Genomic DNA, 57,671 nt, shown 5'->3' with positions numbered 1-57,671 from the left:
TGCCACGTCGGCGAACTCGAACGACACGTCCGGGACTGGATCGACGACGAGGAGATCTCGATTCGGGACATCGCGTTCGCGATCGAGGCGATCGACGACCACCGGTCGGATATAGAATCCTATGTCCGGGAACGGGAAGAAGAGTTCGACCGGATACTGAACGAGGTCCGATCCGATATCGAATCAATCCGAACGGTGGCCGACGAGATCGACGGTACGGTCGGGGAGCGGACACGGATGCTGGTCATCGAGAATCGCCACTCTGAGTTCGACGGCGTCGGGGGCATCGAGAACGGGATCGCCGAGGCGAAGTCCGACCTCCACGAGTGTACGTTCGCCGAGGCGACACAGCAGCTTCGGGAGCTACGTTCGGAGTCGGAGGCGCTTTTGACCGCGGTCGATTTCCTCCGGAGCCTCATCGGCGGGATCGAACACGGTCAACGGTCCGCCCGGATCCCGAACGGGATCGCGAAACAGCTCTACGCCGAACTCGAACCGCTGTTGGAACAGCAGTACGGTGTGGGGCTCTCCATCGAGGACGAACGGATCCTGATCGAGAACACCGGCGAGAAATCCCGTTCCGTCAGGAGAGCCGATACCGGCCCCGAGCGGGAACCGGAGCACGCTCACGGAGGATCCGGCGGAGGCCCCGCTCCAGAGACGGTCGACCCCGAGGAGCTCACTGACGAGATCCTCTATACTCTGCGGGAACTCAAGCGCGACCGATCCGACGGAAACGTCGTCGAGTACCAAACCGAAAAGCTCCCCGAAAGAGTCGCGGATCCGGGAACGCTCGCGGCACTGGCGACCTTCTGTCGTCGACAGTCCGACATCGTCGAGCGAGTCACGCTACAGGAGAACGCCCCGCCCGGCTTCCTCGAGATCCGTTTCACTGACAGGACGGCCGTCGCGGACGGGATCGACGAACTCGTCGATCGGTTCCTCGACCGGTACTCGAGCGGCCGGTAACGATCGGCGACGACCGACGGTGAACCGCCGATCGTCCCCGAACGATCTCACTGTTTAAGAGGGTGCGCGCGCTACCCCCTGGCAATCCGGGGAGACAATGACACGGGTATGTAAGATCTGTATGGAACGAACGGGGCAGTGGGACAGCGACACGCTCGTCGAACACATCCGGGCCAGACACCGCGACGAACGGCAGTCGATCGAGACGATGTATCCGGACCTGGTCGAGGACGTGTTCAGCGGCCCTGACCCGGCTGAATCGCCGGAGAACGGCGCGAGCACGGGGGCGACGATGGGAACCGAGGACCCGATCGAGACCGATACGGGGATCGATACGATCGCGTCCGAGACGCCGACCGACGATCACCTCGACGACGCCTACGGGAAGAAGTGGTATCTGATCGGCGTCGGCGGAGCGGGAAACAATATCCTCGATGCGATCCTCCTCCGGCGGGACACCTTAGAGGAGAACCACGAACAGCGCGCGGTGATCTGGAACGGCGGGCTGGCGGGCTACGGCGCGCTCAACACGAACGTGAGCGAACTCGAACAGACCTACTACGCACAGGAGGAACACGGGTACAGCCGCAACGACCTGCTGCCGAACTGTATCATCGGTTTCGGGAAGCACGATTACGCGGGGGCCGGGTTCCGCTGGGACCTCGGCCGCGATCTCATCGAAGCCGACTTCGAGGACGACGCCAACCCCTTCCAGGAGCGGTGGGACATCAAACAGCAGCACCTCAAGGACTCACAGGCGATCATGTTCATCCACAGCGTCACGAAAGGGACCGGCTGTGGGGCGACGCCGGTGCTCGCTGACATGATCCGGGAGCGCGTCCTCGACGACGACTTCGTGGTGCAAAAGCCGTTCTTCAGCAGCATCGTCCTGCCGTCCCGCGGCCGGCGGTACGCTGATTTCGGCGGGAGGGCGAAGGTCAACGGGATCGTCGGGCTGACGCGCGCTTCGAAGGCCGTCGACGCAATCATCCCCTTCGACAACCAGCGGCTCGATAGCGTCAAAAGCGAGATCCACCCCCGTATCAACCGCCTCGACGAGTACAACCCACCCCAGTACCAGGAGATCAACAAACCGCTCGTCGCGTTCCTGGAGGCGTTTACGATGTCGTCGGTGCCGCAGTTCCTCGACCGGGAGGCGACGATGTCGATCATGGGCGACGTCTTCGACCCGGCCGACAGCTTCCGGCCGGTCCAGGACAAATACCAGGTTGATCCCGAACGCGAGTACACCCCGGCCGTCATCCTGGCACCGGTGCTCGGCCGCATGCGGGCCGACTCCTTCGACCGATCTAAACTCGAAATCCTCGCGCGGAACGCGCTGTTTCAGAACAAACTCGCCGAGTTCGATCCGACCACCTCCTGGGGCGGTACGTTCCTGTTGTACGGACCCAACGAGAAAATGGAAGAGATCTCGAAACTCGTCAACGACGGGGTCGTCTCCGAGATCCTCGCGAGCGACGAGTTCCTCGACGCCGACGGGACGAACGGCTCCGAGTCGATCGACATCCACGTCAACCAACTCGTCACGCCGTATCTCGACGACGTCTACCTGTGGGGGACGCTGTGGAACCCCGAGATGCCGCCCCTAGAGGAGATGTACGACCACGCCAAGAAGCTCAAACAGGAAGGCAACAGCGAGCAGGCCGATAACATCCGCGACGTCTGGTCGGATATCGAACCGCTGTTCTCCTGTCTCGGCCGAGAAAACATGCCGTGAGCGTCTGAACCCCGTTATCTCCCGCTGACTGCGGTTTCCGTATCGGTCCCATCTAGCGACCCCCGAAGTTTTTTTCCCGTTTCTCGCAATCGAGTTGTATATGACCGCTGAAGAGGACGTCAACGGGATCGCGTGGTGGATCGGGTGGAATTTCTGGATTACGATCATCGGGATAACGCTGATAGTGGCCACGATCGGGTTCATGGTCGTCGACCAGGCCGGACAGATCGGGATCATCACCTTCTTCGGATTGCTCGCCGGGTTCGGGATCTACTTTTGGGGGACGCGGGTCGTCAACGCGAACTACGAGGAGCTTTTGAACCGGTTCGTCTCGCAGGCTGAACGGAGCGCCGCCAGGGGGATCGACGTCGCCGAGGCCGGTACATACTCCCTCACCAGGGGCAACGGGAAGTCGCCGCCGTTCGTCAAACCCTCGCGTACCTACCGGACGACGACGCTCGTCGTCACCGGAACGTCGGTCAACATCAACCAGGGGGCCAAGTACAACATGGCGTCGCGGGAGGCCGGCAGCGGCGGCACGAACCGCGAACTGTTCTACGACCAGATTACGGCCGTCGATTCCCACCAGGACGGGAACTACTCCACCCTCGAGATACGGACTGCGGGCGGCGAATCGATCGAAGTCGGGTCCGGGGCGACGGAGACGGTCGACGCCGCGATAAGCGCGGTCAGAAAGCGGCTCCGGGACGTCAAGTCCGGACGCAACATGTCGATGGGTCAGCGGACCACCCAACAGCAGCCGCAGGACGGTTCGAGTACGGAGGGACAGTCGACAGCGGGGACGGAGGCCAGCACCGGCACCAGGTCATCCGGTTCCGACTCGGAAGGCGGTACAGCCGGAGCCGAGTCGGAACCGGAGCCGAAACGCGAGTGTCTGAGTTGCGGCGACCGGATCGCCCCCGATGTCGATTTCTGTCCCTCGTGTGGCGCCGGATCGCCGTTCGAACCGGGAACGGAGACCCAATCCGCCGAAACGGGGGAGTCGTCGGACACCGAAGAAGAGCGGGACTCGTCACCGCCGGTCGTCGCCGAGGCCGCCGGTAGCGTCGAGCGGCGGACCGAGTTCGACTCCTCGACCGCCCGGAAACTCTGTCGCGTTCTGACCGACGAGTCGGCCGACGAAGACGAGGTTCGGTCGGCGATCTCCGAGGCCGTCGAACGGCTCGAAACCGGGGCGGCCGTCTCCGAGGCTGTCAAACCCGCCGATCGCCGTTCGACCGTCGAAGTGTACGAGAACATCAAGCGGGATCTCGACCGACAGCAGGGCCGTCTCCCGTCGGCGATCGAACCGCTCGTCGACCGATTGATCCGGACGAACCGGAAGCTCGAACAGCAGGAGGACGACCGCGAGGCCGTGATCGGCGAGGCCGAGACAGTGTGTGAGGCGGCGGCCCGATCCGGCTCGGTTTCGTTCGAGAGCCGGGACGCCGAGGGGCGGCTGTCGGAACTCGCGACGGCACTCCAGCGGGAGGACGTGGTCGTAACCGAGCCGTCGACCCCGATCGAGTCTATCGCCGAGACGATCGATCGCCAGGCCCGCCCGTCGAGCGGGCTCTCGCGGGAACTGATCGACGGGCTCAGAAGTCCCGACGACGAGTCGGAACTCGAAGCGACGATCCGCGAGAGCGTCGAGGTACTCGACGAGTACGCCGAGACGCGTGAGATGCTGTCGGAGATCGGCCCCGACGATGTCCAGCGACGGCTCGATTCGCTGGATCGGGAGCTCACCACCCAGGACACACCGGTGTACAGCCACCTCGCCGATCGGGTTCGGGAACTGGAGGCACTCCTCAACGACCCCGAATCGATCGACGACATCCAGTTGTACGCCATCTACCAGGAGATCTCCTACTACGACCGGACCCTGATCCCGCGTCTCTCCCGGTCGCTTTCGGGTGGGGAGTCCGACGACGTCGACGAACTACTCTCGACCGTTCGGGGGCGGATCGAGGACATCAGGTCCGAGTTCGTTTCGGTCAGGCCCGACCACAACCATTCGATCCCGAAACATTTCCTCGCACTGGCGGAGGAACTGTCGGCGGACGCCGAGCAGGAGCTCACGACCAGACCCCAGCGGGCGGCCGGCGTGTTACTCGCCGCCGACGCGGTGCTCGACCACGTCGAGGAACTCTACGAGCGCAACGAGTACAGCGTGATGCTCAGACGGCTCAGAGGGTGAACCCTCGAACCCGGAACAGTTCGTTTGACCGATATTTTCGAGCCGACCGATAGTTATTTTATCGAACGACGAAAACCGACCGGTGTAAGTTAATGACATACTTGTTTGTGGGGGCAGGGCAGGCAGGGGGAGCGATCGTCGACGCGCTGTTCGAGTACACCGACGACTCGTTGCTAGGCCTGTTCAGCAGTCCCGATATCTCGACACTCGGGACGCCGTTCGTGTTCAACTCGACCATCCGCGACCTCGAGAACCTGGCGAACATCCCCGAGGAAAACCAGTTCGGGATCGCGGAACAACACGGGCTGGTGGAACGGTCCGAGCCGGGATTCGAAGAGATGGTCACCGGCGGCTTCGGCCGGGATCCGGTCAGGGCCGACGAGGTGATGGTCCAGTACGACACCGAAGTCCAGAACCTGCTCGACCGCCGGTTCGGCGCGACGGCGCCGCCACCGGGAGAAGAGGAGGGGGAGGGAGGGGAGGCGACGACACCGGCCCCGGCGGCGTCCGACACGATCGATTTCGTGTTCCTGTGTCTCGGTCTCGGCGGCGGGACAGGCTGTGGAATCGGCCCCCATCTCGCCCGCCAGATCAAACGGTACACCGACGGTCACGCCCAAGTAATCGCGGTCGCGATCCTGCCGAACACGAAGGGGTCGGTCGAGGACGACACCAACGACGACGGGATCGCCGCCGGACGGCAGGCGTGGAACGCGAGATACGGGCTCGATCGCCTCGAGGACGAGGCCGACGGGATCGTCCTCGTCGACAACCAACGGATCTCCTATCTCGACTCCTCGGCGGGGCAGTTCGGGGAGTACAACGCCTACGTCGCGGCGTCGCTGTACGATCTGATCACGGGACCGGTGTTCAGCAGCGTCGACGCCAGCGAAGTCGAGAGCGTCGATACGCCCGATATCGACGTTCAGGACATCGTGACCTCCCTCTCATTCGGGATCGGGGGGGATTCACGCCCGGGATACGCCGCGATCGGGCGATCCGTCTCGATGACACAGACGCTTCCGGGCTATCTGTTACCTTTCGTCGGGAAGCGCGAGATCGACAGCGCGGCGCTGTCCCGGCTGTCGGCGTCAAAACAGACGCTGGCCAACGCCGACAGCCAGAAGGCTCAAAAGGCCATCTCGCTCGTCCGAGCCCCGAGTTCGTACCTCACCGACGGGAGCCACAGCGTCGAGACCGCGACCATTCAGGAGTTCCTCGAACGGAGCTGTGGGCTGAGCGAGGTGAACCTCGGGATCGCCCTCAGCGACCGGAAGCTGGCCTCGCTGACGACGCTTCTGACCTACCGGCGCGAGGACCTCGGTCGGATCGCGGAGATCGAATCGATCGCCGAGGCGTACGAGGAGGACCAATCGGAGCAGATGATGATATAAACATGAGCGGGATGGCCGAACTCGTCGCGCTCGCGTCGATCGTCGTCGGCCAACTCTCGCCGAGCGACGCGCGCCAGGCAGGGGAGCTGACGAGGCGCTTCGCTGCGCTGGCCGATCAAGCGGTCGCCCTCGCCGGCGGGGGCGCGCTGCTCGGGCTTGGGGTCGGGATCCTCGTCGCTGGCGTCGGAGTATACCTATACAAACGGAGACAGATCAGAGCCAGACTGCACTCATGATTCGTCGTAGCACGCTCGTCGTGACGGTTCTGTTCGTCGTCGGGGGGATCTCCGCCGGGATCGCGGCGCCGGTCGCGGCACAGGGGTCGGGCGACGCCTTCGGGACGAACGTCTCGACCTCCTCCGAGTTCGAATCCGAAGCGACCGAGTTCGAGAACGCCGCTGGCCGGATCGAGAACGCGTCCGGATCGTTACGTGAAACCGCCGTCGCGATCGAAAATTCGAGTTCCTACACGGACGAGCACCACGGCAGCGCCAACGAGTCCCTCTCGGAGATGGAACAGGGGCTCGATAATCTCCGCGACGCCGAGAGCGAGGCCGCAAGCGAACTTCGATCCGATGACCTCTCCCCTGCGGAGCGGTTCCTGGTCCGGCAGGAGATGAGCGAAGAGCGGAACGAGACGGTGACGACGGCCGAGAACTCGCTCTCCGAGTACGAGAACGCGGTCAGCACACAGCGAGTAGACGCCCGTTCGACCGTTCTCATGTATTTCGGCGGGGCGCTCGTAGCCGGGCTACTCGGCGGAGCGCTTCTAGGGGCAGCCGTCCCGCTCATGGAGGCAAAAAACGTCCGCGATCAGATGAAACTCAGTCGGGACGTCTCGTATAACCGCCGTGCCGGGCTGGTCCCGGCCGTCGCGGGGATCGTCCTCCTTCTCGGGGCGATCGGACTGTTGTGGTATCTCGGAGCGATCGATCTAATCCGGGTGATGGTATGAATTCGAGCACACGAACAATACTCAGTATCGGTGGTCTCGTCGTGGCTGCAGCCGCGAGCGGTGCGATTGTCTTCGTCCTCACGGGGATGTCCGAGGTCGTCTGGGCGACGATGATCGGCATCCCGATCGTCGTCGTCGCAGGGATCGCGCTGTACGTACGGGGGTTGATTACACGGAGCAAAACCAGCGAACAGCAGTACGTCCGAAAGCGCGGACGGAGCGTCGCTGAGACGTTTCAGGACTACCTCCGGACGCTGAACGATCTCCGGGACGCCTATCCCAACTGGTCGCAGAGCGTCGACGCCCGCGTCGACTCGCTGGTCGCGGACTTCGGGACCCAGGGCATCCGGTTCGAACCGAGATCGGGGTCCTTCGAACTCACCGGCAGCGTCGACAGTGCCGACGTTCAGGAGTTCGAACGCCTTGAGACGGAGATCGAGTCCTTCCACGACGAGTTCGAGGAGCTGTTCCGGGAGTTCGCCCGGGAAGAGACCGACGAGATCGAATCTCAGACCGCCCGTCTGGAGGACGTCGATCTCGTTCGATCCGCGCCGTCGGTGTCGCTCCCCCCCGCAACGGACCCGATCCCGGCGTACCGGGACACGCTGGACGAGGCTCGGGAGGAAGCCGACGAGGCGATCGAGGCGGCGATCGAGACGGTCCGTGAGATGACACGGGGCGATATGCGTCCCGACGATATCGACGCCATCGAGGCGGAACTGGAATCGGCGTCCGGAGCGGCCGACAACCACGACTACTACGCCGCGACCGAGTCGATACTCGAGGCGAGAGACCGGCTTCGGGATCAGTTATCCGGCTCCTTCGAAGCGGAGCGCGATCGGCTTTCCGACCTCCTCGACGCCGTGTTACGATCGAACGTCGACGAACACGTCGACGCCGAGTACGTCGACGAGATAACGAAGATGCGCGACGAGGTCGAGTCGCTCGATTCGGCGCTGGAACTGGCCGAACTGACGCGCAAGCAGGCACAGCTCAGACGGACCTGCGTCACGATGATCCGGTCGATGGAGCGCGACCTCGACGACGCCGTCCGGACGCTCCAGTCGGCGGAGCTTCCCGGCGGGTACTACGACGAACCGCCCGTCGTCGAGGAATCGCTCGCGGAGACGCTCGAAGACATCGACGACTTCGAGCGGTTCACCGCCGAGTGGGCCGACGCGGCCGCACGGTTGACCGACGCCCTCGAAACGGCACGAACGAAGGCGTCCGTCGTCGAGGCGTACGACGATTTCGCCGGTCAGATCGACACCCGATTGCAGGAGGCCGGCGAGGTGACGGCCGACGACCTCCCGGTCCGTCACGCGGAACAGTTCCTCGGACTCTATAACAGACGCAACCCCTCGATCGAGTTCGATCCGGCCCAAGGGGTGCTCCGGCGGGGCGACGTCGAGCGACACGACGTGACGGTCGACCTCCAGTACGAGCGCGGCGGCGAACTCCGGCAGGCGACCGTCGAACTCGACGGTGGCGTCCATTCGGAGCGCGAAACCGTCGAAACTCGGGTCGCCGCGTCCGTCGAATTCGACGAGGTGCCGGCCGGAACGTACACCCTTTCGGGAGACCCCGGGGACGAGGCGTTCGGGTCGGTCGAACGCGAACTGGAGGTCGACGGCGACACGACGACTGCGGTCGAGTTCGCCGAACGGTCGCTCCGCGAGCGGCTGTGTTCGGACTTCGACCAGGACATGGGGGAGCACGTTCCGGCGATCGATTCGCAAGTCTCCTCGACGTTCGAGGAGCAGGGATACGTTTCGACGGGGATGGAGCTGCCGGTCCGGGACTCGTACGTTCCGTGTCTCATCGCCATCTGGAGCGAGCGCAACGGGTACGACCTCGTCGAGTCCGACGAGGAGGTCATCGTCTACGACCGCTCACAGGTCGAGCGCGAGCTCAAAAACACCGTCCGGTACAACATCGAGGCCGGCGACGAGTTGCGGTTCGAGGAGGCGAAAAAAAACTTCTTGTCGGTACCGCTGCCAGACGCGACCATACGGGAGATGGTCGCCGGGCTGGAAACGGGCGAGGACGTGACGACGACGGCGACGGCGATCAAGATAGAATAACTGACAATGGCAGCATCAGACACGTTTACGAGATGGAGCGTAATCGCATCGGGTGAGGGCGGTGGGCGGATCGCCTCGCAGTTTTTCGATCGCGCGGAGAACCCCGGGATCGACGAACGGATCCTGGTGATGAACACCAACCGATCCGACCTCCGGAACACGATCGACCGATTACAGGAGCATATCGGATCCGGTAGCGACGAGGAACAGCTGATGAACACCCACGCTCTCGAGTTCGGTTCCCAGCAGGGAGCCGGGAACTTCTTCCCGAACGGGGAGGCTTGCGCCCTCGAGGACCTCGATCGGATCGTTGGCGACATTCAGGATCAGATGAGCGGGACGGACGCGTTCATGCATATCGCGACGCTGGGTGGCGGAACCGGAAACGGCTCGATCCCGTACCTCATCGACCAGTTCAAGAACGGCCTCCCGGACGCCCAAAGCGTCGACGTCGAGGACTGGATGGAAAGCGTCATCCATGCTGCCTTCGGCGTGTGGCCCTACTACTACGAACAGCCCCAACGACACTTCAACGCGGTGTGTGGGCTCTCCCGGCTGTTGCGAACCGAGGACGGGACTCAGAACGCCGGTATGGTGCTTTTGGGGGCGAATTCGCATCTGGAGGCCGCCAGCGACGACGGAAACGGGCAGTACGACTCGATCAACGGCGCGATCATCGAGGCGGTCGAGTTGATGATCGGGGCCGGTAGGGAAACCAGAAGCGTCATCGATATCAAGGACTACGTGACGATCCCCTCCCAGATGGACGCCTACCACTTCACGCCAGCGGTCGCGACCGATCTGGACGGGTCCATCTTCGAGTTGGAGTACATGCTCGAACAGGCGGCCGAAAACACGTTCGTGCCGATGGACGTCGAGACGACGCGGGCGGCGTACGCGATCGTTCGGGCACCCGAATCGATGATCGACAACGGCGAGATATCCGAACCCGATGTCTACGACGCGTTCCGCGACTGGACGGACAGCCACGGGATCAACGTCGCGGGACAGGCGAGCCTGACGCCGAAGCGCGGGAAGGGAAGCGACGTGGACGTGTTGCTCCTGTTGGGGGGATTCGATCTGGATCCGCTTTTGGATCACTCCTGGGACGACTTCGAGATGCTCGGGGAGAGTCTGGCCGGCTCGAATGGCGGCGGTGAGACCGACCTCACACACGCCGAACTCGATCAGATCGTGACGAACCTCGAGGAGTACACCGACCCCAACGCCGGATAACCATGACGCGACCTACCGATCACCTCGGGTACGCCCGGACCGCGGTCGCCGCTCTCGCCGTCCTCGCCGCGGTCGGATTCCTCTTTGCCCCCGTAGCGGTCGCCCAGACCGATACCGGAACGTTCGGAATCGACTCCGTCGACGCTCCCGGGGAAGCCAGCGTCGGCCAAGAGATAACCGTCGAAGCGACGGTCGAAAACACCGGCGGAAGCGCGGCCAACGGAACCGTCCGTCTCGACATTAACGGAAGTGAGGTCGATACGGCCGAGACCGGAGCAGTCGATCCGAACGAAACGACCACCGTCGATCTCACCTACACAGTCGATGGGCACCTTCCCGACGAGGCTGATTTCACCGTCTCCATCGGCGACGCAGAGCAAACCGGGACGTTCACCGTCAACAGAGAGTCGCAGTTCGATATCAGCATCACCGATGGCCCGCCCGACTCGGTTAGCGCCGGAGAGACCGTCGAGTTGACCGCCGAGATCGAAAACACCGGCGGTTCGGGGGAGACGACGGTGTCCATCGAGAACGACCAGGGAACGATCGAATCGAGGTCGATCGAACTCGGATCCGGCGAGGCGACCGAGGAAACGTTCTCGTATTCGACCACGGACCGCGATCTGGGGATGATGGATCTCGTGGTTAGCGTCGCGGACGGTTCGGACGAGAACCGATCAGTTCTCGTCGGATTCTCCGATGAGGAACAGTTCGCCGCCGCGCGGACATCCCGGGATCATATTACTGTTACCCTCGCGGAATCTGCCGTTGGGCCGAACGGCTCGGTTCCGAACGGAGAGATTACTTTAGGAACCGATCCAGGGACCGTACAATGGACCTGGAATATAAGCGCGTTTACCCCGGAAAACGGCCTGTATCAGCACCGGTTATCGGTGCCAGGATCCGGAGGTATCGACGATACTTCGTTGGTCGGCACGACGGTCGAAGTGAGTGATACGGAGCTTTCGGACGAGGCCGACCTCCACACCGTCGAGTCGGCGTCCTTCGGCGGCTGGACCGAGGACGGAACGCTCTATCTACCGGTCGAGACCGTCGGCGTCACCAACACCAGCGTGACGGACGTGTCACTGGTGCTGGCCGGCGAGACGGTGGACGCATCGCTGACCGATCCCCGGACGGTCGAGATCGATCTCGGAACGTTCCGCGAGGAGGTCGCCCCCGACGAGACGACGGCAGACGGCTTCGAAACGGACGGAGCCCCGGTCGGTTCCGCCAGCGGGACGTCACCTGAAATCCGTTATCTGCACGGCGAGATCGTCCTCTGGCATCCGCACATTGAGGACGGGGTCGAACACACGGTCACGGTCCACAGTATCGACGACGCCGAGAACGAGACCTCGACCGACGCGACGGCGGTTCGGGACGGTGCGATCCCGGTCCCGAACGACGGCGAAGCCGCCGGCGCGAACATGGTAACGGTTTCGGTCGGCGACCTCCTCGGGGAGCAAAAGGTCGAGGGACCGGGCGCCGAGACGGCGTCGATCAACGCGACGCTCGTCGACGGCACGACGATCGAGACCGATCGGAGCCTCGAAGCCCTGTCGGTCTCGTCGGTGCTGATCGGGACCGAGTCCGGGTCGACGTACCTCTCCGGTGAGGACCTCTCGATCGACGGCGAACGGCTCCAGGTATCGGGCGTCACCCTCGAAGCGAACGGAGGGATGGTAGAACTGGCGACCGATGCGGGGATCGTCGCCGTCCAACTCTCCCCGCCGGAGGGCGGATCGATAGTCACTACGGTCCTGTTCGCTCTCGCCATGCTCGTTGGTGCGATCGTTACGACCGTCGGCGGGTTCCTCGCTGGCCAGTGGAAAGGGATTCACGACAAGGTTGAACACACTATTTTAGCTGCCGTAATAATCTTTTCCGTCGTGATCCTGGCGATCGAGCTTGTCGACGCGCTCGGCGTCTTATCACTTCCGGTCCCCTTCGATCCCTGGGGACCAATCGGAGCTGCCGTAGTAGCGCTGTTCGCGATCGGCTATGCGGGTGGCGACAAACGGGCCGGATCGGAAAGTGACGAGATGGGTCAAACTGGAACAAGACAGAAGACGACGACGAGACATATCGATATCACGGACGGGACGGATCGGATTAACGACGAGGTCGAGATCGAGGCTGTCCGCGGTAGCGGCGCTAATACCGATAGACGAACCACGGTAACTAGGGACGGATGGAAAAAATGGGAGCTACCGAAAAGGAAGTGGCGATTCTCGGCGACGCTCGAAACGGAAAATCGCACCTACACCTCCGATCCCATCGAGGCCGATTTCGGACGAGCGTCCGAACCGATCAAACTCGAATTCGATCTCCCGGATATCTCCGTGACGGTACAGGACGAAGTACGTGATATCCGGATCCCGGATGCGTCGGTCCGGTTGGAGGCGAACGAAACGACGGAGACGAAGCAAACCGGCGACGGTGGACAAGTGCGGTTCGATCCCCCGCCCGAAGCCGAAACGGTCGCCCTCGTCGTCGACCACGAGAAATACCAGGAGGCGACGGTCGAGCGTGAACTCCCCAAAGATGGGCTCAACGAAACGATCGAACTGTCTCAGCGACCGGGACAACTCCGGGTCCAGTCCCGGATCGACGGGGTCGCTACGGGCGGAATGAACATCAAGATCGTCCCCGAGGAGCCGGCTCTCGAACGCCTCTACAGCGGAGAGGGGACGAAAGAAGCGACGACCGACGAAAGCGGCGAATACGTCGACGACCGGCTACTCGTCGGCCGGTACCGAGTCAGTCTGGCGCCCCCGAAACAGCTCGAGCACCTCTTCGAGACGAGGGACGATCGCGCGGTCGTCGATCAGCCGGCCGAGACGGTGACGCTGGAGGCGTCGTTCACCTGGAGCCTTTCGGCGCCACAGCGCGACCGGATCGACCGGATACGGACGGAACTCCGGGACGTGACCGCCAAATCCGGCGTCGATGTCGCGATCCCGCAGTATTACGCCTCGGTCGTCGAAACCGTCCTCGATGCGGTCGAATCGTTCCCCGAACGGGGCCACTACTTCGCCGAGATCGACGCCGACCCCGACACCGTCGCAGACGCGACCCTCGACGCGGCGGCCGAGGCCACCGAGACGATCTCGGAGGCGATGTCGACGAAGCGGAACCTGGATCTGTTCACCGCCTGCTCCGACATGAGCGCGGCGAACGTCCGGTGGACGGGGGATTTCCACATGAAGACGCTGATCGAGCGGCTGAACGAGGACCCGATGGCGGCGCGGCGTGCCTTCGCCGCGCGTGCCGACGAGGTCGCCGACCGTATCGACGCCGAGCGCGGTTCGCTCTCGGAAATCGCGCCGGCCCGCGAGATGCTCGAGCGGGTCGACATCGACGGCTCCGGCCGCGGCGCCGACGGCATCGTCTCGGTCCACGTCGCGATCCTGCTTTTGGACGCGATCGAGGAACTGTTCGAGCATCGGGAGCTCACGGAACGACTCTCCCGGACGGTGTTTTGAATGGACAGAACGAACACTCGGGTGACGGTCATACTGGTCACCACGGTCGTCGTCGTATCGCTTCTGGCGCCGGTAACGGCGCCGATAACCGTCGCGCAGGAATCGTCGGGATCGGAACCGGAAACCGCCGACGAGTACTTCGGCACGCTCAGGGGGATGAGCGACCTGGCGATCTACGACGAGTACGGCGAACTTGAAACGCTCCACACCCAGTCGCTCGCGGCGGTTCAGGTCGGCGACTTTTCCGACGAACAGGCGAACGAACTCGATGCCGTCATCGCGACGATCAGATCCTTCGAGACCGCACAGACGCAGTTCGAAAACGGGGAGTACGAGGCCGGCTTCGAAACCGCCACCGAGATCGAATCGACGATCTCCGATCTCCGATCACACGACGAGTCCCTGGCCGCGCTCTCGAGGCTGGCGCTGACGCGGTATTACGAACGGCTCGGGGACGAACTCGCCTCGGAGGCCGAGGCGACCGATCACACACCGACAGAGATCGATCTCCGAGAGATGGCGGCGTCGGCTTACCAGGGGGCCAACGAGCCCGAACAGGCGGCCGAGTTCACCAGACAGGTCGAACAGCTCGAAGCCGAGCTATCGGCCGACAGGGAGGCGATGAACGAGTCGGCGGCGGCGATGGACTCGTTCACCGACGCCTGTACCGGCTGTGAGAGCTCCACGGCCGCCCTCGGGAGCCACAACGTCGGCGTGATCCAGCAGTACGGGACCGCGCTCCAGGTTGCGCCGATGCTGGCCGACGCCACACAGCGGGCCCAGCGACACGGCCTCGAGGACCGCCAGTCGGCTCTCCAGCAGCGGCGGGATACGGCGAGAGCGATGCGGACCTCGCTGGCCGTCGCCTCGGGGACGATCCTCCTCGGGTACGGGCTCGTGATCGCGCTCGTGGTCTCGCTGATCGCCTCGCGGCTCTTCGCCTGGCAGCGGGCCTTCGAGGCCGCAAACCTCGATTCCGTCATCGTGATGGGTGATACCGATGTCTGAGCGAGCCGCGGTCGCGTTGGTCGCCGCGCTGTGTGTGCTGTCGATGGCCGCCGTCGGCGGCGTCACCGCCCAGACGAGCGACTGGACGGCCGGGAAGAGCGGCGAGACGCTCACCTTCGAGCCGGGCGACGGGAACACCATCTCGGATACAGTGACCGTGACGAACAACGACGTGAACAACTCCGTCGACATCTCGGCGTCGATCGGCGGCGGTCACAGCGCGACCGGACCGGGGACTGTCGGCCCCGGCCAGAGCGCAACGGTCGACGTGACCCTCAACGCCGGCGGTTCCGAGTCGGCGACGCTGGAGATCGGGGGCGGCGGAAATACCGAAACCGTCGATTACACCGTCCGTACGCCAGCCTACGTCGAGATATCGAACGTTCCGGACTGGGTCGACGACGAGGGCGCGTTGCGCGGCGAGTCCCGGGACGCTCAGGTAACCGTCGAGGAGGTCGGCGGCTATAGCGGCTTCAACGGACTGGACGTAAGCGGCGCCGACGGGATCAGCGGCTTGGAGAGCGCCAGCGCCAGCGCCGGCGGGAGCGACCAGGTCACGGTCACGTTCACGGCCGACGACCGTGCCGCGCAGTACTCGGACATCGGCGGGATGTTCTCAGTCGATCCCGACGACGGGTACAACGTCGACAGCTCCGTCACCCTCGAATCGTTCGTCGCGCTCCCGGCCCAGTTCGGCGACGTGAGCCTCGGAGTCGGCTTCATCCAGTTCGACGAGCCCCGGAGCGCCGGGACGATCACGCGGACCGCGACCATCGACGTCGAAAACACCGGCGATCGCGAACTCGACTTCGGCGGCGTCGACGTCGACTCGACGGACTTCCAGGAGGTAAACGTGGTGGACACGCCGGGCACGATCGCACCGGATTCGAGCGAGCCGGTCGAAATCGAGATCGTCGCCAGTACCGACATGGGCGAGGGGAGCTACGACTTCGATGCCACGGTCCAATCGAGCGACGCCAGCGTCGACAGCGCGGACGTCTCCGAGACGATCGAGGTCCGACACGGTATCTCGATGGACGTGAGCCCGACACAGACGGGGGTCGGCGACGTGCCGATCGGGAACTCCGAGTCGACGTCCGTCACGGTCAGCGAGGAACTCGGGTACCGGAACATCAGAAATCCGGAGGTGACCCTCGAAGACGGAAACGAAGAGTACATCGAGGTGACGAGCGGCGTCGGATCGACGATCGGCTCCGGAAGTTCGGCGACCGTCGGCTACGAGGTTCAGTTCGATCCGAGCGCGGACATCGGCTCGGGGTACACCTGGACGTTCGTGATCGACGGCGAGGGCGTCGACAGCCGGGAGGTCACCGTCACCGCGACGCCGATCCCGCTCAATCTCGATCCGCTTTTGGAGGATCTCGATGAAGCTCCGGCGGGAAGCGAGGCGCTCGATCAGACCTCCGGGCAGACCGTCCAGCTGGTCAACGAGATGGACCAGCGGATACGCGAAGACGATGTCCCCCGTGAGGACGTGACGACCGTACTGACGTTCGGCGACGGCGTCATCAGATATCTCGAGGCGATCGCCGCGACCGACGAGCTGATCGAAAACGGAAGCTACGACGCGGCCCAGGAAGAACTCATCAGGGCGGCCGTCGCCTACGACACGATGACGACGTACGGACAGGCGATCCGGGACGACGACCTCCGGAGCCAGGCCATGACGATTCGCGACACGGCGGGGTCGGAACTCGAATCGCGGCTCCAGACCCAGGAGTCCTACTACCAGGAACAGCTCGAAGCCGAGGACACGGCCCCGATCGAGGAGGCGTCGATCCAGAGCGAACTCGCCCTTATCGCGTCTCTACGGGGCGATACCGAACGCGCCCAGTCGCTCGAAGCCGATTCCGAGGCGGCCTTCGAGACCTATAGCACGCTGGTCTCGGAGGGCGAAACCGAACGCCAGCAGGCGGTGAACACCTGGGGAGGAATGCAGTCGGACATCTTCGTGTCGGTGCCCGGCCAGCCCCTCATCCTGAACCCGACCCACTACGGCGAGTTCGAGGAGCGTTCGGAGACGCTGCTCTCGAACTACGACGACGCCGAGGCGGCGTTCACCGAGGCGGGCGAGACGACGCGGGCGGAGACCGTCGCCGAGGAGCGCTCCCAGCGGGCGAGCGCGCTGACGATCGCGCGCTGGTCGCTGTTCGCCTCGATGGGACTTACGGTCGTCTTCGTCGTCGCGCTCATCGTCCACACCAGCCGGGGAATGTACTGGTACGTTCAGGACTCGAAGGAGTCGGTCACCGGCGACTTCCTGGTGTGACCTCCGGCTCGGGGGTCGTCCCCGCCCTCGGTACCCAGTTCGATTCTAGGGCTGTGAGCGGGAACCGGAACGGCCGGATCAGTCGAACGACGTCGAGACCGTCGGGGGGAACTCGGTCTCGTCCCCGCCCGTTTCGCTCAGTTCCTCCAGCGACCAAGACGTCCGATGATCGTCGGTCCACTCCGCTTCGGTTTCGACCGCCGGTCCGGCCACCCGGAACGTACGCGACGCCTCGGTATCAGATCCGTCGGCGTAGGTAGCGGTGATGTCGAACTCGGCGGTTCCGGCGCCCGTCTTCAGGTCGACGTAGTGTTCGATCCGTTCCCCGGAGGGAAGCGTCTCTCGGTGGGCGGCGGAGTACAGCATATCGTTTATCGGCTCGCCGTCCGCTTCGAGGGTCACGTCCGAGAGGTCCCTCTCGGTTTCGTTTTCGAAGACTAACACGACGGTACCGTACTCGCCGGCGACCTGTGTCGAGGGGGCGATCGTCTTCCGGAAGGGATCCCCCCCACCGCCGCCGGCACCCTCACGGACGACCGCGGCTGTGTGGATCTCCTTTCGTCCGTCTTCCCGCCCGGTCGCGGCGATTCTCGCTTCGACGGTTTCGACCCGCCGGTCGGTCGATTGTCGGATCGTCCCCTCCAGTGATGTCCGTTCGCCGGCGGCGACGGTCGGAGTCCCGATGTCGACCGTCCGGCCGTCGAGTTCGAGCCCGTCGATCCGGTACTCGTCGTCGGTGGCGTTTTGTAGTTCGATCCCGTAGTGGCCGTCCGTCGGGTCGACGACTGCCCGAACGACGAGCCCCCGATCGGAAACTGTCACGCGCTCGGCAGGGGATCGATCCACCATCTCGCCGTCCCGTTCGAGCGTTACTTCCGGGAGTTGTGTCTCCGCTTCGTCGCTCGTAAGGAAAACGACGGTCCGTTCGGCCCGCCACGCGTCACCGCTGTCGATCACGCCGGGATCCAGACAGTCGTCGCCGACGGCGACCGTCGGTTCAACCGCGTTACCCTCGTTACGAACCGTGATCCGCTCCCGAACGGCGTGGCCGACCGTGACGTCCCGATCGGAGAGTTCCCGTTTCACCGAGAGCGTCCCCTCCGCGCTGTCCGTTCCGCCCGTATCGGCGTTTCCGTCCCGTTCGTCGGCGGCCGGCCGGTCCGAACGTTCACTCGGTTCGTCGCGCCCGCCCGCGCTTCGCTCCGGGGATCGGTCCTCCCGCGGTGTCCGATCGCGGTTCCGGCGGTCGGTTTGGTCCGACAAGGGCGACGATTCGGGAGCCGTATTCGTATCCGGCTCGTTCCGGGGACTCGACTCGCCGGCAGTCGCCGAACGCTCCGATCCCGAACGTCCGCCGGAGCCGGGACCGGGACCGCCACTGGAACCGGATCCGGGCCCGGACTCGGAGCGATCGGTTCCGCCCCTCGTCGTTGTCGTGAGGTCGGCAAGCGGCCCCTCGTCGGTCATCCTGGCCTGGTCCGTGATGTCGACCGAGGAGAGCCCGACCCGCGCGATCCCGCTCTCGTAGACGGGTAACAGAACGAGCAGCGATCCGTCCTCGATGCGGACCGGCGACCGGACCCGGTCGGCCCCCGGCACGTCGACGACGAGTTCGTCCGACCACGCCACTGCCTTGTCGGCCTCGATCCGCCCGTGGAGAGCGTCCCGTTCCTGCCGTAACTCGACCGAGGGATGTTCCGGAAGCTGACACGACGGCGCGAGTTCGGTCCGCCGGTTCCCTCGGACGACGTCTATCCCAACGGTGATCGTCCGTCCCGCCTCGTACGGCTTGGTGATCGTCGTAGTCCAGGTCTCCCCCGGTCCGATGTCGGTTTCGCGCTCGTCGGGATCGAGAGTGCTGATCGAGTCCAGCGGAACGCTGCCGGTGTTCTCGACGGAGAGCTCGAGCCTCGCGACGCCGTTTTCGACCTCGACCGGGCGGAGGTCCGCCTCGACCGTGACCGTGCTTTCGGCCGCGTCAGTTACTTCGATCGAGCCTTCGGCGACGATCCGGCCCTCGATTCGAGCCGTGAACGCCGTTTCCCCGTCGGTGCGGACGGACTCGACCGGGAAATCAGTCAGCGTTGGCTCCCGCGGCGCCAACTTGAGACGCCGCTCGTCCGGCGAGAGATCGGCGTGTTCCATCGACGCCGTCAGCGTGATATCGTGGGTGGTCTCCTCGAGGTTCGTCACGTTCACGTCGACGGTGCCGCCGACACCGACCGACTCCGTGGGGATCTCGACATCCATCAGTTCCTCGCTCGGTACGTACGTCACGACGGTTCCGTTCCGGACCGAACAGACCACAGATCCGTCCCGGCTGGCGTAGATCTCGCCGGATCCGAGTGTCCCGACCGATCGGATCGACCCGTTCGGCCCGATCGATTTGATCCCGTCCTCTGTGCTCAAAAGCAGTTCGCGTGCGCCGTACGGGGCGATCTGTCTGACCGGGAGTTCCGTTTCCCAGCGCTGGTCGCCGGTCTCGATGTCGATCCCTTTCAGCTGCCCGTTCTGGAGGGCCACAACGAGCACGCCGTCGCAACAGCCAACGTCCCGGATCGCCGTGTTCAGATTGCGATCGAACGCCTCCTCGCCGGCGGTATCGACGCACCGCAAAAACGACCACGTCGCCGAAACGAACCCGCTTTCGATCCCCACGAGCCGGTCGTCGCGCGGCTGTCCCGGGCGCCGCCGTTCGACCGCGAAGGCCTCCTGACCGGTCTCCAGATCGACCGCCACCAGCCGCTCCGGTTCGAGAACGCCGACGAGCGGCTCGTCAGGCAGCGTCGCGACGGCGTGGGGCGCCTCGAACGTCCGGTTCCAGACGCCCGCGCCGTCGCGGGTATAGGCCGTCAGCCGGTTCGACGAGAGGACGACGATCCGATCGTGCAGCGCGATGTCCGCGATCGCCCCGTCGTGTTCGAACGCGGATCGGTCGGTTCCGGAGACGAGCCGGACACGCTCGCCGGAAGCGATCGCGACAGCGTCCTCACCGACGCCGACGGCGTCGATCTCCGCCTGGTCGAACGATCCGAGCTCTCGATACTCGGTCATTCGCCGCCCCCGTTCTCGTCCCCGTCGGTATCGCCGCCGCCGAGCAACTGTTCCGTAAGCGTCGGCCCCCCGCCGATCTCGATCCCGAGTTCCTCGGCCTGCGATTCGACGTATCGTTGCATCTCCGGGTACCCCTCGATGTCGTCGAGTTGGTTCCTGACGCTCGTGACGTACTGGCGGATCGTCTTCGGCTCGGTCTCCTCGAGCCGCGAGAGGAAGTAGTCGGTGTCTGGGACGATCGGATCCCGGTCGGGCCGGTGGACGCTCTCGACGAGATCGCGCTGGAACTCGCTCCCGAGCACCCGATCAGCGATCTCGGCCGGCGTGTAGCCGACCGACGCTTCCCCGAGCCGCTCGAAATCGATGTTCTCGGCGCCCTCGATCTCCCCGAGGTTCTTCTCCCAGACCTCCGCCATGACGCGTTCGTCGGGCTGGGGGATGAACTGCTGGATCGGGAACCGCCGAGTCGCCGCGGGGTCGATCGTGAAGGGCATGTTCGTCGCGCCGATGACGAGCAGGTTGTCCTCGATCTCGTTCATATCCTGGAGGAAGGCGTTCGTCAGGGAGCGTTCGTGCCGCTGTAAGGAGTCGTCGCTCCGGTCCGGGATCAGCGTCTCGACCTCGTCGAAAAAAAGGACCGCAAAGCCCTCCTGGGCGATCCCGTGGGCCTTCTCGAAGATCGCCTCGACGCGCTTTTCTGACTCGCCGGAGTACTTCGAGAGGACATCGCTGCCCTTCACTTCGAGGAACTTCACGTCGCCGTAGTTCTCCTCGATTTCGGCGTTGTATTTCGCTTCGTAGGCGATCGCTTCCGAGACGAGCGTCTTCCCACACCCCGGCGGCCCGTACATCAGCATGCTGTTGCCCCGGCTGGCGAAGCCGTCCCCGTAGCGCTCGATGACCTCGTTGCGGACCGAGGGATCGAACAGCGCCAGCAGCATCTCGGCGGTCTGTTTGACCTCCGAGAGGCCGGCGACGTCCTCCTCGAAGTTGACCGTCGGCTTCTTCGGGTCGAGACTGACCGAGATCTCCTCCTCCTCGCCCTCCCGACCGCCGGCCGTTCCACCCCGACCGTCGCGGTCGCGGGTCGAACTCAGCTCGCGGAACTCGCCGGCGTCGACGAACTCGATATCCGTCGTGTCGGTAACTCGCAGCGTCGTGTAACCGGTCGGTTCCATCTCGGCGATCTCGAAGGAAACGAGCTCGTCGCCCTTCGGGACGACCTCCTCGATCGGGTGCAGCAGGTACTCGTTCCCCCGCAGGAACGGCTCCAGTTCCCCCGGCGCGATCTCGTTCGTGAAGACCTTCACCGAGTCACAGATCTCGACCTGCCGCTTTCTGACGTCCGGATCGACCAGAAAGTCCGCGCCGCGGTCGATCCCGCCGAACAGCGTCGCCACGTTCCGGTGCATCTTGACCTTGTTTCCGATCGTGTCGACGACCGAGTCCTCGACGGGATCGACGTAGAAGTACGCCCGTGTTCCCTTGTGTCTGATCTCGACGAGTTCCGTCCCCGGCCCCACCTTCTTTTTTCCCACCTTGATCTTTGAGGACGGCTGGTCCCCTTTGACGATCGGTGTCAGATTAAGCATCCGTATTACCTCCGAGCGCAGTCGTTTTCCGTTCGATCGCTTCCAAAAGCTCCCCCTGATCGTGTTCCGTCCGGTAGCTCACGTAGCCGCTCGTCGCCTTGATCCGTCCGAGCGTGTACTCGAGGACCTCTAGCATCTCGACGATGCACTCGCAGGTCTCCCCGAGGTGTCCCTCGCTGCCGCCGGCCCGCATCCGCTCGGAGATCCGGTCGAAATCGCCGGCGAGCCGGGCGACCTGCCGCTGGAGTAGATCGAACACCGGCTGCCAGTTCCTCGCCGAAGCGCCGTCCGTACCGAGCGGGACGAGGAGCCACGAATCACCGGTCTCGACGGCGGCCTCCTCCCGTACGGCTTCGACGTTTTCGGCCTCGAACGCTTCCGGGGGGGCCGAAGGCTCCTCGTATCGCCGTCCGAGCAGTTCGATCACGGCCGCTTCGCCCCGTTCGGTGTGTCGGTCGAGGGGGAACGGCGCGTTACACCGCAACAGCTCGGCGATATCGACGAGCGTCGTCAGCGTCTCCGAGAGCCGTGCCTCCGCCTCGGTACTGGGGAACGTCCGCATTTCAAGCAACTGGACGCCGTGGACTTCGATCCGGCGGACCGAACCGAGCAACGAAACCGCGTACATCGGCGATCAGCCCATCTCGAGGTTGCCGGACTGTTCCTGAACGGTTCCCTCACCGGCCGTCTCGGTGGCGCTTTCCGTCACTTCGGCCACCTCGCCGGTCACCTCGTCGACGATGTCCGCGAGTTCGGTCGGATCGGTCTCCTCGACTGCCTCGTCGATCCCTCCGACGCCCGCGAGTTGGGTCGCCAGTTCGCCCATGTTCTCGACGATGTTGTTTGCACCCTCCGGGAACTCCTGTTCCTGCAGCGCCCTGGTTCGGACCTCCTGTTGTTTCTGATCCAGGGCGATGCGTGCGCTTTCGAGCTGTTCGATGCTGTCGCTCAGCTTGTTCGTCCCCTCCTCGACCTTCTCGGTCAGGTCGGTGTCGATCACTTCCTGCATCTTCCGGTGGAAGACGAGCTTCCGTTTGAGCTGGTTGTACCGGGACCGTTCCTCGGGGGGAAGCTCCGAAGGGCTCTCCGGGACGCCCTGGCCGTCGCCGAGGCTTTTCAGCTCTTGGGCGGTTTCCTGCATCTTGGTCTCGATCTCTCCGGGGTTCTGATCGATCTCGTCCATCCGGTCTTCGAGCTTTTCTTTCGCCTGCCGGACGCGGTCGATCGTCTCGGAGATCTTCTCGACGCAGGCGTCGATCCCGGCCGCCCAGTTCAGGACCATCCGACCGCTCATCTCGGCTTCGTCCTGTGGATTCCGAAGCACGAGAACGTCGCTGCCGCTGCCGTCCAGCTCGACGATCTCCTCCTCGGCGAAGTATTCAAGGAGCGCCTCGGCTTGGTCCTCGCTCGTCACGATCGAGCCCTCGTCGTCTTCCACTCCCGCCAGCGTCTCGATCGCTTCCTGGCGCTCGATTCGGCCGTTTCCCTCCTTCAGCTCCATCGACCCGAGCAGGTCGGATTTGATCAGCGCTCCGATCGCACGTTCCCACTCGCCTTCGACCTCGTCGCCCTCGACCCACCGTGCTTCGAGTCGGACCGGATCCTTGTTGTCGTTGACCGGATCGGCGATCACGTAATCGGTGCCCCCACTTTCGATCGGCTCGAAGTTGTATTTTCTCGCCATCGTTCGGTTATCTACGGATATTCTCCGGATCGGTATCGTTCTTTGGTTCCGTTCGATCGCCCGCCCCCGACATCAGAGCGCCATCCCACCGAACTTCTCGTCGTTGACGATCTCTTTGTATCGCTGTTCGATCTCCTCGCGGATGTGGTCGTTGACCGCGTTGGTGTTGCTGACGCGGATCTCCTCGAAGTGCTCCTCGGCGGCCTCGACCCAGCCGTCGATCTTGCCGGGTTCGGTGTCCACTTCAGCCTGGACGTCCTCCAGGATCCGACGCGCTTCCGCCTCGGTGTGTTGCCGGAACTCCTCCTTTTGAATCGCGATCGTTCGGTCGGTCTCGACGTCGAGGCGGTCCTCGAGCGCCGATTTGGTTTGTTTGATGATCTCGCGTTCGACCTCACGTGCCCGCGAGAGAACGTCGAACCGGTCCCTGATTTCGTTTTCGACCACCTGTTCGAACTCGTCTTCCTGAAGGATGTACGTCGCCGTTTCGAACTCCGATCCGACCGCCTCGTCGATCTCGTCGGCCAAGTGCTGTCCGTACTCTTCCAGCAGCGAGTTAACCAGGTACTCGCCGTCGAGATCGATGATCAGGTCCTCGTTCTCCAGATAGCGGATCACGTCCGTCGTCGCCGAGACGTCGATCACGCTCTCGAGATCGCTGTGTGAGATCTTGCCGTTGACGGCATCCTGTGCGAGCTTCGAATCGAGGCCGACATCGTCGGCCCGCTCTTTCAGCTTCGGCCCGATCGTGTAGTAGTCGTTTTGTCCCGCGCGGATCCGTCGCAGGTATCCCCTCGATTCGAGTTCGTCGACGAAGAACTCCAGATCGTCGATCGCGAGCGAAAAGACCGACCGGAGCCGCTCGCCGGTCACGACGATCTGCTGGCTGAAAAGCATCGTCAGTTCGTTCGTGATCTCTTCGTTTCCGACCGCCCCGAACTGGTCGATGTAGAACACGCCGTCGCGGATCTGATCGAAGTCGGTGAAGTCGTCGGCCGCGATCTCGCTGAGCCCCTTCCGGATATCGCTCGTCGATAGCTCGTCGGCCTTCAGCAGGCTCGTATCCCTCCCCTCGTATGCGTTCTTGATCTCGTTTTTGTCCTCCGCGATATAAATAAAGCCGTAGTTCTCCCTCGCGATCGACTCACAGACATCCTCCAGCGTGTCGGTGTCTACGGGACGGAGTGGCACAGACGAGGATAATTCGCCCGGATTACTAAACAATAACGGTGCAAACTATCCGAGAGGTCGGGGACGACGACGGTTCGATCGGGTGCAGCCGTCCGATGGGCCCGCGTGTGGCTCCGACGCGTCGCAGAAGCGGCTCGTTGGAAAACATTAACCCGGTCCGGATCGAATGCCCGAGCAAGAATGAGCAAGGACGTCAAACCGACGCGGAAGAACCTCATGGCGATCGAGGACCGCATCGAACTCTCCGAGCGGGGCCACGACACGCTCGAAAAGAAACGCGACGGCCTCATCATGGAGTTCATGGACATCCTCGATCAGGCCCAGGACGTCCGGTCGGATCTGGACGAAAACTACGAGCGCGCCCAGCAAAACATCAACATGGCCCGCGCCATGGAGGGTGACGTGGCGGTCCGCGGTGCCGCCGCGGCGCTGAAGGAACACCCGGAGATCACCACCCAATCGAAGAACATCATGGGGGTCGTCGTCCCGCAGATCGAATCGACCAAGGTGAGAAAGTCCCTCGACCAGCGGGGCTACGGGCTGATCGGTACCTCCGCACGCATCGACGAGGCCGCCGACGCCTACGAGGAACTCCTCGAGACGGTCATCCTCGCGGCCGAGGTCGAAACGGCGATGAAGAAGATGCTCAGCGAGATCGAAAAGACCAAACGCCGAGTCAACGCCCTCGAGTTCAAACTCCTCCCCGAGCTGCACGAGGCCCAGGAGTACATCGAACAGAAGCTCGAAGAGCAGGAACGCGAGGAAATATTCCGGATGAAGAAGATCAAAGCGAAGAAGGAAGAAGAAGAGAGCCAGGAACGAGCCGCCCGAGAGGAAGCCGAGACCGAAGAGCCGCTGCCGGCTGACGACTGAGACGATCAAGACACTGTCTATTTTGTACGTCGGTCTATGGCTTGGGCGTGCGACCGGTGTGGAACGATGCACACACAGAACCCTGCCGAATGTCGTAACTGTGGCCACAGGATCTTCAGCCCCGTCAGCGATGGTGAACTCAAACAGCGCACGTCACCTACTGAGTTGAACCGGCAGGCGGATATTGAAAACGATCAAGTGATGGGAACCGCCCCCGAGCCCGATTATCAGAGTTCACCCGATGTGACGGTGACCGGTGATGTGGCGGACGAGCCGACTGAACAGTCGGTACCCGATGACCAAACCAGTTCACTGGACCGATTTAATTCGGTTTATAATTGGATCCGGGCTACTCTGTTAGCGCCCCTTGTATTACTCCGGCAACACATCGTCCCGATACTGGCCTTTTTGATTGTCTTTGGGGGACTCGCCTATCTGTTGTTCTACTGAATACAGCAGGCGGGATGGCCCACTCCCGGAAAGTCAGTCACACCAAACCGTCTCTTTCGATATTTATAATACACCGGACGGCCCGGTCCCGCCGTTCACCAGCCCGACGCACTGATCTGTTCAAGGATTTCCTCACGGTAGTAGTACGTGACCACCGAGGCGGAGACGAGCGACGAAATCCAGAGGCTGGCCTCCAGGAACTGGCTGGCCGCGATCCCGTCGCCGGCAAGCACGGCGACGGCGGCGGCCGGAAGCCGACCGAGGAAGACGACGGCGACGAACACGGGCAGCCGGAAATGCGACAGGCCGGCCACGAAACTGATGACGTCCTCCGGTAGCACGGGGATCAACACGAACAGAAACAGGCCCGGTACCCCGGCTTGTTGGGTGAACGTGTCGAACTTCTCGAGGGCGTTCTCGTGGAGCAGCCGCTCGACGACCGGGCGGCCGTAGAGACGGGCGATGAGGAAGGCGATCGCGCTCCCGAGCGTGACCCCGACCATGGTGTAGGCAGTCCCGAAGAACGGTCCGAAGAGGATCCCGCCGACGACGGCCATCGCGTATCCGGGCAGCGCCATCACCACTACCTGTATCGTGTGGGCGACGATGTACACGATCGGCGCGATCAGGCCGAACTGCTCGACGACCACCCGAAGCTCATCGGGCTCGAAGACGAACGGTAGGTACGTCCGGATCGCCAGATACAGGCCGGCCAGCCCGAGCGTGAAGCCTGCGAGTCCGGCCAGTGCGATCCGTCGGTGTCGCGGGGAGGTAAACACCTGCACGCTTCACAACGGTCTACCGCTGTGGAGTACATAAATATACGGAGTGACATCCTCCGCGCCGTGAACGGTGCGGCTTCCCGGCATGGGAATACCAGCTACGTTTCGTTGTTGCTGGCAGAGGGTTCCGGCCCGTGGAGAGTCGAGAGGGTCATCTGCGAGGGTCTCTCGCTCGTCTCTCGGTGTCGTTCGAAAGACGCGTCGCGTCTTTCGTGATCACGAGACGGCTCCGCCGTCTCGAACGAGGTCGTGGCGCTGTCACAGGCGCTCCCATCCCGTGAGATGTCATCGCCCGCCGGTTTCAGCGGCAGGCTCTCACCCCACGGGTCGTGGCGGTCAGCGATGTTGACCGCCGTGGCCAGAAATCGCAGATTTCTGGCTGCCCGCCAGACGTAGTCTGGCGACCGCGTTGATGTCTGCGTGGTACTCCGACACCCAACACTCGTCGTTCGCACACCGGAACACGTCGCCGTTCCGGTGCCCGATGTGACCGCACTCGTGACACGTCTGGCTCGTGTACCCCGGTCGGACGTATCTAACCGGAATCCCCGCCTCTCGTGCTTTGTCCTCGATGCGCTGTTGAAGCCGAGCGAACGCCCATGCGTGGAGGCGTCGGTTCATCCACTCGCCGTAATCGAGGTCTTCGCGGATGTCCGAGAGGTCTTCCAGCACGAGGACTGGCTTCTCGAATCGACAGGCGTACTCGACGGCACGTCGAGACGCCTTCTCGATGATGTCTGTGAGTGCGTTCTGATAGTGGTCGAATCGCTCGTCTATCCGCCACTGGGCGGCGTCACGCTCTTGGAGGCGCTTGAGTGTCGTGAACATCTCTTTGCGGAGGTGGCGAGCGCGGCCTCCGTTGATAAGCAGTGGGTCGGTCGGAGTGCCCTGCTCGCAGGCACAGCCCGCGAGCAGGTGCGCTTCGCCAATATCGAAGCCGACTGGCGTTACATCGTCGTCTGTCGGTTCGTAGTCTGGTTCTTTGACCGGGAATTCGACGGTGACGTGGAGTGTCCACGACGCGCGGTGGCGTTGCAGTCGGAGTTGTCCCGCCGAAGCGTCCCCATATACGAGGTCGTGCCACAGACCGTCTTGTTCGGGATTGATACGAAGCGGTATCCAGAAATTCGTCCCGCGACCGGGTTGTGGTGCCCACCACGTAAACTCGTAGTCACGCGCCGCCGAGTGGTCGAACTCGGCGGCTTGGTTGGTGAGCCGAACCGGGTGGTTGTCGTCTAGCTCCTGTGCGTCGTAGGTGTCGTGAAGTTGCGGGACGTAGTTGCACAGGGCTGCTTTCACCTGATACGGGAGGTCATAAGTCGTCACCACGTCGCTGGTTGCGCTCATCGTGCCACACTCGGCGTCGAAGGCCTCGTGCAGCCCCTCCCGGTAGGTGTCGAGCAGGTCACACAGTTTCCGCTCTTTGTGTGCTGTCGGCGGGGCGAGCGTAGCTTCCAGCGTTTTCGTGGTTGTCGCGGTCATGCTACTGGTCGTCCACGTAGTCCATCAGCACGTCAATGCTCACTTGGCCGGTCGTGGCGAGGAAGTATCCCGGTTGCCAGAACGCATCTTCGAGCGTCTGAGTCACTTCGGGAAACTCCGACCGAATCCGTCGAGACGTGACACCTTTGAGTGAGTTGATGAACTTCGTGAGGTCTGTGGTTGGTTTGGTCTGAAACAGGATATGAACGTGGTCGGTGCCGCCGTCCACGTTCTTGATGTCAGCCTCAAAGCCATCTGCAATATCGTGGGCGATTTCAGCGACACGCTCAAGCCGCTCTTCGGTAAGAATATCGGCACGGTACTTCGTGACGGTCACAAAGTGATACTGGAGCGCGTACACTGTATGCGATCCGGTTTGCAGATGATACTTCATTTGGCCTTAGCAGATATAGACAATCCAAGTCAGATAATTCTTGTGACGTGAGGTATTCAGTAGGGAGAAACCGAGTGGTTCGTTGCACAGAGCTTACGCGATTCACGCCCGCCCTGTTCGCTCCTCGGTTCCGACTGAGCGTCGGAACACTCGTCACTCACGGGAAGGGCTGGATTCTCTCGCTGAATCAAGATAGTACGGCCGTACGGTCACACTCTCAGGGGACCTGCCGCCGGCTGTGAACCGCCTCGACGAACCGCTCGCCGAGATAAAAGAGCTTGTTGACCGGGCTCGCGATCCGGGTGAAGTAGCTGGTCGGTCCCATCTCCCGTTCGATCTTCGCGGCGATCCACCACCGCCGGGGCGAGGTCGCCGATGTCGAGGGGACGGTGCTGTAGACGCAGGTGTCGTGACAGAACGCGACCCCGCCCCGCTCCTGTAGCTTGGAGACGAGGATTCCGTCTTCGAGGCAGTCGATCTCGGAGGCCTGGATGTCCTCCTCCGATTCCATCCGGTAGCCCTCGACCGCGTAGAAATCGCTCGCTCTGAACGCCATCCCGCGACCCTTCGGCAGCTCCTCGGCGTTCTGTACGAGCGTAAATACGCGCTTCAAAAACGGTTTCTCGGCCGGATCGTGCGGTTTGACCGGCCCGCCGAACACGGTGTGGGACTCGTCTTCGAGCCGCGAGACGGCCCGCTCGACGAACGTCTCCTCGAGAGCCGAATCGCCCTCGAGTCTGAGAACAACCCCGTCGTTTCCGTTCCCTTCTTCCGAAAGGTGTTCGGCGGCCTTCTCGGCGCCGAACTGCGAGGAGTACCGGACGCCAGCCCCCTCGATCACGTGCAGGTCGATCTCGAAGTCGGTTTCGGTGGCGATCGCCTCGACTTCCTCGTGTGTCGTATCGGTACTGCCGCCGTCGACCACGACCAGCTTCGAGATCGGGTGTGTCTGTCGTTGCAGCGACGAGATCGCCCGGCCGATACGTTCCGCTTCGTTCAAAACAGGCATGAACGCGGCGATCATCATAGGAGTTATCCTTTGCCTATCAGGGGTGGGTATTAAAAGTGAATATTCGGGATTGTGAGGGTTCCTCCCGGCGTGGCGTCCTGGAACGGGCCTTCGGCGCTCTATTTCAATCCCCTGATGCCGGCGAGGCTGACGTACCCGAAGACGACGCCGGGGAGATACGTGCCGACCCGATAGAGGACCGCGACGGTCGTCGCGGTCGCGCCGGATACCGGAAAGAACACGACGATCAGCCCCGCGAACCCGGCTTCGAACGTCCCCACGCTCCCCGGGGTCGGCGAGAACGTCAGGAACGCCGAGAGCGCTACCACAAGCAGAATCGTATGTAGCATCGGTTCGACGCCGACGGAAAGCAAAACGAAATACACCGCGCCGATGTGTCCCAGAACGGCGATGTGGGAGAACAGAAGCGTCGGGGCGACCTCCCGGGGATTGTCACCGACACTACGCATCCGAGAGAGGGTCTGTCCGACCTTTTTTTTGCCCGAATCGACGTACGGCTGGAACCGGCCGAAGTCGACGTTCAAACCGAGTCGGCTGCCGACGTACCCCGAGAGATCCTGCATCCCGCCGAACCAGAGGAGATAGACCGTCGCCACCGAGAGGACCACCAGCACGGCCACCCCCGGGACGATGTCGGCGACGACGCTCTGTATGGTGCCGAACACCGCCAGATACAGCACGGCGACCGTGCCGAACGTGACGAACGGAAACGCGTTGGAGAGATCGGCCGAGGAGACGCTCGATAGCGCCTGCGGGAACGTCGCGTCGGTCTTCCGTGTGATCAGGTGCGCCACGAACGGTTCGCCGCCGAACCGCCCCAGCGGCGTCACGGAGTTCAGAAACGTCCCGGCGAGCAACAGGCTGAGCGAGTCCCGAAACCGGATCGGGATATCGAGCAACCGAAAGAACCGGTGCCAGACGACGCCCCACATGAACAGCGTGAAACAGCCACACGCGATCGCCAGCGCCACGTATCCGGGATCGGAGCCGAAGAGGACGTCAACGAACTCCCTGTAATCCGATAAGTACACGAGGCCGGCGAGTATCCCGGTCGAGAGCAGAAACCACAGTATACGGTTGGTTCGTTCGTTCATCGTTCAGTCCCGCTGCATGGTCCCACCCGTCCCGTCCGGCGGTGTGGATGTATCATTCGTCAGTCATTTTCTATCGGTAACCGAGTTCCTCGAGTCGTCGCTCGATCGCTTCGTTCTCCTCGATCGTCGATCGCGATGTTTGGCTCTCCTCGGCGTCGTCCAGTTCGTCGAGCAACCGCCGGTGTTCTCCCTCGACGCGGCGCTCCGTCCCCGTCTCGAGGTCGGTCCGCGTGTAGGAGACTGTCCCGTCCTCCCGTTCGCTCTTGACGAACTTCTCGTCCCCGGTGCGGTAGTAGCGGTACTTGCGGTAGTAGTGGTCCATCCGGTCCTCGTCGATGTAGCGTTTGAACACCTCCGGGAACTCGTAGCCGCCCAGGGCCGTGTCCGTCCCGAGCCCCTCGTAGCTATCGATGCCTGCGACCCGGGGGAGGAGCCGGTACAGTTCCCTGAGCTCCACCAGCCGATCGTCCCGACGCGGGGATTCGTCCGGGTGTCGAACGAGGAGCGGCACCGAGACCACCTCCTCGCGGACCGTGAACTGGTGGCCGAAAAAATCGCCCTCCCCGAGCGCCTGGCCGTGATCCCCCGCCACGACGAGGACCGTCTCGTCGAGACCGTGTGTCGACAGCGCCCGATCGAGCCGGCCGATCAGGTCGTCGGTGTAATCGGCCGAGGCCCGATACGCCGCCCGCAGTTCGCTGTAATCGGTCTCGCCGACGAAGAACGCCTCGTTGTCGTCCGGGACGGCGCTCAGGTCCCGAACGCCGTGCCGATCGAGATACTCCTGTGGCGGGTCGTACGGCTCGTGGGGTTCCATCAGGTTGACGAACAAGAAGAACGGATCCCGATCCCCGGCGTGTGCCCCCAGAAAGTCGATCGCGGCGTCGATCGTCTCCGCGGACCGACACGCCGTATCGATATCGGCCGCGTCGAACATCCGGTTTAGCGGCTCGACGATCGGCCGCCGGATCCTCTCGTCCATCCGCTCGAGGAACTTGGACGCGCTCCGGTAGAGCTTCTCGAACGGTGTCAGCCCCCCCAGACCGAGGAAGTTCTCTACTGTCCCGAAGCCGTCGGTCATCCCCTTGTGCGGTGTCACCCAGATGTTGGGGGTGACGGCAGCCGTCGTGTAGCCTTCCCGCTCGAACTTCTCGGCCAGCGTCGGTCCGTCCGTCTCCAGGTGGGCGTTCTGGTTGGTCGCCCCGTGTTCCCACGGATACGTCCCGGTGAACACCGAGGCATGCGACGGGAGTGTCCACGGTGCCTGTGCGACTGCGTCCTCGTATACGATCGATTCCTCGGCGATGCGGTCGATGTGTTCGGTGAAGTCCACCGCTTCGTTGTAGGCCCCCAGGTGATCACGCCGCATGGAATCGAGCACGACAAAGACCGTGTTCCGCATTTGAGTTCACATGACGCCGTACGACCCATTACTTTTCTGATTGTAACTCGTTGAGAACAACGAGCCACCGCTCCATCTTCTCGACGGCGAATTCGATGAACTCCGCGTTGTCGTACTCGGAGAAATCGTACGCCTCGACCGCGCTGATCATCTCCTCGTAGGCGTCGGCGTAGTCGTCTGCCTCGTCGGGGGCGGCGGCAAGTGCCTCCCAGAAGTGTTCGTTCAACTCCAGGGCGGGGGCCTCGTTCGTCAGATCGCTGAACGTGCTCCGTTCGGCCTTGTTGTGTTCACACAGCGGGAACCCGTTGATGAGGCTTTTATCGAGCATGTCGGCTGCTTTTTTGAGCGTCAGCCCCGACCAGATGTCGTCGAACCGGCCGATCCCCCACTCGTTGTCGTCCATCGGGAACTGATAGAACGCAGGGACGATCTCGCGTTTGAACGCCAGGTTCATCGAACAGACCGTAAGGAAGTTGCCCTCGGCGGCCGCAAAACTGTGGGTGAAATCCTCTTTTTTCGTCAACGTCTGTGCCTGTCCCTTGAGGTCGCCGTCCATCAGGATCCGGACCGCATCGAGGTCGGGGATGTTCGTCCACAGCCCCTGGGAGGCGACGATCTCGTCGGTCTCTTTGGTTTCCGTCTCGATGGTCTCGTCCATCGCCGAGTACGGGTAGCCGCGTGGATACAGCCCGTGTTCGTCGGCGTTCTGATACAGCACGTTCACCCACCGTTCGTCGGAGGAGACGTGTTCGACCGTCCGCCGGGTTCCCAGTTGGTCGAGGTGTGTCCCGAAGAAATCGAAGTCGGGATGTGGCGCCGTATCGTCGTCGAGGAAGACGCCGTACTCGAACCCCGGGCGGTCCCACAGGTAGAGCAGCCCGAAACTGGTCTCGGCGTGGGAGGCGGACGGGACGACGTCCGAGTACGCGCCGACGCCGCGTTCCTCGTACCAGGCGTCCCGTTCTTTCCCCCCGAACACCGCGCCCTCGACTCCCAGCCGATCGAGCAGCGCCCGCATCCCGTCGGTATCACAGAAGTCCTCCGTCACCATCAACACGAACAGTCGGTCGGTATCGAACCCGTTCTCCTCGGCGTTTCGAACGTACGCCTCGATGAATCCGGGATTGCGAACGGTCGGGGTGATCACACATACGCCTGGGGCTGCCGTCATCTCTCGGGTGCGGATATCCCCAGTAGACGCTAATAAGTTACCGTTCGGGCACGGGACGGGGACTGCTATCTCTCGTCGGGAACGGACGGTTTGATGTCCGTCGGATCGGTAACGACGGCATGGAGTGTCCGAACTGCGGTGCCCGACCTGTCGTCTTCGACGTGCCGGCGACGTACCGAACCCACCTCCCCGAGGCGTCCGATCGGGCCGCGCTCTGTCCGGAGTGTCTCACGCTGACGGCCCCCGGGGACGGCACCGCCGATCCGGATCCGCGGTTCGATCGGATCTCGAGTGCGTTCCCGACCGACGAGGCGGCGGTCCCGCTCGCGATCGCGATCGGGCTGTTGGACTCGCTCGCGCTCAATCGGAACGCCCTGGAAGCGCTGATACCGGCGGCCGAGGCCGCGGGCGCCGATCCGCTGTTGCTTCTCGATCGGCTCAACGTTCAGGGCGGCGTCGATCCCGACTTCGACATCGACCGGCGGCGCCACCAGCTCGAACAGCTTCTGGAGGAGTGATCCGGCCGACGACGCCGCAGAGCTGTCGGGAATCCGCACCCTTTAGGCTCCCGAGAGTAACCCCGATACAATGTGGGTCGAGGTGTTCGTGACCGCGTTCACGCTGCAGTTGCTCGCCCTTCCCGGCGAGAAGGGCCAGCTGGTGATCGCGGGGCTCGCGACGACCTACAACCCCTACCTCGTCGTCGCCGGCGCCGCGACGGCCTTCGGCGGCTGGACCGTCCTCGAGATCCTGCTCGGGGAGGCCCTCAGGGGGGCGCTCCCGGTCGCCTATCTCGACGCCGCGACGGCCGGGCTGTTCGTGCTGTTCGCGGTCTGGATCCTCTATGACGGGTCCGCGATGGACGGTACGTCGGCGGAGCCGAACCCGGGGGAAGCCGCAACGACCGACGGCGGGACCTCCCCCGTCTCGAACTGGGAAGGGTATCTCTCGTCGTTTTCCGCGATGGCTGTCGCCGAGTTCGGCGACAAGACACAGCTTATCACGATCAGTCTCGCGGCCACCTACGGCGCCAACCCGGCGATCTGGGTCGGCGAGATGGCCGCGATCGTTCCGGTAAGCACACTCACCGCCGTGACTTTCGCGCGGACGACGCAGTATCTGAACATGACGCTGATCAGACGCGTGGCGGCGGCGATGTTCCTCGTATTCGCCGGCGATATTGCCTCGACGTATCTGCTCGGGATATCGGTGCTGCCGTTTTGAACGCGAAACGCCGCCCTAGACGCCCGTCGAGTACCGGAGAATGCCGGCGATCCCGCCGAATGCCGAAAGCAACTGGTCGCCCTTCTCGAAGTCCGTCGAGATGAACTTCACCTCGGAGCCGCGCTGTTCGGCCAGCTCGATGAGGTGATCGATCGCGTCCTCGCGTTCGACGACCTCGCCCTCGCCCCCGTTCTCGCAGGTATGTGCCGGCGTGTCGGCCCGCCGGTCGACGAGTTCGAACTCCTCGCGGGATCCACAATCGTAGGTGACGACGTCCTTCCGGAGGTCCTCGCTTATCAACAGACGATCGACCGATCCCATCATGAGGTTCTGGCGGGTGGCGTCGAACCCGTAGGTCGCCTTCCCGCCGTCGTGGAGCTGTTCGAAGAACTCCTCCATCTCGGATTTGTCCTTCATTACCTCCGTCTCGGCCAGCACGTCCTCTGCGGCGTCGACCAGATCGTAGAGACCGGATTCGTCGGTGTAGGAGACGTCGAACTTCCCGAGTACCATGTCCTGGAGTTCGTGGTGGAGATAGTCTCCGTCGACGAATTCGTCTTTGGTCGGGGAGGGCCCGCCGATCAAGATGCCGTCCATCTCGTGGCGCTTCGGGACGAAGAGATCGTTCGCCATCCCCGCGACCTCCTGATAGAAGTTGTCGATCGCCTCGAGCCGGAGCCGGGCGAACCGCTGGGCTGACTGGCCGCCCTTCCGCTGTTTGCCGGGGACCAGAGAGGAGGCCGATTTGACCGGTTCGACGCGTTTGCCCTTCAGCCACCCGACGTTGGCCTCCCGGCGGTCGAGGACGACGAGGCCGTACAGCCCCTTGTCGCCGAGCATCTCCTGGAGCGGTTCGGTCAGAAAGTGCGAATCGCAGTGGTACCGGAACGATTCGATCGGGTCCGGCGGCGACTCGAGCACTTCGGTGACCATGTCGGTCTGGCCGCCGCCGGCGTCGACCGCCCCCGAAAAGAGTACCATCCCGTTTTCAGGGGGGAAAGTGTCGTAGTATTTCAGCCGGTCCTTGATGCTTTTGAGGGCGTCCTGGACCGCCGTTCGGGTCTGCTTCGATTTGATGTTCGACGCTTCGCTGTGTTCCTGGGTGACGTGGGCGACCACGTCGCTGACCTGTCTGTCCTCCGGAATGTAGATCGACACGAGCTGGGTACCCGACCCCGAGTAGTCGTCGAGTTCCTCGATCACTTTCTGGAACTCGTATCTCTGTTTGTCGGACTGCTCGCCGTCGTCGTCGCTCATTAGTGGGTTTTGATTACGGGGCGGTAAAACTCCGTCCTTTGTGTGTCGGCGCTGGATCAACCGTTGAGGCTGATGTACTTCGTCTCGATGATACGCGGGTCGGATTCAAGCTCCTCGCGTGCGCCCCGGGGGACCTCCTGATCGACGTTGTACACTGTCAGGGCCTCGCCGCCGTCGGTCTCTCTGGCGTTGAACATCCCGGCGATGTTCACGTCGTATTTCCCCATGACGGTACCGATGTGGCCGATGACACCGGGCTCGTCGGTGTTGCGCGTGACCATCATCTTCCCGCCGGGGATCGCGTCGACGCGGTAGCCGTCGACGCGGACGATCCGGGCGTCGTCGTCGGCAAAGAGCGTCCCGCAGACGCCGATCGCCTCCTCGCCGTCGCTCACGGTGACGGTGACGAGCGACTGGAAGTCCTCGGCCTGTCGCCGCTTGGTTTCCGAGACCCCGATCCCACGTTGCTCGGCGATTCGGGGCGCGTTGACGGCGTTGACCTGCCACTCGAGCGGCTGGAAGACGCCTTTCAGTGCGGAGGCGGTGACGATCTCGACGTCCTCCTCGGCGATATCACCCTCGTAGCTGATCTCGACGGACTCGACGCGGCTGTCGAGCAACTGGACGGCGATCTTGCCGGCCGTCTCCGCGAGTTCGATGTACGGCTCGACCCGGGGGAACGCCGACTCGTCGATCGAGGGGGCGTTCAGCGCGTTCATCACCGGCTCGCCCTCGAAGGCGGCGACGACCTGTTCGGCCGTCGAGACGGCGACGTTCTCCTGTGCGGCCTCGGTCGAGGCTCCCAGATGCGGCGTGACAGTGACGTCCTCGACGTCCAAAAGCGGACTGTCGGCCGAAAGCGGTTCCTCGGCGAAGACGTCCAGCGCGGCCCCGGCAACGATCCCGTCCTCGACGGCCGCCGCCAGCGCCGGTTCGTCGACGATACCGCCGCGGGCGCAGTTGACGACGTAGCCGCCTTCCATCTCGGCCAACTCCGCCTCACCGATCATGTCCTCGGTCTCGGGTGTCAGCGGCGTGTGGATCGTCAGCACGTCTGCACGTCCGAGTACTGTCTCGAGATCGGCCAGTTCTGCGCCGATCTGCTCGGCGCGCTCCTCGGAGATGTAGGGATCGAACGCGACGAGATCCATCCCGAGCGAGTCGAGCTTCTTGGCGACTTCCTGGCCGACACGACCCAGCCCGACGATCCCGAGCGTCTTGCCGTTGAGTTCAGTGCCGAGGTACTCGCCTTTCGCCCACTCGCCGGTCTTGAGCCTGGCGTGGGCCTGCGGGATGGACCGGGCGGCGGCGAAGGCCATCGCGACGGTGTGTTCGGCGGCCGCTCTGACGTTGCCTTCCGGGGCGTTGGCGACGATGACGCCCTGGTCGGTCGCCGCGTCGATGTCGATGTTGTCGACGCCGATCCCGGCTCGACCGACGATGACGAGTTCCGATGCGGCTTCTAGGACCTCCTTCGTGACGTCGGTTCCGGACCGGACGATGAGCGCGTTCGCGTCGGCGACCGCATTCAGAAGATCGCTGCCCTCCGATTCGTAGTCGGTAACGACCTCGTGGCCCGCATCCCGGATAACGTCGAGGCCGGCATCCGAGATCGGATCCGTAACGAGTACCTTCATGCGTTTATCCTCCCCTCCGGGAGGGATAACCCTTTCTTCATCGGCTCGGACGCCAGCGGGGAGCCCCGAGTGTCCATCCGGATCAGTATATAAAACCTCCCGAAACCGTATTTAAACAACCGGGTGTCTGGAGTCTGACGTTCGCTCCGTGACTACCCGGTCACAGTGACAGACGCTTTCGGGACGCCGGCACTGCTCCGACTATGGCTCTCAATCCCGGACTCACGGTTGCGGGGAGCGTCGGTATCCTGGTTTTGACCCCCGCGAGCGCCTTCTTTTCCAGCAGCGAACTCGCGATCTTCTCGCCCGCGCGACACCGGGTCGGCGCCCTTGCCGCGGAGGGCACCCGGGCCGGCACCGCGCTCGGTGCGCTCCCCGCCGACTGCTGGTGACGGTTCCCGTCGGTAACAACGTCGCAAACTCGCCGTGGCGAGTCTCGCGACCCCCTTCCGGTGCAGGTCCTCCCGGCCGGACAGGCGGTCTCCGGGGCGACGGTGACCGTCCTCGACGCCACGAGCACGCGGATCCGACGGGTGCGGATCGAACGGACCGAACCGGACGATTTGTGACCCCTCGCCGCCGATGGTCGGTATGCTCATCGCGTTCGACTTCGACGGGACGCTCTCGGATTCGGAGATGACGGTACTGCTCGGCGAGGAAGCCGGGGTCGCCGGAGAGATCGACGAGATTACCGAACGGGCGATGAACGACGAACTCTCCTACGCCGAGAGCCTCTATGCCCGCGCCGAACTGCTCGACGGCCTCGCCGCCGACCGCGTCGAGGCCGCTTTCGACCGTGTCGCGTTGCGCCCCGGCAGCGCCGACGTCATCGACGCGCTCGCCTCGGCGGGCCACCACGTCGCGATCCTCACCGGCGGTTTCGAACGCGGCGTCGAGAAAGCCCTCTCTGTGGAGGGTGTCTCCGTCGATACGATCGTCGCCAACCGGCTGCCGATCCGGAACCGAAAGCTCACCGGCCACGCCGAGGGGCCGCTCATCGAGGGAACGAAAGACGACGCGCTCGAGGAACTGGCAAGCGAGGTCGGCGTCGGGATGGACGACACCGTCGCTGTCGGCGACGGCGCGAACGACCTGCCAATGCTCGAAGTCGCCGGGTTGGCCGTCGGCTACGAGCCGAAACCGGCGGTCGAGCCGCACTGTGACGTCGTCGTTTCCTCGATGGCCGAACTGCGCGAACTGTTCGAACGGCGGAACGTCCTATAACGCTCGGTGAGCAGTAACCGCCGTGTCGTCCGCTGGCGTCGCCGGACGGTCCGTATATAGCTTTATTTCGCCCTGATGCGTAGCGTGACGCATGGGATTACGCGGAATTCTGTTCTGGCCGATCTATCGGCTGGCCGACTGGGTCGACGACAATCCGGTGAGCGCCGTCGGCGCGCTGCTCGCGCTCGGCGCACTCGCGGCGCTTCTCGCTTCGGCCCTCATCGGGACGGGAACCGGGGCCGGCGGTCCGCCCCTCGATTCGAGTACCGCCGGCCTCCTCGCCGAGACCGCCATCGAACGCCCGGCGTATCCCGTGGCTGCCCTCGTCGGGTTTGCCGTCGTCCTATTTTATAAAGGGTAGCGGGAGTCCTCAGTTCGTCGCCGTCTCGATGGCCCCATCGAGGTCCTCGATGATCGCGTCGACAGCCTCCAGCCCGACCGACAGACGAATGAGATCGTCGGTGACCCCGCTTGCCTGCTGTTCTTTTTCGGTGAGCTGCTGGTGGGTCGTCGAGGCCGGGTGGATGATGAGCGTCTTCGCGTCGCCGACGTTCGCGAGCAGGCTGGCGAGTTCGACTTCGTTACACAGCTGCCGGCCGGCCTCGTACCCGTCGGCGAGCCCGAAGGTGATCATGCCGCCGTAGCCACCGTCGAGGTATTCACTCGCGTTGTCGTGGGTTTCATGCGACTCCAGCCCCGGATAGTTGACCCACGACACCTCGGGATGATCTTCCAGGTACTCGGCGACGGCCATCGCGTTTTCGCTGTGCCGTTCCATCCGTAGCGGGAGCGTCTCGACTTTCTGGAGTGTCACCCACGCGTCGAAGGGGGCCTGATGGTTCCCCAGATCGCGGAGTCCCCGGGCGCGAGCGGCGTACGTGAACGCGGCCTCTCCGAACCGCTCGGCGAAACTGACGCCGTGGTACGCCGGGTTTTCTTCGCTGATCTCCGGGAAGTCCCACTCGCCCCACGGGGAGTTTCCGGAATCGACGAGTACCCCGCCGATGGTGGAGCCGCTCCCGTGGATCCACTTGGTGGTGGAGTGCCAGATCAGATCCGCGCCGTACTCGAAGGGCTTGCAGAGATACGGTGTCGCGAAGGTGTTGTCGACGAACAGCGGGATATCGTTGTCGTGGGCGATGTCCGCGAGTCGTTCGAGATCCGGCGTCACGAGCGCCGGGTTGCCGATCGTTTCGACGTGGAGGAGGGCCGTATCCTCGTCGATCGCTTCCTCGTAGGCCTCGTAATCGAGCGTGTCGACGAACTTCGTCGAGACGCCGCGACGCTCGACGGTGTGGGTGAGATACGTGTAAGTGCCGCCGTACAGCGCCGAGGAGCTCACGATGTTATCGCCGTCTTCCGCCAGCAGGAAGATCGCCAGATCGAGCGCCGCCATGCCGCTCGACGTCGTGATCGCCCCGATCCCGCCTTCGAGCGTCGCCAGACGGTTCTCGAGGGTCATCGTCGTCGGGTTCTGAATCCGACTGTAGATGTTCTTGCCCGCGTAGGCCGCGGCGTACGCTGCCGGGTCGTCTTCGAGCGCGAACATCTCCGCCGCGTGTTCGTCGTCGTCGAAGACGTACGACGTCGTCTGGTAGATCGGCGGCGCGCGTGACCCGGTCGCCGGATCCGGCTCCTGTCCCGCATGGATGCTGTCTGTGTAAATTCTGTCGTCGGACATGTTACGGGCCTATCCGCGTCTGGAGAGGTGTTAAGACCACCCATTAGCGGTATCAGTCGCCGCTGTCGGTGACGCCGCTGTTCTCGGGAGCGACGGGTTCGCGACGTACGTTCGTTCGAGCTAGCGAGTGCTCACGGCTCACAGACGTTCGCCGTTCGCGTTCGAGATCGTTCGCTGACGCTCACGATCTCGCTATGCGAGGGGAGGGATTCGAACCGGAGCAAGACGGTCGTTCACTTCGTTCGCGCTGCGTCTTGCAGGATTCGAATCCTCCGCACACTCCCATAGCTCTCACGTTCGTTCGAGCTAGCGAGTGCTCACGGCTCACAGACGTTCGCCGTTCGCGTTCGAGATCGTTCGCTGACGCTCACGATCTCGCTATGCGAGGGGAGGGATTCGAACCCACGGACCCCTACGGGAGCGGATCTTAAGTCCGCCGCCTTTGTCCAGACTCGGCCACCCTCGCGCGGCCGTGACTCGGATGCCGCGACGGATGGATGTTTCGGTCGCTCGGGGCTACCAGTCGACCGACAGCGACCCGTCGCCGTTGGGGTCCGGTGCGATCTCCTCGTTTGTCCGGCGGTCGACCACGTGGATCACGCCTCGGTCTTTCTTCGCCGGACACTTCTCGGCGGCGTCGAGGTTGTGATCGAGATCCGATTCGTCGAAGAAATAGACGTCGGGCTTTGCGATCCCGGTCGTGATGTCCATCTCCCAGTTCGTCGAGACCTCGGCGCACTTGCCGGCCGCGATGCACTTGTTGGCCTCGAAGACGATCTTGTAGGGGGCTTCTTCGATCGGCGGGGCGTCCCCTTCGCCGATCTCGCTCGGGTCGATAGGCTCCTCCTCGGGCATACGATCACTCGGTCGCCGGCAGGTTTGGGTCTGACGGATACCGTCGCGGCCGGCCGATCAATCGTCGATCCGATCCGGGGAGTCGGCGGCCGGGGACTGGGATGGGGACGGGGGTTGGGCGGGGGCGGCCGCGCTCTCGAGTTTCCGGAGTCGGTCCGGGCGGCCGATCGCGTAGATCGTCTCGCCGGCTTCGACCGTCCGGCTCCGGGTCGGAATCGTGACCATCTCCCCGCCGACGGTCCGTATCGCGACGACGACGACGTCGACCGCGCCGATCGAGTTCCCGATCAGGATACTGCCTTCGCCGACGGTTACCGCGCTCATCGTCTCCTCGGCGCTCCGCAGTTGAGCGGCGAACTCTCGGTCGGCCTGCGGCTCAACCGGGAGCGTTACGAGCCGGTAGCGCCGGTCCGTATCGAGCCGTTTCGCGTCCGGTTCGTCCATCGCGAGCGTGACCAGATCGCCCGCAGTCCCCCGGATCTCGGCGTTCGTCACGCGTTTCGGGCCCGTGTCCGCCGTGGGGTCGCCCTCTGTCCACACCTGGACCGTATCCCCGGGGCTGGCGTTGTTCGGCGGGTCGGCCCTGACGGCGACCGCGGCGCTCCCCGGCGGCAGCGTCGCCCCGATCCCGGATTCGCGGCCGCCTAATGCGAGATACTCGACGGTCGCGTCGTCGGAGAAATCGACGTCAACGTGGCCGACGCCGTAATCCGTCCGAAGCCGCTCGATGAACCGTGTTCTGAGTTCTTCGACGGTCAACCGTCGCGGGAAGACGAGCGTCTCCCCGGCGAGTTTCTCCTTGATCGTGGGGCCGACCGGATTGTACCCGTCGATGTCGCCGATCTCCTCGGGCAGTTCGACAGTCGTTATCCGGCCGACCGTCCGAACGATACGGCTTACGTCCCTGTCGACGGCGCTGCCGCCCGAGACGGTGAAGAGCCCGACGCCGATCCGATCGCCGAGACGGCCGCCGGCCGCGGCTGCCCCCCCGGCGAGCAAGAACGTGACGGTGTTGAAAACCGCCGTTTCCACGGCGAAGAGATCGATATCCCCGCCGATCACGTCGCCGAGCGCCCCGGCGGTGTTCAGATAGATCGCGACGACGCTCAGGCCCACGAGTACCGACAGGCCATCGGAAACCCGTTCGCCGGCGTACCACCGATGGAGGATCCCGACGAGGCCCCCGACGGCGGCCGCAAAGAGCGTGAAAACGACCACCCGGCTAATGTCGACGAGGAAGTCCCCGACCACGGCCGACTGCCCGGCGAAGGGACTCACGCGATCACCTCCTCGAACGCGTCGAGGTTCTCGCGTGTCCCGATGACAAATAGTTCGTTGCCGTCGCGTAACCCGGTGTCTCCTCGGGGGGCGAGGAGCCAGCCGTCGGGTCGTTTGATCGCGAGTACCGCGACTCCGTGTGCTTCACGGACGTTCGCGCTCCCGATCGTCGCCCCCGCGAGTTCGCCGCTCGGTCCGACCGTCGCCTTCCGGAACCGTTTGCCGGCCCGGCGAAGCATCGAGATGAGTTCGTACTCCCGTCTGGTTCCGCGGGCGGTCACGATCACTTTCCCCCGTTCAACACCGAGCAGTTCGGCGGCCCTCGAGCGGGCGACTGCGACGGTCACCCGGCCGTCGCCGCCGGTAGTCGTCGGTGCGGCGGCCGGGTGAATCGGTTCCCCGGGTGGGGTTCCACCGTCGGTTTTGACTGTCTCGTCCGTATTCAGCGACGACCTGGCGGCGACGACCGTCCCGGCGATCTCCGTGTCGCCGGCGAGGACGATGACTTCGTCCCCGCGAGCTAGCCCCGTGGGGACGAACGCGTCGATCGAGACCGCGCGTTTCCCCGCCGGGACGCGCTTCGAGATCCCCGAAAGCGGCGGGGCGGCGACGACCGTCGCCCGTCCGCGTTCGTCGATGTCCACCGAGACGTCGGCCAGACCGAGTTCTGTTCGGAGCCGCTCTACGAACCGTGTCTCGAGTTCGGAGATCGGCAGATCGGCCGGCAGCCGCCACTCGCTGTCTTTGATCTCCGCTCTGGTACGTTCCGACAGCGGCGGATACCCCTCCATATCGATGACCTCGCCGATTACCTCGATCCGGACCTCCCCGCGTGAGCCGACGAGTTCGACGACGTCGCTCGAGAGCGTCCGATCGCGTATCCTTTTCAGCGAGAGCCGTTTGGGAACCGACGCCCCCATCGAGTCCCCCTTCGAATGGGCGTACAGCGAGATCATCAACACGACGATGAGCGCGATGACGACCCGATAGCCGGACGCGAGGACTGCCGGATCGTTCAACGCGAGCAGCCCGCCGTTGATGCCGGCGAGCGCCAACGCGAGGACGACGACACCGAAGGCGGGAATCGAGACTCCGGTGATGTACTTGAACAGGAACCCGAGCCCCCATGAGACGAACGCGGGGAACATCCCCGTCAGCACGCCGAGATAGATCCCAAAGAGGATCTCGACCGGAAGCGATTGCGCCATGGACATATCGATAACGCCCCAAAGTAAACTACTGTCGGCGCTGTCGTCCGCTCGCCGTCCGTTCGGTCGCCCGGGCGGCGGAGCGATGACTTCTTAGCGATCCAAAGGAAACGGGGAGTGTAATGGTGGGATCGGCGGCGGAGGACGAGCGCCGAACGCGTCTGATCCTGTTCCGGACGCACACTGCGGTCTTTCTGACGGCGCTCGTCGCGATACTGTCGATCGTCACCGGGATCGTCAACATCAGTTCGACGACGCTTTCAGGGCCGCTTGCGGTGTACGTACCCGAACTCGCTGCCCGGACGGCCGGCTTCACCGGGACGATGACCGGGTTCCTGATGCTCGTGAGCGTCTATGGTCTCCGCCGTGGCTACCGAAGCGCCTGGTACCTCTCGGCCGTCCTGTTGCCCGTGACCGGTCTTCAGGGGCTGGTACAGTCCAGCCTCCTTTCGCTTCCGCTCGTCGTGGCGTCAGTCCTGGCGACGCCGGCCGTCCTGTTGAACCGCCGGTTCTTCGATCGGACGGTCGATCTGACGATGGCACAGCTCGCCTCCCTCGCCGCGATCGTCTCGGTACAGGTCTACGGCACCGTCGGCACCTACGCCCTCCGCGAGGAATTCAACCAGGTGAACACGGTACTCGATGCGTTCTACTTCACGCTCGTTACGGCCTCGACGGTCGGATACGGCGATCTCACCGCCACCTCGCAGTTCGGCCGGCTCTTCTCTATGTCCGTCCTGCTCGCCGGCGTCGCCAGCTTCGGCGTCGCCCTCGGGACGCTTCTGGGACCCCTCATCGAAGCCCGCCTCGCAACCGCACTCGGAAACATGAGCGACAAACAACTCGAACTGCTGGAGAATCACTACGTCGTCACCGGCTACGGTGAGCTGACCGAACCGATCCTCGAGAGCCTCGATGGGAACAACGCCGTCGTCATCGTTCGCGACCCCGAGGACACAAAACAGCTCCGGGAGCATGGCCACGAGGTTTTCACCGCGGATCCGAGCGACGAGGAGCCGCTCAGACGCGTCCACATCGAGCGGGCGCGGGCGCTCATCGTCGCGACGAACGACGACGCACAGGACGCGATGGCCGTGTTGACGGCCAGAGAACTCAACCCGGAGCTCCGGATCGTCGCGGCGGCGACCGACCGCGAGAACATCAGCAAGCTCCGGCGGGCCGGGGCGGATATCGTGTTGAGCCCCGCCGTCCTCGGCGGTCAACTGCTCGTCGAGTCCGCTCTCGGGAACGACAACCCCGAACGGGTGATCGACCGGATCCTCGATATCGGTTCCGGCGGTCGGTCCTCGTAGACCTACAGCGAGACCGCCGCGTCGAGGGCGATCCGGATCGCGCGGTCGACGTTGTTTCTGGCTTTCTCGGGGAGTTCTTCGGCCTCGGTTTCGCCCTTCTGTGTCCCTTCGATCAGGTTGCCGTCGACGGTACAGATCGCCCCGGCGGCCAGCCCCTTCCGGCGTGCGAGGGTAAAAAGGGCCGCGGCCTCCATCTCGACACAGAGCAGGCCGGCCTCCGACCACGCCTCGACCGCGGTGTCGGTCTCGGCGTAGTAGGCGTCGTCCGTCGCGATCGGGCCGACGTGGACCGGGGCCGAACGGCCCTCGGCCGCCTCGACGAGCGCCGATAGGGTGGCGTAATCGGGGACCGCCGGCATCTCGCTTTTCTCGTAGCGTTTCGTCGTCCCCTCGTCTTTGGCCGCGCCCGTCGCGACGACGGTGTCGCCGATCTCGATCCCCGGCTGGAGCGCGCCGGTCGTCCCGACCCGGATGAACGTCTCGACGCCGACGGCGGCGAGTTCCTCGAGGGCGATCGCGGCCGAGGGCGAGCCGATCCCGGTCGAACAGATCGTAACGTCACAACCTTCGTAGGCTGCGTTGACGAGTTCGTACTCGCGGTTCTCTGCGATCGTCTCGGCGTCGTCACAGTGACCGGCGATGCGGTCGACCCGGCCGGGATCCCCCGGCAGGAGCGCGATATTCGCCAACTCGCCGGGTTCGACGAGGAGATGCGGCTGTTTTGCCATACCGAGAGGTCGTGTGGCGTCCTCAAAAGTCGGTCGGGTTCTGAACCGGCGAGGAACCGACCGACGTCACGAGATCGCAAACAGAACGACGTTGTGGAACCCGGGACCGAGACCGACGGCGGCGATGAGCCCCAAGAGGAGACAGCCCTCGGTCGGCTCCTCGCGGACGTACTCCTCGAAGAGCACGACGATCGCGGCGCCGAGGACGGTCTTGACGAGAACGAACAGCCAGGCTCCGCCGAGGAGTTCGGGGACCGGAAGCGCCCCGCCGGCCTCGATGACGAGCCGCGACAGCGGTGTCTGCTCGCCGAACCCGAGCATGCCGTATCCGACCGCCGTCGAAACGCCGTCCAGCGTGTGGCCGAAGACGACGACGGCGCCGACTGTCCCCGTTGCCGAGACGTCTGTGACCCGTCGCAGTGTGATCCAGATCAGGGTCCCCCCGACGAGAGAGACGAGGAGGATCGCCCCCGAGAGCAGCGCCCTCGCGCCGACGGCGTTCGACGTCCTCGTTACGGCTGCGGCGATCAAGGCGACCGTCAAAAGGCTGCACCCAACCGCGGCGAGGATCGTCGACGCCTCAGTCGGTCTCCACGACTCTCCCGGCCGTTCGGCCAGAAGGGCCCAGACGAAGCCCGCGAGGATGCCGACCGTAACGTACACTGCCGGCGAGCCGAAAAGCGGAGCGGCCGGATCGGGCACGGCGCCGGCCTGATAGAGGGCGTACAGCGCCCCGCCGGCGGCCATCCACGGGGCGAGGGCGGTGACGGTCGCCGCCGTAACCGGGGGTCGACGGACGTACAGCGCTCCGATCGCGGCTACCGTCCCGGCCGCGAGCGCGAGGAGATACGGAAGGGGCGGGAGCCCGAACCCGGCTGGAAGTATCACTACCGGAAACGGGCAGGCGGGCGGTCGAAAACGTTGCGGTTGCGTTTTCTCTTGGGAACCGTCCGCCGGTCGAACACAACCCCTTTTATCCGACCTGCCGAACGGGGACCCATGAGCACCGATCTCACAGACGAGCAACGCGAGAAACACCGTGAGGCGGGCGAGATCCTCGCGCAGGTTCGCGAGGAGGCCGCAGATCGCGTCGAGGTCGGCGCGGGCCACCTCGAGGTCGCCGAGTACGCCGAGGACCGGATCCGGGAACTCGGCGGCGAACCCGCCTTCCCTGTCAACATCAGCGTCGACGAGGAGGCCGCCCACGCGACGCCCGGCCCCGACGACGAATCGACCTTCGGCGAGGAGATGATCAACCTCGATATCGGCGTCCACGTCGACGGCTGGCTGGCCGATACCGCGGTCACGGTGGATCTCTCGGGTAACCCGGAACTCGCCGAGGCGCCCGCCGAGGCGCTCGAGGCCGCCATCGAAATCATCGAACCCGGCGTCGAGACCGGCGAGATCGGCGCCGAGATCGAGTCGGTCATCGACGGCTACGGCTACAACCCCGTGGTCAACCTCTCGGGACACGGGCTGGGCCACTGGGAGCAACACACCGATCCGAACATCCCCAACCGGGCGGTCGAACAGGGGATCGAGCTCGAGGCCGGCGACGTCGTCGCGATCGAACCGTTCGCGACCGACGGCGGCGGGAAGGTCACCGAAGGCGCCGACGAGGAGATCTACGCGCTCGAACGGGAGGCAAGCGTCCGGAACCGCGACGCCCGACAGGCCCTCGAACAGATCGTCGAGGAGTTCAAGACGCTGCCGTTCGCGCGCCGGTGGCTCGACACCCGCCGGGCGGAGATGGCGCTGCGACGGCTCCAGCGACAGGACGTCGTCCACGGCTATCCTGTCCTGAAAGAGGACGATGGCTGTCTCGTCAGCCAGAAGGAACACACCGTGATCGTCACCGAGGGGGGATGTGAAGTGACGACACGGACGCGGTAGGCGGCCGGTTCCGAGCTTTTGATCTGGACGTGGTATAGTAGTCAGTAGAACTGTTTACACACCACTCACAGCCGGATGGCCAGCGACAGCCACGCTGGCCGGACACTCGCGAGTGGATCTGCACTGACTTCTACCGACTACTGTAGCTATAGTAGCGATCCGAAGCCAGTCCACACCCGATCTCACGATTGCAGTGCGATCGATGTGTAAACAGTTGCGATAGCTAACCGGGACTCAGGCGTCGTTCATCCGGAGTGTGCGCTCGGTCCCACAGATCTGACACGCCGACACCCGGTAGGGCTCCCGGGAGTACTCGGCGTTTTTCGGTCGCTTGCTTTCGGTCCGGAGCCGGATCGAAACGTCGTGTGGCGTCTCTCGTTTGCACGTCTCACACCACTCTCTCATCGCCCCATCGCTTTCGTCAGTTCGTATCGCCATGTATGATCCGTCCTTCCCTGTCGAGGGGTATAAATAGGGAACTCGGTTCCGGACCGTTTCTGTTTATAAGTGTAGATGTCAGACATCGTTTATACGGTTAAAAATAGCCGGTTCCAGAGGGATACTGAACATCCCAAACCGGATTAGACGGTTCGAAACGCCGTTCAGTAGCATCTCTGATATGAACGGCCAATAGGTTTATATATAACTATTGCCCGGCCACGATCCGGGGCACTCTCCCGGTTCGTGCTCGAGTCTCCGCATGGGTCGTCGTATACCGTCGGATAGATGCGTTGATACCGTCGCTCCGGAACAGTCCTCGGTTTCGGAGCTTTTAACCGACTCGCTGGCCGAACAATAAGTAATGGCTTTTGAGGAACTACTGAACGATCCGGTGATTCAGAAGTACCTCCACGAGCTCGTCGGACCGACGGGGATGCCCGTCGCCGCCGCGCCGCCGGACGGCGAGGTCACCGACGAGGAACTCGCGGAGGAACTCGGGTTGGAGCTCAACGACGTCCGCCGGGCGCTTTTCATCCTCTATGAGAACGATCTGGCCTCCTATCGCCGCCTGCGCGACGAGGACTCGGGCTGGCTCACGTATCTGTGGACCTTCGAGTACGAGAACATCCCCGAACAGCTCGAATCCGAGATGCACCGTCTGCTCTCGGCGCTCGAGGAGCGGGAAAGCTACGAGACGGACAACGAGTTCTACCTCTGTGGGCAGTGTCAGCTCCGGTTCGAGTTCGGCGAGGCCATGGAGTTCGGCTTCGAGTGCCCACAGTGTGGCGGGCAACTGGAGACGATGGACAACGACCGGCTCGTCGACGCCATGGAGATGCGGATCGAAGAGCTACGCGAGGAACTGAACGTCCCGGAACCCGGAGCCGCGAACGCCTGATGGTCGTCCTCGCAACCAAAGTCTACGTGACCGGCGAGAGCCGCCGTCGGGCCATGGATTCGCTCGAGTCGCTCGTCGAAAACGCACTCGGAGATCTCGACGTCGAGTTCACTCTCGGTCGCCGCGACGACGGCTTCCCCTCGGTGACGGTCACCGGCGAGGACGCCCCGGTCGCCAGAAACCTCCTCGCCGAGGAGTGGGGCGCCATCACGCCGCACCGGGAACCCGGGGAGACCCACGTCGGGACGCTCGAGTCGTGGGACGACGACGGAATCGTCCTCGACGCCGGCGAGGACGTCCGGATCCCGGCCGGCGAACTCGGTCTCGGACAGGGGACGCCAGCCCAGATCCGAACCCGGTTCGGGCTCGTCCAGCACATGCCGCTTCGGTTCGTCGAGGGCAACGACGGGGAGCCGGCCCGTCTGGCGGACGCCGAACGTGACCGCCTCTACGGGTGGACGCGCGGAACCGGCCGCGTCAACGGCAACAGCACGACGCGGGCCCAACTGCGGGCGACAGTCAACCGGTCGGGCCACGCCGACGATATCGTCACAGTCGAGCGGCTGGGGCTGCTCGAGGGGAGCATCGTCTGTCGGGAGGGGACGGACGCGCCCGGCCTGCTCGCCGACATCGGACCGCATCTTGAGGCCGAACTGCTCGCTGTCGTTCCCTGATCATGGACCGTCGCCTGCTCGCTGCCGTCGCGCTCGTCGCTGCTTTCGGGCTGGCCGGCTGTACGGGAATCTTCGGTGCTGACGTCGACGACCCGGAGGCACTCTCGGCGGACGCCGACTACGAGTACGACACCGACGCCGACGCCTACGTGACGATCAACCGGAACAACTACACTGCGGTCTATAACGTCTCCGCGAAGGTGACCGGCGACAGCGGGACGATACAGCTATGGCGGACAAACGCCCTTACCGTCGAACGGCCGCTGGAGATCTCGGCCGTGCAGTTCAAACATACCAACGGAACGATCATCAGATACGCCGACGGCGAGGTCGTCCGGATCCACGAGGACGGCTCCCGGGAGCCGACGGACTCGCTTTCGGTCGACAACACGCGGCGTCGGACGATCGTCGAACTCCCGGCCGAGGAGGGACAGTTGGCGTTCACCGCACCCAAGCAGGGCAAGCAGCTCACGGTCTATACACCGGTCAACGGGAGCTACGAGGTCGCCCTGCCGCCGGATACCGACGCCGCGATACCGATCCTCTCGCGAGTCCGCCCGTCCAACGAAGACCGCCGGACGGTCGACGATCGGGTCCACCTGCAGTGGGATTCCGTCGAGACGTCGGTTGTCGTCGTGCGCTGGTATCTCGATCGTGACCTGTGGCTGTTCGGCGGGCTCGCGGCCGTCGCCGGCCTCGTCGGGCTCGTCGGGTCGGTCTACTACTACCGGCAGATCAAACGCGCCGAGAAGCGCCGCGAATCGGAGGGATTCGACATCGAGTACGAGGACGATAATGACGGGCCGCCGCCTGGGATGCGATAGCGTCGAGACGTCGAACGGATACCCCGAAGGCGCCGTTTGCCACGTATTTATTCGGCTCCCGACCGTATCGACCGCATGAACGTCGCTTTGGTCTCCGTCGGTGACGAACTGTTGACCGGGGACACCGTCAACACGAACGCTACGTGGCTCGGCGAGAAACTCGACGAACGCGGGGTCGACGTCGAACGTATCACCGTCGTCCCCGACCGGGTCGCGGACATCGCCCGGGTGACAAACGAGTACGCCGCCGAGTACGACGCCGCCATCGTCACCGGCGGGGTCGGTCCGACGCACGACGACAAGACGCTTGCGGGCGTCGCGGCCGCCGTCGGCCGGTCGCTCGAAACCGACGAGGCCGTCCTCGAGTGGCTCACCGAAGAGGGGGGATACTCTCGGGACGGTCTCACCGACGGGACGGCCGAGTTACCCGATGGCTCGCGACCGCTGCACAACACGGTCGGCGTCGCCCCCGGCTGTGTCGTCGAGAACGTCTACGTCTTTCCGGGGGTCCCCGAGGAGATGAAGGCGATGTTCGAATCGGTCGCCCCGGAGTTCGACGGCGAGAAACGACACGCTGAGTTCGTCGTCGTCGACGAGCCCGAAAGCGCGCTGATCGATCGGTTTCGGGAAATCCAGGAACGCTTCGACGTGAAGGTCGGCAGCTATCCGGGCGAGAACGTCCGTGTCAAGATCCAGGGGACCGACGAAGCCGAGGTCGGGGCGGCGCTGTCGTGGCTCCGTGAACGCAGCGACGTGGCGTAGCTACCGGTAGAGATACAGGAGCCAGCCGACGGTGATAACGAGGCTCGCGAGCAGGACGACCCAGCCCGACGCGTCGATCAGCATCGGACTGTCCTCGTAGGCTTGTAGGATGAAGTTCATACACGACCGTACTTGGGGGTCCCTCTTAACGGATTTCATTTTGACGGGGATCGACCCCGCCGTCGGGGGCAAACACCGGTCGGCTTTTGCCCGGCGGTCACCGAACCCCGGTATGCGACGCATCGGGCTGGTGATAAACCCTATCGCCGGGATGGGCGGGCGGGTCGGGCTGAAGGGGACCGACGGCAAACTCGAAGAGGCCCGCCGTCGCGGTGCCGAACCGCGCTCGCCCGCCCGGGCCAGAGAAGCGCTCGAGGGCCTCCGAAAGCGGGCCGAGGGGATCGAACTGTACACCTACGGCGGGGAGATGGGCGAAACGGCGGCGATCGAGGTCGGCTTCTCGCCCGTCGTCGTCGGGTATCCGGACGGCGAGGGAACCGACGCAGACGACACTCGCGAGGCAGTACGGCAATTCCTCGAGGCGGACGTCGATCTGATCCTGTTTGTCGGCGGCGACGGGACAGCCGTCGACGTCGCCGAGGCGCTACAGGAGTGTGACGGTGAGACGCCGATCCTCGGGGTTCCGGCCGGTGTGAAGGTGTACTCGTCGGTCTTCGCCGTCACGCCGCGGGACGCCGGGCAGATCGCGGCGACGTTCGAGGGGACCGAACGCCGCGAGATCAACGACATCGACGAGGACGCCTACCGGGGCGGCGACGTCAGTACGGAACTGAAGGCGATCGTCTCGGTCCCGGTCGACGAGAAACTCCAGTCCTCGAAACAGACCGGCGGCGGGACCGTCGAGGCGCTCGCCGCCGCGGTCGCGGCCGATATCGAGGCCGACGACGCGGTCTACGTGCTCGGTCCGGGATCGACGGTCCACGCGGTCAAGACCGAACTGGGATTCGAGGGCTCGCCGCTCGGCGTCGACGTCTATCACGACGGCGATGTGCTCGTCCGTGACGCCGCCGAGTCGGCGATCCTCGACGCGCTCGGAGAGCGGAACGTGATCGTCGTCTCCCCCATCGGCGGCCAGGGGTTCGTCTTCGGCCGCGGCAACGACCAGATCTCCCCTCCAGTGATCCACCGTTCGGAAATAGAGATCGTCGCCTCGAAGGGGAAACTCGACGATATCGGGGTGTTGCGGGTCGACACGGGCGACCGTGAACTCGACGAAACGCTCCGGGGGTGGAAGCGGGTCCGGACCGGCAAGTTCGAGCGGCGGTTGTTGAAGCTCGTCTGATCCGGGGGAAAACCGACCTCAGAGCGTCTATACGGGGGAAACGTGTTAACTTGTCTCAGGATACTACTATATGCCCTGAGTCGTTAGCCGAATATGACCATGAAAAAGCAGGAGCTTATTCATCTCCACGGCCTGCTTGCAGAGGTATGCAACCACTACGAGCAGATGGCCGACTGTGAAGTAGAACACCAGAAATACTCCGAACTCGGCGTCCGGCCGACATCGATCCACAAATCAAAAACGGACCACAAGGCCGCCGTGTTCGCCTTGGCCGACGGAATCACCGAAGGAATGGAGCAGGAAACCGAGACCGCCGTCTCGGCGACTGCCGACTGAATCTCCGGAGTACAGTTCCTACGACGCCCTCACCTTTCCCCAGCGGCGCCTCGGTTTTTCGACCCCCCGGTCGTCGGCGCTACTCGTCGAGGAGTTCCTCGAACTCCGGAAGTACCTCGCCGTCGTCGTCGGTCGGCGGTTCCTCGGCCATCGACGACTCGTCGGCCTCCCCCGACTCGGCCGGCTCCGGCTCCGCTTCGGTCTCTTCTTTGGTTTCGGCCTCGCTGTCGTCGGTTTCGAGCTGTTCGATCTCGAGCACTTCCAGAGGGATGTTCTGGAGTCGCTGGCCGATCTCCTTGCGCGCGATGCGGGCGGCGTGTTCGTCGCGTTCGACGTTGAAAACCGTCATCTCGAGTTCGAGGGCGACGAGTCCCTCGTCGGCGGCGATGAACGCCGGATCGTGTTCCGCACCACAGTCCGAACAGGTCCGGCTCCCCATGCTGATCTCGACGTAGTTGAGATCGGGGTTCAGCATTTCGCCGGTCTTCGAGATCGCGATACGAACCGCCTCGTCGGTCGTCTCGACGTCGTACACCGGAACCGCGGCTTCCACGACAACTCGGCAATCCATGGCATGCTATTGCGTGTCCTACGATAAGAAGGTTCGCCCTCCGGGCGTCTTCCCACCCCGCCTTGCTCTCTTCTCGTTCGGGCCGACTCGAAAGGCCGAAACCCCCCGAAACCACACTGACGGTATGGAGACCGGAAGCCGCCCGACTGCGGCGTTCGACGGCGGGTTCGATCTGGCGGAAACGCTCGAAAGCGGCCAGTCGTACCTGTGGCGGCGGGCCGACGACCGGATGTACGAGAACGCGACGGACGGCTCGCCGTGGTACTATACCGTGCTTCCGGCGACGGAGACGGAGACGAACGAGCCCGAGGTAATTCGGGCCAGACAACGCGACGGCCGACTCGAGTGGGCGTCCTCGACGCCGAACGCCTACGACCGGCTCGCGGAGTTGCTCCGCCTCGAGGACGACCTCGAGGCGATCATCGACGCCACGCCCGAGGACCCGCTCGTCAGTCGGGCCTACGAGGCCCACCGCGGAATGCGGCTCGTCCGCGACCCGCCCTTCGGCTGTCTTGTCTCGTTCATCTGCTCGGCACAGATGCGTGTCGGCCGGATCCACGGTATGGTAACGGCGCTGGCGGAGACGTACGGCGACACCGTCCGGTTCGACGGGGCCGAGTACGCCGCGTTCCCGACGCCGAGACAGCTTGCGGCGGCGAGCGAACCGGAACTTCGGGATCTCTCCTTGGGCTATCGCGCCCCCTACGTCGAGCGGACTGCGGGTATGGTCGCGGGCGGGGAGGCCCACCCGGAGGACGCCGCAGGGCTCGAGTACGAGGCAGCCCGCGAGTCGCTGACCCGGTTCGTCGGCGTCGGCGAGAAGGTGGCCGACTGCGTACTTTTGTTTTCGCTCGGCTACCTCGAGGCCGTTCCGCTCGACACCTGGATCCGAACCGCGATCGAAGAACACTACCCCGACTGCGAGCGGGGGAATTACGCCGAGACATCGCGGGCAATCAGAGGGCAGTTCGGCGGCCAGTACGCTGGCTACGCCCAGACTTACGTCTTCCATCACCTCCGAACCGACGGGGAGTGACGATTCCAGGCCGACTGGGACCGATCCGTACCGCCCCGGATCGACCCGACCCGACCCGAGCCGATTTTACCCCGGCGTTACAAGATCTCACCATGAACGAGGCGATTCGCGCACACGTGTTCGTCTCCGGCCGCGTGCAGGGCGTCTACTACCGGGCGACGACCCGCGAGCGGGCCCGCGAGGAGGGCGTCGACGGCTGGGTAAAAAACTTAGCGGACGGCCGTGTCGGGGCCGTCTTCGAGGGCGATCCGGACGCCGTCGAGGCGATGGTCGAGTGGTGTCACACCGGGAGCCCGAGGGCGCGCGTCGAGGACGTCGAGGTCGAGTACGACGAGCCGACCGGGATCGAGGGGTTCGGTATCCGCCGGTGAGATCGCTGGCGGAAAGGTTAGTGGCTCCCGGCGAGAAGGCGACGGCATGATCTCGAGCACGGAGATGGCCGTCGTCGACGAGAACGCCGAGGCTCTGGGCGTCCCCCGGAAACAGCTGATGGAATCGTCGGGAAACGCCGTCGCGAGCGTCGTCAGGGACGTCGCGGATCCGGACGCGTCGGTCGCGCTGGTCTGTGGCCGGGGTAACAACGGCGGGGATGCGTTCGTCGCCGCCCGCTTTCTCTCCGAATACGACGTGACCGTCCACCTGCTGGGCCGTGCGGAGACGATCGCGACGGCGATCGCCGGCGAGAACTGGACGGCACTCGAGGCGGCCGGGATCGACACCCGGGAAGTCCGGGATTCGGCCGCGTTCGATCTCGGCGATCCGGACGTCGTCGTCGACGCGATTCTCGGGACCGGCGTGACGGGAGCGCTGCGGGAGCCCGAAGCGACCGCAGCGAAGGAAATAAACGCGGCCGCCGCGACGGTCGTCGCCGTCGACGTTCCCTCGGGCGTCGACGCCGATACCGGCGAGGCCGACGGCACGGCGGTCGAGGCCGGCCACGTCGTCACCTTCCACGACCGAAAGCCCGGCCTCGAGCACGTCGCCGCCGACGTGACCGTCGCCGATATCGGCATCCCGGCGGCCGCAGAACGGGTCGTCGAGCGTGGCGACCTCCTCCGGCTCTCCCGGGACCCGACCGCCCACAAAGGCGATTTCGGCGAAGTGCTCGTAATCGGCGGCGGTCCCTACACCGGCGCGCCGGCGCTTTCCGCACAGGCGGCACTCCGTGCCGGAGCCGATCTGGCGTACGTCGCCTGCCCCGAATCGATCGCCGGCGAGGTACAGGGATACAGCGAGAACCTCATCGTCGAAGCCCTGCCCGGCGACCGACTGGCCCCCTCGCACGTACCCCGGCTCACGGAACTGGCGGTCGGGATGGACTGTGTCGTCGTCGGTCCGGGGCTCGGCGACGCCGAGGGGACACTGGAGGCGGCCGCGTCGTTCCTTTCGGCGTTCGAGCGGACTGCGGTCGTCGACGCCGACGCCCTGCAGGTGGTCCCGGCGCTCGAAACCGAGGCGACGCTCGTCTGTACGCCCCACCAGGGTGAACTGGAGGCGATGGGGGGTGAAACCGCATCGGACCCCGACGAGCGGGCCCAACTGGTTTCGGCCTTTGCCGCCGAGTTGGGCGTGACACTGCTCGTAAAGGGCGCATGCGACATCGTCTCGGACGGTGAACGGACCCGGCTCAATCGGACCGGAAACCCCGGCATGACCGTCGGCGGGACCGGCGACGTCCTCGCCGGCTCGACCGGGGCGATGGCCTGCGTGCTCGATCCCGCTCCGGCGGCCGCACTCGGCGCGTACGCCAACGGGCGGGCGGGCGATCTGGTCGTCGAATCGAACGGATACGGGCTGGTCGCGACAGATCTCTTGGAAACGCTCCCCCGGGCGCTGTGGCCGGACGAGACGGATCGCTGATCGGACGGCCCCCGGCCCCCGATGGGTTCTTTTTGCGGGCGACGAACAGAGTAGTATGAGCGACGGATCCGATCTCACGCACGTCACGGACGACGGCGACGCACAGATGGTCGACGTTGGTAAAAAGCCCGACAGCGCGCGCCGGGCCGTCGCGCGCGGACGGATCGACCTCCAGCCTTCGACGATCGAGGCGATCGAAGCCGACGCCGTCGGGAAAGGCGACGTCCTCGCGGTGGCCCGCGTCGGCGCGATCCAGGCGGTCAAACACACCTGGGAGACGATCCCGATGTGTCACCAGATCCCGATCACCAACGTCGAAACCGACTTCTCGGTCGACGAGGACGGCATCGATCTCGCTGTCGCCGTCGAGACGACCGGCAAAACCGGCTGTGAGATGGAGGCGATCGAGGGTGTCACGACAGGGCTCGGTGTCGTCTGGGACATGGTGAAGGCGGCCGAAAAAAACGAACAGGGGGAGTACCCGGACACGCGGATCGGCGGTATCGAGGTCGTCTCGAAGGAAAAGCGGGATTTATAGTCGGGCGCTACTCGGCGGGCGCCGGGGACAGTTCTCCCGCCTTGGCGCGGGCTTTCTCGACGATCGCCGGCCGGGCCTCGAAGTCGATGGTTACCTCGTTGCCGTAGTCGACGTCCTCGACGTGGGCGTGGTCGTGGACCCACGAGACGAGACTCATCGTGTCGTCGGTCATCGGGACGACGAGCCGTTCGCGCCGCCAGTCGGGGAGCTCCTCGTCGATCCGCTCGCGGAGTTCAGCGACGTTCTCGCCGGTCTTTGCGCTCACGACGACCGGCGTCGGCGCGAGCGCCGAAAGCGCCTCGTGTTTGCGCTCCAGTTCCTCGGCGTCGACCAGATCCGACTTGTTGAGGACGGTCACGATCGGCGCCTCGTTTCGCTCATAGAGGGTGTCGTGACACGTCACGAGCTTTTCGCGGATCTCCTCGATCGGATCCGAGACGTCGACGACGAGCAACACCAGATCGGCGCGGTAGACCTCCGAGAGCGTCGAGCGGAACGACTCGACCAGCCAGTGGGGCAGATCGGAGATGAACCCGACGGTGTCGGTCACGAGGATGTCCCGGCGGTCG

At 64.2% G+C, this 57,671-nt stretch carries 52 protein-coding genes, 1 tRNA gene and 1 pseudogene (2 of these 54 running past the window's edge); 30 read left to right on the top strand and 24 right to left on the bottom strand.

What is annotated here, in order from left to right:
- From KM295_RS02420 to KM295_RS02370, 11 genes are all read left to right on the top strand, one after another.
- Positions 1-969, top strand: partial view of a hypothetical protein gene (locus KM295_RS02420; RefSeq protein ID WP_256028274.1) — the 3' portion only. The gene continues 768 nt to the left of window position 1, outside the view; 969 of the gene's 1,737 nt are visible here — the last part of the coding sequence; the start codon falls outside the window, past its left edge; it ends in the stop codon at positions 967-969.
- A 121-nt stretch (positions 970-1,090) separates the two neighbouring features.
- Positions 1,091-2,707, top strand: coding sequence for an FtsZ/tubulin family protein (locus KM295_RS02415; RefSeq protein ID WP_256028273.1), 1,617 nt, complete (start codon positions 1,091-1,093; stop codon positions 2,705-2,707).
- Between the two features lie 100 nt (positions 2,708-2,807).
- Positions 2,808-4,907: a zinc ribbon domain-containing protein gene (locus KM295_RS02410; protein ID WP_256028272.1), complete on the top strand. Its 2,100-nt coding sequence runs from the start codon at positions 2,808-2,810 to the stop codon at positions 4,905-4,907.
- 92 nt (positions 4,908-4,999) lie between these two features.
- Complete coding sequence (locus KM295_RS02405) at positions 5,000-6,301, top strand: FtsZ/tubulin family protein (RefSeq protein ID WP_256028271.1); 1,302 nt, start codon at positions 5,000-5,002, stop codon at positions 6,299-6,301.
- A gap of 2 nt (positions 6,302-6,303) precedes the next feature.
- A complete protein-coding gene (locus tag KM295_RS02400; protein WP_256028270.1) occupies positions 6,304-6,537 on the top strand; it encodes a hypothetical protein in 234 nt (77 codons plus the stop codon).
- A complete protein-coding gene (locus tag KM295_RS02395) occupies positions 6,534-7,256 on the top strand; it encodes a hypothetical protein (RefSeq protein ID WP_256028269.1) in 723 nt (240 codons plus the stop codon). Before KM295_RS02400 ends, KM295_RS02395 begins: the two co-directional genes overlap by 4 nt.
- Positions 7,257-7,297: 41 nt before the next feature.
- On the top strand, positions 7,298-9,340 hold the full coding sequence (locus tag KM295_RS02390) for a hypothetical protein (RefSeq protein ID WP_256028268.1): 2,043 nt from the start codon (positions 7,298-7,300) through the stop codon (positions 9,338-9,340).
- 6 nt (positions 9,341-9,346) lie between these two features.
- Positions 9,347-10,576, top strand: coding sequence for an FtsZ/tubulin family protein (locus KM295_RS02385; protein WP_256028267.1), 1,230 nt, complete (start codon positions 9,347-9,349; stop codon positions 10,574-10,576).
- 2 nt (positions 10,577-10,578) lie between these two features.
- Entirely contained in the window at positions 10,579-14,064 is a 3,486-nt protein-coding gene (locus KM295_RS02380) for a CARDB domain-containing protein (RefSeq protein ID WP_256028266.1), read from the top strand.
- A gap of 21 nt (positions 14,065-14,085) precedes the next feature.
- Positions 14,086-15,072, top strand: coding sequence for a hypothetical protein (locus tag KM295_RS02375; protein ID WP_256028265.1), 987 nt, complete (start codon positions 14,086-14,088; stop codon positions 15,070-15,072).
- Positions 15,065-17,362, top strand: coding sequence for a COG1361 family protein (locus KM295_RS02370; protein WP_256028264.1), 2,298 nt, complete (start codon positions 15,065-15,067; stop codon positions 17,360-17,362). Before KM295_RS02375 ends, KM295_RS02370 begins: the two co-directional genes overlap by 8 nt.
- Before the next feature lie 78 nt (positions 17,363-17,440).
- On the opposite strand, the gene KM295_RS02365 is transcribed toward KM295_RS02370, so the two are convergent.
- From KM295_RS02365 to KM295_RS02345, 5 genes are all read right to left on the bottom strand, one after another.
- Positions 17,441-20,416 carry an outer membrane protein assembly factor BamB family protein gene (locus KM295_RS02365; protein WP_256028263.1) on the bottom strand — a complete coding sequence of 992 codons (2,976 nt, stop codon included), beginning with the start codon at positions 20,414-20,416 and terminating at the stop codon, positions 17,441-17,443.
- Positions 20,413-22,008, bottom strand: coding sequence for an ATP-binding protein (locus tag KM295_RS02360; RefSeq protein ID WP_256028262.1), 1,596 nt, complete (start codon positions 22,006-22,008; stop codon positions 20,413-20,415). Before KM295_RS02360 ends, KM295_RS02365 begins: the two co-directional genes overlap by 4 nt.
- Positions 22,001-22,636, bottom strand: a complete 636-nt coding sequence (locus KM295_RS02355) for a hypothetical protein (RefSeq protein WP_256028261.1) — start codon at positions 22,634-22,636, stop codon at positions 22,001-22,003. Before KM295_RS02355 ends, KM295_RS02360 begins: the two co-directional genes overlap by 8 nt.
- 6 nt (positions 22,637-22,642) lie before the next feature.
- Positions 22,643-23,692: a coiled-coil domain-containing protein gene (locus KM295_RS02350; protein ID WP_256028260.1), complete on the bottom strand. Its 1,050-nt coding sequence runs from the start codon at positions 23,690-23,692 to the stop codon at positions 22,643-22,645.
- A 72-nt stretch (positions 23,693-23,764) separates the two neighbouring features.
- Entirely contained in the window at positions 23,765-24,883 is a 1,119-nt protein-coding gene (locus KM295_RS02345; RefSeq protein ID WP_256028259.1) for a hypothetical protein, read from the bottom strand.
- 180 nt (positions 24,884-25,063) lie between these two features.
- On the opposite strand from KM295_RS02345, the gene KM295_RS02340 reads away from it, so the two are divergent.
- Both KM295_RS02340 and KM295_RS02335 read left to right on the top strand, forming a co-directional pair.
- Complete coding sequence (locus tag KM295_RS02340) at positions 25,064-25,756, top strand: V-type ATP synthase subunit D (protein ID WP_256028258.1); 693 nt, start codon at positions 25,064-25,066, stop codon at positions 25,754-25,756.
- Between the two features lie 66 nt (positions 25,757-25,822).
- A complete protein-coding gene (locus KM295_RS02335; protein ID WP_256028257.1) occupies positions 25,823-26,206 on the top strand; it encodes an amino acid permease in 384 nt (127 codons plus the stop codon).
- A gap of 95 nt (positions 26,207-26,301) precedes the next feature.
- On the opposite strand, the gene KM295_RS02330 is transcribed toward KM295_RS02335, so the two are convergent.
- The 7 genes and pseudogenes from KM295_RS02330 to KM295_RS02300 all read right to left on the bottom strand — a co-directional run bounded on the left by KM295_RS02330 (position 26,302) and on the right by KM295_RS02300 (position 33,561).
- Positions 26,302-26,991: a TVP38/TMEM64 family protein gene (locus KM295_RS02330; protein WP_256028256.1), complete on the bottom strand. Its 690-nt coding sequence runs from the start codon at positions 26,989-26,991 to the stop codon at positions 26,302-26,304.
- Positions 26,992-27,086: 95 nt separating this feature from the next.
- A pseudogene (locus KM295_RS02325) lies at positions 27,087-28,470 on the bottom strand (RNA-guided endonuclease TnpB family protein).
- Position 28,471: 1 nt separating this feature from the next.
- Positions 28,472-28,864, bottom strand: coding sequence for an IS200/IS605 family transposase (gene tnpA / locus KM295_RS02320; protein WP_256028255.1), 393 nt, complete (start codon positions 28,862-28,864; stop codon positions 28,472-28,474).
- A gap of 217 nt (positions 28,865-29,081) precedes the next feature.
- Complete coding sequence (locus KM295_RS02315) at positions 29,082-29,891, bottom strand: glycosyltransferase (protein WP_256028254.1); 810 nt, start codon at positions 29,889-29,891, stop codon at positions 29,082-29,084.
- 101 nt (positions 29,892-29,992) lie between these two features.
- Positions 29,993-30,988 (bottom strand): lysylphosphatidylglycerol synthase transmembrane domain-containing protein, encoded by a 996-nt coding sequence (locus KM295_RS02310; RefSeq protein ID WP_256028253.1) that lies wholly within the window; start codon positions 30,986-30,988, stop codon positions 29,993-29,995.
- A gap of 70 nt (positions 30,989-31,058) precedes the next feature.
- The gene (locus KM295_RS02305) at positions 31,059-32,390 is read right to left on the bottom strand and encodes a sulfatase (protein ID WP_256028252.1); all 1,332 of its coding nucleotides are present in this window, start codon (positions 32,388-32,390) and stop codon (positions 31,059-31,061) included.
- 28 nt (positions 32,391-32,418) lie between these two features.
- Complete coding sequence (locus KM295_RS02300; protein ID WP_256028251.1) at positions 32,419-33,561, bottom strand: alpha-1 4-glucan-protein synthase; 1,143 nt, start codon at positions 33,559-33,561, stop codon at positions 32,419-32,421.
- 119 nt (positions 33,562-33,680) lie between these two features.
- Here KM295_RS02300 and KM295_RS02295 point away from each other — a divergent pair, with 119 nt between their 5' ends.
- Positions 33,681-34,079: a DUF6276 family protein gene (locus KM295_RS02295; protein WP_256028250.1), complete on the top strand. Its 399-nt coding sequence runs from the start codon at positions 33,681-33,683 to the stop codon at positions 34,077-34,079.
- Positions 34,080-34,149: 70 nt separating this feature from the next.
- The gene (locus KM295_RS02290) at positions 34,150-34,785 is read left to right on the top strand and encodes a TMEM165/GDT1 family protein (protein ID WP_256028249.1); all 636 of its coding nucleotides are present in this window, start codon (positions 34,150-34,152) and stop codon (positions 34,783-34,785) included.
- A 15-nt stretch (positions 34,786-34,800) separates the two neighbouring features.
- On the opposite strand, the gene prf1 is transcribed toward KM295_RS02290, so the two are convergent.
- Both prf1 and serA read right to left on the bottom strand, forming a co-directional pair.
- Positions 34,801-36,042 (bottom strand): peptide chain release factor aRF-1, encoded by a 1,242-nt coding sequence (gene prf1 / locus KM295_RS02285; protein WP_256028248.1) that lies wholly within the window; start codon positions 36,040-36,042, stop codon positions 34,801-34,803.
- A gap of 56 nt (positions 36,043-36,098) precedes the next feature.
- Positions 36,099-37,679 carry a phosphoglycerate dehydrogenase gene (gene serA, locus KM295_RS02280; RefSeq protein ID WP_256028247.1) on the bottom strand — a complete coding sequence of 527 codons (1,581 nt, stop codon included), beginning with the start codon at positions 37,677-37,679 and terminating at the stop codon, positions 36,099-36,101.
- A 203-nt stretch (positions 37,680-37,882) separates the two neighbouring features.
- Here serA and KM295_RS02275 point away from each other — a divergent pair, with 203 nt between their 5' ends.
- The 3 genes from KM295_RS02275 (at position 37,883) to KM295_RS02265 (ending at position 39,264) form a co-directional block, all read left to right on the top strand.
- Positions 37,883-38,071, top strand: coding sequence for a hypothetical protein (locus tag KM295_RS02275; protein ID WP_256028246.1), 189 nt, complete (start codon positions 37,883-37,885; stop codon positions 38,069-38,071).
- Positions 38,072-38,270: 199 nt separating this feature from the next.
- On the top strand, positions 38,271-38,903 hold the full coding sequence (serB, locus tag KM295_RS02270; RefSeq protein WP_256028245.1) for a phosphoserine phosphatase SerB: 633 nt from the start codon (positions 38,271-38,273) through the stop codon (positions 38,901-38,903).
- 91 nt (positions 38,904-38,994) lie between these two features.
- On the top strand, positions 38,995-39,264 hold the full coding sequence (locus tag KM295_RS02265) for a hypothetical protein (protein ID WP_256028244.1): 270 nt from the start codon (positions 38,995-38,997) through the stop codon (positions 39,262-39,264).
- A gap of 9 nt (positions 39,265-39,273) precedes the next feature.
- Here the strand turns inward: KM295_RS02265 and KM295_RS02260 are convergent, their stop codons facing one another.
- From KM295_RS02260 to KM295_RS02240, 5 genes are all read right to left on the bottom strand, one after another.
- Complete coding sequence (locus KM295_RS02260; RefSeq protein ID WP_256028243.1) at positions 39,274-40,584, bottom strand: O-acetylhomoserine aminocarboxypropyltransferase/cysteine synthase family protein; 1,311 nt, start codon at positions 40,582-40,584, stop codon at positions 39,274-39,276.
- Between the two features lie 381 nt (positions 40,585-40,965).
- A tRNA-Leu gene (locus tag KM295_RS02255) sits at positions 40,966-41,050 on the bottom strand.
- Positions 41,051-41,100: 50 nt separating this feature from the next.
- The gene (locus KM295_RS02250; protein WP_256028242.1) at positions 41,101-41,439 is read right to left on the bottom strand and encodes a ferredoxin; all 339 of its coding nucleotides are present in this window, start codon (positions 41,437-41,439) and stop codon (positions 41,101-41,103) included.
- Positions 41,440-41,496: 57 nt separating this feature from the next.
- Entirely contained in the window at positions 41,497-42,717 is a 1,221-nt protein-coding gene (locus tag KM295_RS02245) for a TrkA C-terminal domain-containing protein (protein WP_256028241.1), read from the bottom strand.
- Entirely contained in the window at positions 42,714-43,925 is a 1,212-nt protein-coding gene (locus KM295_RS02240) for a potassium channel family protein (protein ID WP_418904730.1), read from the bottom strand. The genes KM295_RS02245 and KM295_RS02240 overlap by 4 nt, the downstream gene beginning before the upstream one ends.
- Before the next feature lie 122 nt (positions 43,926-44,047).
- On the opposite strand from KM295_RS02240, the gene KM295_RS02235 reads away from it, so the two are divergent.
- The gene (locus KM295_RS02235; protein ID WP_256028239.1) at positions 44,048-45,238 is read left to right on the top strand and encodes an NAD-binding protein; all 1,191 of its coding nucleotides are present in this window, start codon (positions 44,048-44,050) and stop codon (positions 45,236-45,238) included.
- 2 nt (positions 45,239-45,240) lie between these two features.
- Here KM295_RS02235 and KM295_RS02230 read toward each other — a convergent pair whose 3' ends face one another.
- Positions 45,241-45,966, bottom strand: a complete 726-nt coding sequence (locus tag KM295_RS02230; RefSeq protein WP_256028238.1) for a nucleoside phosphorylase — start codon at positions 45,964-45,966, stop codon at positions 45,241-45,243.
- Between the two features lie 66 nt (positions 45,967-46,032).
- Positions 46,033-46,854 carry a DUF63 family protein gene (locus KM295_RS02225; RefSeq protein ID WP_256028237.1) on the bottom strand — a complete coding sequence of 274 codons (822 nt, stop codon included), beginning with the start codon at positions 46,852-46,854 and terminating at the stop codon, positions 46,033-46,035.
- 111 nt (positions 46,855-46,965) lie between these two features.
- On the opposite strand from KM295_RS02225, the gene map reads away from it, so the two are divergent.
- Positions 46,966-47,859 (top strand): type II methionyl aminopeptidase, encoded by an 894-nt coding sequence (map, locus tag KM295_RS02220; RefSeq protein WP_256028236.1) that lies wholly within the window; start codon positions 46,966-46,968, stop codon positions 47,857-47,859.
- A 234-nt stretch (positions 47,860-48,093) separates the two neighbouring features.
- On the opposite strand, the gene KM295_RS02215 is transcribed toward map, so the two are convergent.
- The gene (locus KM295_RS02215) at positions 48,094-48,297 is read right to left on the bottom strand and encodes a DUF7835 family putative zinc beta-ribbon protein (protein WP_256028235.1); all 204 of its coding nucleotides are present in this window, start codon (positions 48,295-48,297) and stop codon (positions 48,094-48,096) included.
- A 364-nt stretch (positions 48,298-48,661) separates the two neighbouring features.
- Here KM295_RS02215 and tfe point away from each other — a divergent pair, with 364 nt between their 5' ends.
- From tfe to KM295_RS02185, 6 genes are all read left to right on the top strand, one after another.
- Complete coding sequence (tfe, locus tag KM295_RS02210) at positions 48,662-49,198, top strand: transcription factor E (RefSeq protein WP_256028234.1); 537 nt, start codon at positions 48,662-48,664, stop codon at positions 49,196-49,198.
- Positions 49,198-49,872 carry a DUF2110 family protein gene (locus KM295_RS02205; RefSeq protein WP_256028233.1) on the top strand — a complete coding sequence of 225 codons (675 nt, stop codon included), beginning with the start codon at positions 49,198-49,200 and terminating at the stop codon, positions 49,870-49,872. Before tfe ends, KM295_RS02205 begins: the two co-directional genes overlap by 1 nt.
- A 2-nt stretch (positions 49,873-49,874) precedes the next feature.
- Positions 49,875-50,696 carry a DUF5803 family protein gene (locus KM295_RS02200; protein ID WP_256028232.1) on the top strand — a complete coding sequence of 274 codons (822 nt, stop codon included), beginning with the start codon at positions 49,875-49,877 and terminating at the stop codon, positions 50,694-50,696.
- Positions 50,697-50,771: 75 nt separating this feature from the next.
- On the top strand, positions 50,772-51,458 hold the full coding sequence (locus tag KM295_RS02195) for a competence/damage-inducible protein A (RefSeq protein ID WP_256028231.1): 687 nt from the start codon (positions 50,772-50,774) through the stop codon (positions 51,456-51,458).
- 232 nt (positions 51,459-51,690) lie between these two features.
- Positions 51,691-52,761, top strand: coding sequence for an ATP-NAD kinase family protein (locus KM295_RS02190; protein WP_256028230.1), 1,071 nt, complete (start codon positions 51,691-51,693; stop codon positions 52,759-52,761).
- Positions 52,762-52,860: 99 nt separating this feature from the next.
- On the top strand, positions 52,861-53,097 hold the full coding sequence (locus KM295_RS02185; RefSeq protein WP_256028539.1) for a UPF0058 family protein: 237 nt from the start codon (positions 52,861-52,863) through the stop codon (positions 53,095-53,097).
- Positions 53,098-53,176: 79 nt separating this feature from the next.
- Here KM295_RS02185 and KM295_RS02180 read toward each other — a convergent pair whose 3' ends face one another.
- Positions 53,177-53,668, bottom strand: a complete 492-nt coding sequence (locus KM295_RS02180; protein ID WP_256028229.1) for a DUF555 domain-containing protein — start codon at positions 53,666-53,668, stop codon at positions 53,177-53,179.
- A gap of 124 nt (positions 53,669-53,792) precedes the next feature.
- On the opposite strand from KM295_RS02180, the gene KM295_RS02175 reads away from it, so the two are divergent.
- The 4 genes from KM295_RS02175 to moaC all read left to right on the top strand — a co-directional run bounded on the left by KM295_RS02175 (position 53,793) and on the right by moaC (position 57,102).
- The gene (locus tag KM295_RS02175; RefSeq protein ID WP_256028228.1) at positions 53,793-54,704 is read left to right on the top strand and encodes a DNA-3-methyladenine glycosylase family protein; all 912 of its coding nucleotides are present in this window, start codon (positions 53,793-53,795) and stop codon (positions 54,702-54,704) included.
- A 92-nt stretch (positions 54,705-54,796) separates the two neighbouring features.
- Positions 54,797-55,075 (top strand): acylphosphatase, encoded by a 279-nt coding sequence (locus tag KM295_RS02170; RefSeq protein WP_256028227.1) that lies wholly within the window; start codon positions 54,797-54,799, stop codon positions 55,073-55,075.
- Between the two features lie 46 nt (positions 55,076-55,121).
- Positions 55,122-56,564, top strand: a complete 1,443-nt coding sequence (locus tag KM295_RS02165; RefSeq protein ID WP_256028226.1) for an NAD(P)H-hydrate dehydratase — start codon at positions 55,122-55,124, stop codon at positions 56,562-56,564.
- 55 nt (positions 56,565-56,619) lie between these two features.
- On the top strand, positions 56,620-57,102 hold the full coding sequence (gene moaC / locus KM295_RS02160; RefSeq protein ID WP_256028225.1) for a cyclic pyranopterin monophosphate synthase MoaC: 483 nt from the start codon (positions 56,620-56,622) through the stop codon (positions 57,100-57,102).
- Positions 57,103-57,109: 7 nt separating this feature from the next.
- Here moaC and hflX read toward each other — a convergent pair whose 3' ends face one another.
- Positions 57,110-57,671, bottom strand: partial view of a GTPase HflX gene (gene hflX, locus KM295_RS02155; protein ID WP_256028224.1) — the 3' portion only. It continues 746 nt past the right edge of the window; the window shows 562 of its 1,308 coding nt (coding positions 747-1,308); its start codon lies beyond the right edge, outside the window; it ends in the stop codon at positions 57,110-57,112.

The sequence above is a fragment of the Natronomonas aquatica genome (genome assembly GCF_024449025.1).
GTDB classification, from domain to species: Archaea; Halobacteriota; Halobacteria; order Halobacteriales; family Haloarculaceae; genus Natronomonas; species Natronomonas aquatica.
This window is presented reverse-complemented; position numbering and strand designations above follow the sequence as displayed.

Bases quoted from the DNA above. Each gene is read 5' to 3' on its own strand.
- KM295_RS02415 (WP_256028273.1), top strand. From the start codon at position 1,091: ATGGAACGAACGGGGCAGTGGGACAGCGACACGCTCGTCGAACACATC.
- KM295_RS02410 (WP_256028272.1), top strand. From the start codon at position 2,808: ATGACCGCTGAAGAGGACGTCAACGGGATCGCGTGGTGGATCGGGTGG.
- KM295_RS02405 (WP_256028271.1), top strand. From the start codon at position 5,000: ATGACATACTTGTTTGTGGGGGCAGGGCAGGCAGGGGGAGCGATCGTC.
- KM295_RS02400 (WP_256028270.1), top strand. From the start codon at position 6,304: ATGAGCGGGATGGCCGAACTCGTCGCGCTCGCGTCGATCGTCGTCGGC.
- KM295_RS02395 (WP_256028269.1), top strand. From the start codon at position 6,534: ATGATTCGTCGTAGCACGCTCGTCGTGACGGTTCTGTTCGTCGTCGGG.
- KM295_RS02385 (WP_256028267.1), top strand. From the start codon at position 9,347: ATGGCAGCATCAGACACGTTTACGAGATGGAGCGTAATCGCATCGGGT.
- KM295_RS02380 (WP_256028266.1), top strand. From the start codon at position 10,579: ATGACGCGACCTACCGATCACCTCGGGTACGCCCGGACCGCGGTCGCC.
- KM295_RS02370 (WP_256028264.1), top strand. From the start codon at position 15,065: ATGTCTGAGCGAGCCGCGGTCGCGTTGGTCGCCGCGCTGTGTGTGCTG.
- KM295_RS02365 (WP_256028263.1), bottom strand. From the start codon at position 20,416: ATGACCGAGTATCGAGAGCTCGGATCGTTCGACCAGGCGGAGATCGAC.
- KM295_RS02360 (WP_256028262.1), bottom strand. From the start codon at position 22,008: ATGCTTAATCTGACACCGATCGTCAAAGGGGACCAGCCGTCCTCAAAG.
- KM295_RS02355 (WP_256028261.1), bottom strand. From the start codon at position 22,636: ATGTACGCGGTTTCGTTGCTCGGTTCGGTCCGCCGGATCGAAGTCCAC.
- KM295_RS02350 (WP_256028260.1), bottom strand. From the start codon at position 23,692: ATGGCGAGAAAATACAACTTCGAGCCGATCGAAAGTGGGGGCACCGAT.
- KM295_RS02340 (WP_256028258.1), top strand. From the start codon at position 25,064: ATGAGCAAGGACGTCAAACCGACGCGGAAGAACCTCATGGCGATCGAG.
- KM295_RS02335 (WP_256028257.1), top strand. From the start codon at position 25,823: ATGCACACACAGAACCCTGCCGAATGTCGTAACTGTGGCCACAGGATC.
- tnpA (WP_256028255.1), bottom strand. From the start codon at position 28,864: ATGAAGTATCATCTGCAAACCGGATCGCATACAGTGTACGCGCTCCAG.
- KM295_RS02315 (WP_256028254.1), bottom strand. From the start codon at position 29,891: ATGATGATCGCCGCGTTCATGCCTGTTTTGAACGAAGCGGAACGTATC.
- KM295_RS02310 (WP_256028253.1), bottom strand. From the start codon at position 30,988: ATGAACGAACGAACCAACCGTATACTGTGGTTTCTGCTCTCGACCGGG.
- KM295_RS02305 (WP_256028252.1), bottom strand. From the start codon at position 32,390: ATGCGGAACACGGTCTTTGTCGTGCTCGATTCCATGCGGCGTGATCAC.
- KM295_RS02300 (WP_256028251.1), bottom strand. From the start codon at position 33,561: ATGACGGCAGCCCCAGGCGTATGTGTGATCACCCCGACCGTTCGCAAT.
- KM295_RS02295 (WP_256028250.1), top strand. From the start codon at position 33,681: ATGGAGTGTCCGAACTGCGGTGCCCGACCTGTCGTCTTCGACGTGCCG.
- KM295_RS02290 (WP_256028249.1), top strand. From the start codon at position 34,150: ATGTGGGTCGAGGTGTTCGTGACCGCGTTCACGCTGCAGTTGCTCGCC.
- prf1 (WP_256028248.1), bottom strand. From the start codon at position 36,042: ATGAGCGACGACGACGGCGAGCAGTCCGACAAACAGAGATACGAGTTC.
- serA (WP_256028247.1), bottom strand. From the start codon at position 37,679: ATGAAGGTACTCGTTACGGATCCGATCTCGGATGCCGGCCTCGACGTT.
- KM295_RS02275 (WP_256028246.1), top strand. From the start codon at position 37,883: ATGGCTCTCAATCCCGGACTCACGGTTGCGGGGAGCGTCGGTATCCTG.
- serB (WP_256028245.1), top strand. From the start codon at position 38,271: ATGCTCATCGCGTTCGACTTCGACGGGACGCTCTCGGATTCGGAGATG.
- KM295_RS02265 (WP_256028244.1), top strand. From the start codon at position 38,995: ATGGGATTACGCGGAATTCTGTTCTGGCCGATCTATCGGCTGGCCGAC.
- KM295_RS02260 (WP_256028243.1), bottom strand. From the start codon at position 40,584: ATGTCCGACGACAGAATTTACACAGACAGCATCCATGCGGGACAGGAG.
- KM295_RS02250 (WP_256028242.1), bottom strand. From the start codon at position 41,439: ATGCCCGAGGAGGAGCCTATCGACCCGAGCGAGATCGGCGAAGGGGAC.
- KM295_RS02240 (WP_418904730.1), bottom strand. From the start codon at position 43,925: ATGGCGCAATCGCTTCCGGTCGAGATCCTCTTTGGGATCTATCTCGGC.
- KM295_RS02235 (WP_256028239.1), top strand. From the start codon at position 44,048: ATGGTGGGATCGGCGGCGGAGGACGAGCGCCGAACGCGTCTGATCCTG.
- KM295_RS02230 (WP_256028238.1), bottom strand. From the start codon at position 45,966: ATGGCAAAACAGCCGCATCTCCTCGTCGAACCCGGCGAGTTGGCGAAT.
- map (WP_256028236.1), top strand. From the start codon at position 46,966: ATGAGCACCGATCTCACAGACGAGCAACGCGAGAAACACCGTGAGGCG.
- KM295_RS02215 (WP_256028235.1), bottom strand. From the start codon at position 48,297: ATGGCGATACGAACTGACGAAAGCGATGGGGCGATGAGAGAGTGGTGT.
- tfe (WP_256028234.1), top strand. From the start codon at position 48,662: ATGGCTTTTGAGGAACTACTGAACGATCCGGTGATTCAGAAGTACCTC.
- KM295_RS02205 (WP_256028233.1), top strand. From the start codon at position 49,198: ATGGTCGTCCTCGCAACCAAAGTCTACGTGACCGGCGAGAGCCGCCGT.
- KM295_RS02200 (WP_256028232.1), top strand. From the start codon at position 49,875: ATGGACCGTCGCCTGCTCGCTGCCGTCGCGCTCGTCGCTGCTTTCGGG.
- KM295_RS02195 (WP_256028231.1), top strand. From the start codon at position 50,772: ATGAACGTCGCTTTGGTCTCCGTCGGTGACGAACTGTTGACCGGGGAC.
- KM295_RS02190 (WP_256028230.1), top strand. From the start codon at position 51,691: ATGCGACGCATCGGGCTGGTGATAAACCCTATCGCCGGGATGGGCGGG.
- KM295_RS02185 (WP_256028539.1), top strand. From the start codon at position 52,861: ATGAAAAAGCAGGAGCTTATTCATCTCCACGGCCTGCTTGCAGAGGTA.
- KM295_RS02180 (WP_256028229.1), bottom strand. From the start codon at position 53,668: ATGGATTGCCGAGTTGTCGTGGAAGCCGCGGTTCCGGTGTACGACGTC.
- KM295_RS02175 (WP_256028228.1), top strand. From the start codon at position 53,793: ATGGAGACCGGAAGCCGCCCGACTGCGGCGTTCGACGGCGGGTTCGAT.
- KM295_RS02170 (WP_256028227.1), top strand. From the start codon at position 54,797: ATGAACGAGGCGATTCGCGCACACGTGTTCGTCTCCGGCCGCGTGCAG.
- KM295_RS02165 (WP_256028226.1), top strand. From the start codon at position 55,122: ATGATCTCGAGCACGGAGATGGCCGTCGTCGACGAGAACGCCGAGGCT.
- moaC (WP_256028225.1), top strand. From the start codon at position 56,620: ATGAGCGACGGATCCGATCTCACGCACGTCACGGACGACGGCGACGCA.